The 48495-nt window shown below is 32.8% G+C and carries 45 protein-coding genes and 1 pseudogene; 17 read left to right on the forward strand and 29 right to left on the reverse strand.

The window, feature by feature from the left end:
- Together VGE71_RS16425 and VGE71_RS16430 are read right to left on the reverse strand one after the other, a co-directional pair.
- Positions 1–812, reverse strand: a pseudogene (locus VGE71_RS16425) (mechanosensitive ion channel protein MscS); the annotation flags it as partial.
- Between the two features lie 107 nt (positions 813–919).
- The gene (locus tag VGE71_RS16430) at positions 920–1165 is read right to left on the reverse strand and encodes a redox-active disulfide protein 2 (RefSeq protein ID WP_331139283.1); all 246 of its coding nucleotides are present in this window, start codon (positions 1163–1165) and stop codon (positions 920–922) included.
- 93 nt (positions 1166–1258) lie between these two features.
- Here VGE71_RS16430 and VGE71_RS16435 point away from each other — a divergent pair, with 93 nt between their 5' ends.
- On the forward strand, positions 1259–1555 hold the full coding sequence (locus tag VGE71_RS16435; protein ID WP_331139284.1) for a winged helix-turn-helix transcriptional regulator: 297 nt from the start codon (positions 1259–1261) through the stop codon (positions 1553–1555).
- A gap of 113 nt (positions 1556–1668) precedes the next feature.
- Here the strand turns inward: VGE71_RS16435 and VGE71_RS16440 are convergent, their stop codons facing one another.
- The 8 genes from VGE71_RS16440 to VGE71_RS16475 all read right to left on the reverse strand — a co-directional run bounded on the left by VGE71_RS16440 (position 1669) and on the right by VGE71_RS16475 (position 9563).
- On the reverse strand, positions 1669–1998 hold the full coding sequence (locus VGE71_RS16440; protein WP_331139285.1) for a DUF4870 domain-containing protein: 330 nt from the start codon (positions 1996–1998) through the stop codon (positions 1669–1671).
- Positions 1999–2285: 287 nt separating this feature from the next.
- Positions 2286–3908, reverse strand: a complete 1623-nt coding sequence (locus VGE71_RS16445) for a sensor histidine kinase (protein ID WP_331139286.1) — start codon at positions 3906–3908, stop codon at positions 2286–2288.
- Positions 3909–3910: 2 nt separating this feature from the next.
- Positions 3911–4924: a SpoIIE family protein phosphatase gene (locus VGE71_RS16450; protein WP_144212378.1), complete on the reverse strand. Its 1014-nt coding sequence runs from the start codon at positions 4922–4924 to the stop codon at positions 3911–3913.
- Positions 4917–5333: an anti-sigma regulatory factor gene (locus VGE71_RS16455; protein WP_144212380.1), complete on the reverse strand. Its 417-nt coding sequence runs from the start codon at positions 5331–5333 to the stop codon at positions 4917–4919. Before VGE71_RS16455 ends, VGE71_RS16450 begins: the two co-directional genes overlap by 8 nt.
- Positions 5314–5712, reverse strand: coding sequence for an STAS domain-containing protein (locus tag VGE71_RS16460; protein ID WP_144212382.1), 399 nt, complete (start codon positions 5710–5712; stop codon positions 5314–5316). The genes VGE71_RS16455 and VGE71_RS16460 overlap by 20 nt, the downstream gene beginning before the upstream one ends.
- Before the next feature lie 15 nt (positions 5713–5727).
- Positions 5728–6570 carry an STAS domain-containing protein gene (locus VGE71_RS16465; protein WP_331139287.1) on the reverse strand — a complete coding sequence of 281 codons (843 nt, stop codon included), beginning with the start codon at positions 6568–6570 and terminating at the stop codon, positions 5728–5730.
- A gap of 231 nt (positions 6571–6801) precedes the next feature.
- On the reverse strand, positions 6802–7542 hold the full coding sequence (locus VGE71_RS16470; RefSeq protein WP_331139288.1) for a LytTR family DNA-binding domain-containing protein: 741 nt from the start codon (positions 7540–7542) through the stop codon (positions 6802–6804).
- Between the two features lie 2 nt (positions 7543–7544).
- Positions 7545–9563, reverse strand: a complete 2019-nt coding sequence (locus tag VGE71_RS16475; RefSeq protein WP_331139289.1) for a sensor histidine kinase — start codon at positions 9561–9563, stop codon at positions 7545–7547.
- Between the two features lie 247 nt (positions 9564–9810).
- Between VGE71_RS16475 and VGE71_RS16480 the strand changes: the two genes are divergently transcribed.
- The 7 genes from VGE71_RS16480 to VGE71_RS16510 all read left to right on the forward strand — a co-directional run bounded on the left by VGE71_RS16480 (position 9811) and on the right by VGE71_RS16510 (position 17925).
- Positions 9811–10260, forward strand: a complete 450-nt coding sequence (locus VGE71_RS16480) for a hypothetical protein (RefSeq protein WP_331139290.1) — start codon at positions 9811–9813, stop codon at positions 10258–10260.
- A gap of 4 nt (positions 10261–10264) precedes the next feature.
- A complete protein-coding gene (locus tag VGE71_RS16485; protein ID WP_331139291.1) occupies positions 10265–10732 on the forward strand; it encodes a hypothetical protein in 468 nt (155 codons plus the stop codon).
- Complete coding sequence (locus tag VGE71_RS16490) at positions 10710–11231, forward strand: hypothetical protein (RefSeq protein ID WP_331139292.1); 522 nt, start codon at positions 10710–10712, stop codon at positions 11229–11231. Before VGE71_RS16485 ends, VGE71_RS16490 begins: the two co-directional genes overlap by 23 nt.
- A gap of 21 nt (positions 11232–11252) precedes the next feature.
- Positions 11253–11795, forward strand: coding sequence for a hypothetical protein (locus VGE71_RS16495; protein ID WP_331139293.1), 543 nt, complete (start codon positions 11253–11255; stop codon positions 11793–11795).
- 167 nt (positions 11796–11962) lie between these two features.
- Positions 11963–12340, forward strand: a complete 378-nt coding sequence (locus tag VGE71_RS16500) for a hypothetical protein (RefSeq protein ID WP_331139294.1) — start codon at positions 11963–11965, stop codon at positions 12338–12340.
- Between the two features lie 76 nt (positions 12341–12416).
- Entirely contained in the window at positions 12417–16793 is a 4377-nt protein-coding gene (locus VGE71_RS16505; protein WP_331139295.1) for a CusA/CzcA family heavy metal efflux RND transporter, read from the forward strand.
- A gap of 1 nt (position 16794) precedes the next feature.
- Positions 16795–17925, forward strand: a complete 1131-nt coding sequence (locus VGE71_RS16510) for an efflux RND transporter periplasmic adaptor subunit (RefSeq protein WP_331139296.1) — start codon at positions 16795–16797, stop codon at positions 17923–17925.
- Positions 17926–18538: 613 nt separating this feature from the next.
- On the opposite strand, the gene pdeM is transcribed toward VGE71_RS16510, so the two are convergent.
- From pdeM to VGE71_RS16540, 6 genes are read right to left on the reverse strand one after another with little or no spacing between them, the layout of a single operon-like run.
- A complete protein-coding gene (gene pdeM / locus VGE71_RS16515) occupies positions 18539–19177 on the reverse strand; it encodes a ligase-associated DNA damage response endonuclease PdeM (RefSeq protein ID WP_331139297.1) in 639 nt (212 codons plus the stop codon).
- 6 nt (positions 19178–19183) lie between these two features.
- Positions 19184–21643, reverse strand: coding sequence for a ligase-associated DNA damage response DEXH box helicase (locus tag VGE71_RS16520; RefSeq protein ID WP_331139298.1), 2460 nt, complete (start codon positions 21641–21643; stop codon positions 19184–19186).
- Complete coding sequence (locus tag VGE71_RS16525; RefSeq protein WP_331139299.1) at positions 21644–23245, reverse strand: ATP-dependent DNA ligase; 1602 nt, start codon at positions 23243–23245, stop codon at positions 21644–21646.
- 52 nt (positions 23246–23297) lie between these two features.
- Complete coding sequence (locus VGE71_RS16530; RefSeq protein ID WP_331139300.1) at positions 23298–24302, reverse strand: ligase-associated DNA damage response exonuclease; 1005 nt, start codon at positions 24300–24302, stop codon at positions 23298–23300.
- Positions 24303–24327: 25 nt separating this feature from the next.
- Positions 24328–24714, reverse strand: coding sequence for a YidH family protein (locus tag VGE71_RS16535; protein WP_331139301.1), 387 nt, complete (start codon positions 24712–24714; stop codon positions 24328–24330).
- Positions 24715–24731: 17 nt separating this feature from the next.
- Complete coding sequence (locus VGE71_RS16540; RefSeq protein WP_331139302.1) at positions 24732–25052, reverse strand: hypothetical protein; 321 nt, start codon at positions 25050–25052, stop codon at positions 24732–24734.
- A 209-nt stretch (positions 25053–25261) separates the two neighbouring features.
- On the opposite strand from VGE71_RS16540, the gene VGE71_RS16545 reads away from it, so the two are divergent.
- Entirely contained in the window at positions 25262–25393 is a 132-nt protein-coding gene (locus VGE71_RS16545; RefSeq protein WP_255596598.1) for a hypothetical protein, read from the forward strand.
- Positions 25394–25484: 91 nt separating this feature from the next.
- Here the strand turns inward: VGE71_RS16545 and VGE71_RS16550 are convergent, their stop codons facing one another.
- From VGE71_RS16550 to VGE71_RS16575, 6 genes are all read right to left on the reverse strand, one after another.
- Positions 25485–26114: a DsbA family oxidoreductase gene (locus VGE71_RS16550; protein WP_331139303.1), complete on the reverse strand. Its 630-nt coding sequence runs from the start codon at positions 26112–26114 to the stop codon at positions 25485–25487.
- Between the two features lie 339 nt (positions 26115–26453).
- The gene (gene dnaN, locus VGE71_RS16555; protein WP_144212418.1) at positions 26454–27572 is read right to left on the reverse strand and encodes a DNA polymerase III subunit beta; all 1119 of its coding nucleotides are present in this window, start codon (positions 27570–27572) and stop codon (positions 26454–26456) included.
- Between the two features lie 75 nt (positions 27573–27647).
- Positions 27648–29333: a gliding motility-associated ABC transporter substrate-binding protein GldG gene (gldG, locus tag VGE71_RS16560; RefSeq protein ID WP_331139304.1), complete on the reverse strand. Its 1686-nt coding sequence runs from the start codon at positions 29331–29333 to the stop codon at positions 27648–27650.
- Entirely contained in the window at positions 29333–30061 is a 729-nt protein-coding gene (gene gldF / locus VGE71_RS16565; protein ID WP_331139305.1) for a gliding motility-associated ABC transporter permease subunit GldF, read from the reverse strand. Before gldF ends, gldG begins: the two co-directional genes overlap by 1 nt.
- A gap of 257 nt (positions 30062–30318) precedes the next feature.
- The gene (locus VGE71_RS16570; protein ID WP_331139306.1) at positions 30319–30837 is read right to left on the reverse strand and encodes a hypothetical protein; all 519 of its coding nucleotides are present in this window, start codon (positions 30835–30837) and stop codon (positions 30319–30321) included.
- Between the two features lie 38 nt (positions 30838–30875).
- Positions 30876–31703: an SAM-dependent chlorinase/fluorinase gene (locus VGE71_RS16575; protein WP_331139321.1), complete on the reverse strand. Its 828-nt coding sequence runs from the start codon at positions 31701–31703 to the stop codon at positions 30876–30878.
- 262 nt (positions 31704–31965) lie between these two features.
- On the opposite strand from VGE71_RS16575, the gene VGE71_RS16580 reads away from it, so the two are divergent.
- The 6 genes from VGE71_RS16580 to VGE71_RS16605 all read left to right on the forward strand — a co-directional run bounded on the left by VGE71_RS16580 (position 31966) and on the right by VGE71_RS16605 (position 37210).
- Positions 31966–32916 (forward strand): PhoH family protein, encoded by a 951-nt coding sequence (locus VGE71_RS16580; RefSeq protein ID WP_109193565.1) that lies wholly within the window; start codon positions 31966–31968, stop codon positions 32914–32916.
- Positions 32917–33102: 186 nt separating this feature from the next.
- Positions 33103–33465: a DUF1801 domain-containing protein gene (locus tag VGE71_RS16585; RefSeq protein WP_331139307.1), complete on the forward strand. Its 363-nt coding sequence runs from the start codon at positions 33103–33105 to the stop codon at positions 33463–33465.
- Positions 33466–33599: 134 nt separating this feature from the next.
- Positions 33600–34430 (forward strand): Cof-type HAD-IIB family hydrolase, encoded by an 831-nt coding sequence (locus tag VGE71_RS16590; RefSeq protein WP_331139308.1) that lies wholly within the window; start codon positions 33600–33602, stop codon positions 34428–34430.
- A 133-nt stretch (positions 34431–34563) separates the two neighbouring features.
- The gene (locus tag VGE71_RS16595; RefSeq protein ID WP_331139309.1) at positions 34564–35517 is read left to right on the forward strand and encodes a phosphoribosylaminoimidazolesuccinocarboxamide synthase; all 954 of its coding nucleotides are present in this window, start codon (positions 34564–34566) and stop codon (positions 35515–35517) included.
- Positions 35518–35548: 31 nt separating this feature from the next.
- Positions 35549–36676 carry a glycoside hydrolase family 26 protein gene (locus VGE71_RS16600; protein ID WP_331139310.1) on the forward strand — a complete coding sequence of 376 codons (1128 nt, stop codon included), beginning with the start codon at positions 35549–35551 and terminating at the stop codon, positions 36674–36676.
- A gap of 153 nt (positions 36677–36829) precedes the next feature.
- Entirely contained in the window at positions 36830–37210 is a 381-nt protein-coding gene (locus VGE71_RS16605; RefSeq protein ID WP_331139311.1) for an ankyrin repeat domain-containing protein, read from the forward strand.
- Positions 37211–37285: 75 nt separating this feature from the next.
- On the opposite strand, the gene VGE71_RS16610 is transcribed toward VGE71_RS16605, so the two are convergent.
- Positions 37286–37822: an SRPBCC family protein gene (locus VGE71_RS16610; protein ID WP_331139312.1), complete on the reverse strand. Its 537-nt coding sequence runs from the start codon at positions 37820–37822 to the stop codon at positions 37286–37288.
- A 346-nt stretch (positions 37823–38168) separates the two neighbouring features.
- On the opposite strand from VGE71_RS16610, the gene VGE71_RS16615 reads away from it, so the two are divergent.
- A complete protein-coding gene (locus tag VGE71_RS16615) occupies positions 38169–38549 on the forward strand; it encodes an ankyrin repeat domain-containing protein (RefSeq protein ID WP_331139313.1) in 381 nt (126 codons plus the stop codon).
- Positions 38550–38731: 182 nt separating this feature from the next.
- Here the strand turns inward: VGE71_RS16615 and VGE71_RS16620 are convergent, their stop codons facing one another.
- From VGE71_RS16620 to VGE71_RS16645, 6 genes are all read right to left on the reverse strand, one after another.
- Positions 38732–41830: a CusA/CzcA family heavy metal efflux RND transporter gene (locus VGE71_RS16620; RefSeq protein ID WP_331139314.1), complete on the reverse strand. Its 3099-nt coding sequence runs from the start codon at positions 41828–41830 to the stop codon at positions 38732–38734.
- A gap of 3 nt (positions 41831–41833) precedes the next feature.
- A complete protein-coding gene (locus VGE71_RS16625) occupies positions 41834–42919 on the reverse strand; it encodes an efflux RND transporter periplasmic adaptor subunit (protein ID WP_331139315.1) in 1086 nt (361 codons plus the stop codon).
- 13 nt (positions 42920–42932) lie between these two features.
- On the reverse strand, positions 42933–44180 hold the full coding sequence (locus tag VGE71_RS16630) for a TolC family protein (protein WP_331139316.1): 1248 nt from the start codon (positions 44178–44180) through the stop codon (positions 42933–42935).
- 83 nt (positions 44181–44263) lie between these two features.
- A complete protein-coding gene (locus tag VGE71_RS16635) occupies positions 44264–45625 on the reverse strand; it encodes a HAMP domain-containing sensor histidine kinase (protein WP_331139317.1) in 1362 nt (453 codons plus the stop codon).
- Positions 45622–46302, reverse strand: a complete 681-nt coding sequence (locus VGE71_RS16640) for a response regulator transcription factor (RefSeq protein ID WP_331139318.1) — start codon at positions 46300–46302, stop codon at positions 45622–45624. Before VGE71_RS16640 ends, VGE71_RS16635 begins: the two co-directional genes overlap by 4 nt.
- Positions 46303–46359: 57 nt before the next feature.
- Complete coding sequence (locus tag VGE71_RS16645) at positions 46360–47448, reverse strand: M42 family metallopeptidase (RefSeq protein ID WP_331139319.1); 1089 nt, start codon at positions 47446–47448, stop codon at positions 46360–46362.
- Positions 47449–47529: 81 nt separating this feature from the next.
- Between VGE71_RS16645 and VGE71_RS16650 the strand changes: the two genes are divergently transcribed.
- On the forward strand, positions 47530–48213 hold the full coding sequence (locus VGE71_RS16650; RefSeq protein WP_331139320.1) for a DUF4294 domain-containing protein: 684 nt from the start codon (positions 47530–47532) through the stop codon (positions 48211–48213).
- Positions 48214–48495 lie beyond the last annotated feature (282 nt).

Consider the following 48495-nt stretch of genomic DNA (forward strand, 5'->3'; position numbering starts at 1 on the left):
AAGAAACATAAAGTAATTAATCCGCCGGCTTTGTAGCCCAAATAATAAGCGGCTACATTTTCTTCAATTATAACCTTGGCCTTAATGTTATGGTTTACTTTTTTCTTTACAGCCGAATCGCTGATTTGCCATAAAGAAGGATATTCTTTGTTGAAAATACTAATTCCAGATTTTTCCAACTTGCTTTCGACAGTGACTAAAGCATTAGAAACCGCTATTTTTCGTTGAACTGTTAGTCTTTTTTTGTTGTTTAAAGTCGTTTGATTTTTAGTCATCAAACTATCTGTTCCGCGATATCTTTTTCTAAGATCACCAAATTCTTTCTGAAATTGTTTGCGACGGATTGTATCTTTTAGTAAAGCAATTAATGTTTTGTCTTTACGAAGATCTATTACGCGTTTCTTAATATTTTCAAGATTCAGATTTCGAGTATTAATAGACTTGTTTTGTTCTTCTAATTCTTGTTGAATTTCCTGAAGTACAATACGATACATTTGTTGGTTACGAACGTTTGGATTAGCTCCTTTCAAACTGGCTAGAATTAAATTCAGTTTGCTTTCTGTGCGTTTCATATCACCAAAAAGATGACGTGTATCGCCTTCAAAATCAATATCGTTATAAGCAGATTCGAGTACTTCTCCTGCTTTCTCGATCGCCATTAAGTAGTCACTGTCTGTAGCGGTTGTGTCGTTAAACAATTTGCCACGACTTTCTTTTTTTACCGTTTTTTGTTCTTGCGCATTACTCGAAAGAGTAAGCAAAAGGAAGAAAAATAAAGGAAGGAAATAAATAGGTCTTTTTTGAAAAATCATAATTTTAGGGCTTATTTAGGGAGATCAAATTTAATTTTTTTTATAAAACTTTTCATCAACAAAAAATTAAATTAGACCTATAAGCCTATTTTATCTTCAGATTCTGATTAGATATCTCTGAGATCGATTTCTTTTTTTATTTCTTCTAATGAATTCGAATTAACAATAACGACAGGAATTAAAGAATATGGAATTACTATTAAAGTAGAAAGTGTGGTTTCTTGACATAAAAATACAATGATGAGTAACAGAATTATGGATGCCGCTAATAGAAAATAAATTATATAAAGAATTGTTTTTTGTTTTTTTAAAAGTTCTTCAATACTCATTTCGCTTGGTTTCTTTGCTCTCATTTTATATTTTTACATTATAATTTTTTACAAAATTTAATTAAAAAATATTCCTAAACAATTAGTCATTTTTTTTTGACTACCCTATAAAATGATATGGAAGAAATCGAAACATGTCCGGCACAAAGACTTTTAAAGATGTTATCAGGAAAATGGAAAGCAGAAATTTTCCGTTTAGCTGTTGAGTCGCCTTTAAGATTTAATTCGTTACTAAGACAAATTCAGGGTTCAAACAAGCAGTCTTTGGCAACCGCTTTGAAAGAGTTGGAAGAGGAGGGACTTTTGGAGAAAATTACCATTAAATTAAAACCGCTTCATATCGAATATAATTTAACAGAGAAAGGAAAAGCTTTAATTCCAGTTTTTCAGCAATTGGAAGGTCTTTCTAATTAAGTAGAAAAGATCCCCAAATCTGCTCAGCTGACTATGAAATCACTGAGATTCTCTGAGAATCAAATCCTACATCCAAAAAATAAAAACGTCAGCTAAAAAAAAAGCAATGATAGTTAGTTGATAAAATCAAACTTGTCTTCGAACATTTTGCCAATTACAGGAATTGGTTTCTTTTGTTCGTTTGCCGCATTGATGATTCCGAAAATCCATAGAATGAAGATTACGTAACCAATATAGCTTAAAAAGTAAAGAGCCGGCACAACCATTACTACAATAGATAGAGCAACGTTTACAAGTAAAGAGACTAGAAAAATTCCGAATCCTTGTTTTAAATGGTATCTAACCAAATCACTTTTCGGAGTTAAATCTTTACTTTGAACAAAAGCTATAATCCAACCAATAATAGTGACATAGCTCAAAATAGAAAGGGTTTTGTTATTCATCGTTTTAGTTATTTATTATTTCAAAAATAGATACGATGAATGAAAAATTAAATAGCTGCTTTGTTATCTGTAGGTTTTGATTGGTATTGGTGGAGGATGAATTTCTAAGTTGTTTATTTTTTGTTTTAGGTTTCTATTTTTTAACTGCAAAGTTCGCAATGATCTTTAACAAAAAGACTGTTTATAAATGCAAAGAACGCAAAGTTTTATAGAAAAACTTTGCGTTCTTTGGTTTTTACAGATCTCGCATTTCAAAAAACTCTGCGAACTTTGCGGTAAAAAACTGTTTATTTTTTCGGAAGATAAATCCAAAATGTGGTTCCTTCTCCAGGTTTACTGCTAAAGTTGATCATACCATTATGGTTTTCGATGATTCTTCGGCACAATGCAAGTCCGATACCATTTCCTCCATATTGATCGCGTTCGTGAAGACGTTGAAACATATCAAATATACGTTCGGAGTATTTACCGTCCATTCCGATTCCGTTATCAGCAATTGAAATTACATGATAATTTTCAGCTGAAGTTACCAGTTTTTCATCTTTAGGAACATCTTCATACGAGATGGTTACAGTAGGCTGATCGGTATTAAACTTAAGCGCGTTATTGATCAAATTATACAATAATTGGCGAAGCTGTGTATCAAGTCCGAAAACTTTTGGCAAAGGATTTACATTTATAACAGCATTTTTTTCTTCAATAACCAAACTTAAGTCACTCAAAACTTCGATAATAACTTGGTTTAGATCTACTTCGTCAAAATATTGTTCTTTATTCTCAATTCGAGAATAATTGAGAACATCTGTAATTAAATTGGATAATCTGCCAGCGGCTAATGTAATTCGGTCAAAATAATACTTCTTTTTTTGGTCTTCGCTTAAATGTTCGCCCGCTCTTGAGAGCATAATCATAATCTTTCTAAGCGGTTCTTGAAGATCATGGCTGGCAATGTAAGCGAATTGTTCTAATTCTTTATTTTTAAAACGAAGTTTAGAGTTGGCGCTTTCCAATTCATGCTTGGTTAACTTCAATTCGGTGTTGTCTTTCAACGTTTCCACCATCATTTTTTGAGCGTTGATATCTACAAAATAAACAAGCCAGCTGTTAAAACTTCCGTCTTCAGTTTTATTTGGAACTATAGAAATTAAATGCCAGATATAATCAGAACCTTTTTTAATTCTTGTTTCTCCTAAGAAGTTAGATCGGTTTTGTTTGGCTTTGTTAAAACCTTCAAGAATAGTATCAACGTCTTCTAAATGAATAAAATTGATCAGCGTTTTTCTATCAAAAGTCAGGAGAGGAACTTCCAGATAATTTTCTAAAGATTCGTTTACCAATAATACTGTATTGCGTTCATTCAAAACACAAATTAAAATTGGAATTGTATTGGCTAATTGTTTGTATTTGTTCTCGCTTTCTGTTAGTTTTTCGGAAAGCGCAATTAGTTCAATATTTTTCTTTCTAATTTCGTCATACGGAGATAAAGGCGGTTCGAATTTAAAATAATCGATAATGCTTTTGATCTTCGTTTCAGACAAAAGTCCAGGTGCCGAAATTGGCTGACTGATTTTAGTTACAGACTGATTGTCAGCATAATTATATTGAATATTTCCAGAGATTTTAGAAGCATACAAAAAGGCTTCAGGACTACAGCTTTTTAAATCTGCAGTATCTGTAATAACCGCTATAATTTCTTTTTGAGTTGCTTTTATGATGTTCAAACCCAGTACCAATAAAGAGTTGGTTCCCTTGGCAATGGCACAACGGGCAACTTCTGATACTGCGGTCGAAAAGCGAGTTTGAAATGAAGATGCCATACCGCACATTTCTGCAATTTTCATACAACGTTTATGAGCCAATATCAGGTCCATTTCGTTATCAAGATTTATTTGTATGATCTCTTTTATCATGCTCAGTTTATTTTACCGACCAAAATTGTTGCATCATCAGTTCCTCTTACATTTTCCTTATAAATTGCAGCTGCAATGATGCCGGGACTTTGTTTGAAAATAGAATTTAAGTCGTTTAAACTCCATCTTGTTCGCAAACCGTCACTATGCATAATGATGATTTGATGTTTTTTATAAGGAACAACGGTATTGTTCAGTGTTCTTGGAATATTATGACCGATAATTCCGTTATAAGGAGTATAGGTTTTATTTTCTAATCCGTTAAAAATTCGGGTATTGATGTTGCCAATCCCGCAAACATTCCAAACTTCTGACTTATAATCTACTGATGCTATAGTTGCAACCAATCCTCTGGTTTTCTTTACTTTTAAATGAATGTCTCTTAAAATAGTAGTTGGATCGGTTTCTACAGATTGTTTAAAGGCTTTTATAGCAGCTTCAACTGCTTCATTAGCACTTTCTCCGTGTCCTAATCCATCTCCCACAAATATCTGAAATCCTTTGCTGTTATGTTTTATATAATACCCATCTCCGCAAAGTTTTTCACCTGGATAATTTACAGCAATAGTAGTAGGATTTAATCCGTTTTTTAAAGAAGGAATTTCGAGTTCTGGTTTTTCGCAGATTTTTACATACTGTACGCAGCCCCAATTTTTCATGGAGTAAATCTGAAAATCATTGCTTAGTCTTTTAATGGAACCTAAACCATGACCAAGTGTATTAGAAGACGAATAACCGTCATTCATAATTTTGGCAACATTATCAAAACCAATGCCTTTGTCCAGGCAATAGATTTCGATTTCATTATGCTCTCCGTTAAAATTAGCACGATACAGCAATTCGCCGCCGTTCGCAAATTTCATTAGATTTGAAGTAAGTTCTGCCACAATAATATCTGTTTCGGCAGCTCTGTGAGGGGTAAAGCCCAATTGAAGGGCAAGATTATGTATTTCTCTTTTTATAAAAGCTATCAGACTTCTGTCATCAATTTTATAAGTGGAAAACGTATTATCCATTTTTCCATTTTGTTATAGTAACGGTGGTACCGTTTCCGAGTTCTGATTTAATGTCAAATTCATTGACAAGTCTTTTTGTTCCTGGTAAACCTAATCCCATGCTTTTTCCTGTACTGTATCCATCTTTCATTGCTAGAGATATGTCGGCTATTCCGGGGCCGTTATCAATAAAAGTAACGCGCACGCCATTATCTTTGCCATTGCTCACGGACTCGATAATAACTCTTCCACCACCACCATATTTCAGAAGATTACGCAAAAGTTCGCTAGTGGCCGTAATAAGTTTGGTCTGATTTAAAATACTCATACCAGCTTTTACACCATATTCTTTTACACGATTGCGCAATGGTACAACATCCTGTTCTTTTACAACGGGTGCTTCTTCTTTGCTATTCGATATCGTCGTCATACTCCTGCTCTTCGTTTTCGCTTATGTGCATTTTTGAGCGAAGTAAATCCATGCCTCTTTCTACGTTTAAGGCACTTATGACTCCATTTAAAGATAATCCAAGTTCTACCAATGTTATGGCAACTGCGGGCTGCATTCCAACAACAACGGTTTGTGCATCTAATATTCTTGACATTACGGCAATGTTTCCGAGGATTCTTCCCATAAAAGAATCTATAATAGAAACTGCAGAAATGTCTATTAGAACACCTTTTGAACTATGTTTACTAATAGTATTTATTAAATCTGATTCAAGATTTTCTGCCAATTGATCATACAAATCTACTTGTATAGTAACAAGCAGAAAATCTCCCATTTTAAGTATAGGAATTCTTTCCATATAAACCCGAAATCTTTATTCTACAATTTTTCTTTTTTTGACAACAGTTAACTGAAGCATTTCAAAAGCTGTTTGTAAAGCGCTTGCCAATGAAGCCTTAGTTGTAATACCGGTTAGGTCAATTCCTAAATGCACAACTGTTTGAGCAATTTCTGGACGAATACCGCTAATGATACATTCAGCTCCCATTAAACGGGTTGCGCTCACTGTTTTAATAAGGTGCTGTGCTACAAGAGAATCTACAGCTGGAACACCAGAAATATCCAAAATGGCAATAGAACTTCCAGTATCAACAATTTGCTGTAAAAGGCTTTCCATTACAGTTTGTGTTCTTGAACTGTCTAAAGTTCCAATAATTGGCAAAGCAACGATACCATCCCAAACGGTGATAACAGGTGTAGAGATTTCGCTAATTTCATCAACTTGTCTAGAGATTACGTCTTCTCTTCCTTTCATAAAGGCTTCAAAAGTCATAATCATCATATTGTCTAAAATAGCACTCAATTTTAGATTAGCGTCATAAAGTGCTTGAGGATCTGTTATTAATTCAGCAAGAATTCGAAATGCAGCTTCTTTAAACGAAATTAAATATTGTCCGTTTTCTCTTGGAGAAAATCCACGTTTTCCTCTAGAAGATGAGATTCCTACAATAAGGTCTTGAACTTTTTCAAACTCCTGTGAGTTCTCATATTTTTCATCAGATTTTGCTAATGCAGTTAAAAAGAATGAAGCAAATTCTTTTGACTCTTCTTCTTCAACCGCTCCATCATCTGCACCACTCTCTAAAAGAATTTGAGACCATATTGTAAGTAACTTGTTTTCGTGCTCTTTTAAGACACCTAGTACGTTGTTTTGCATTTGCTTTTTGCTTTAAATTTTGGAATTTTCTCTATCAAATATATAACATTAAATTGTATGCGAAAAGATTTATTAAATTTAAAAATGATGAAAAATTAATTTTTTGAAGCTAGAAGCATCATTTAAACTGTTATAATTAATCATTTATGTTAAAAGAGCAGAAAATATTAATTTGTGAATATTAAATGCAAAAAAGATAAAAGAGAGTTATTTCTGATGTTTTACACTAATTTAAATTTCCTCTTTCATTAATTTAAAAAACTGTTCTTTTTTTCCTCTAGAAATAGGAACAACCGATTTATCATTCATATGTACCATTCCTTCGCGAGAATAACTTACAATCGAATTGACATTGATTAAATGTGATTGATGAATTCTAAAAAACATTGGTGGTTCTAAAATATCTTCATAGTTTTTGAGCGGCTTGGAAACCATTATTTTTCGACCGTCTGTTAGAAAAAAAGTAGTGTAAGAACCTGAAGTTTCGCATCTTAGAATCTGTTCTAGTTTTACAACATACATTGCTTCTTGTGTTGGAAGAATAACTCGATCGGGTGTTTTAGAAAGATTGTTTTGTAATTCGCTCAATTGCTGTTTTTCTAAAACTCTTTCCTGCAAAAGTGCAATTCTTTCAATTGCCGTTTTCAATTCGTCGGGATCAATTGGTTTTAAAAGATAATCTATCGCACTGTATTTAAAAGCATTTACAGCATGTTGTTCGTAAGCAGTGGTAAAAATAAGATGAAAAGAATTAAACGAAATTTGCTGTAAAACATCAAAACCAGTTCCGTTTTGGAGCATAATATCCATAAAAACCAAATCGGGTTTTAAACGGTCAATCAACTTCACGGCTTCCTCTGTACTTTCCGCGTAAGCAACAATCTGAACCTGATCAGGAGCAACCATTTCAAGCATAATCGATAAAGCTTCTCGTATGCGCTGTTCGTCTTCAATAATTATAGTTTTATACATATTTATAAAATTGGAATGTTGATAATAACAATACAGCCTGTTTCTCCGTTTTCAGTTTCTCTTTCTAAAACTTTAAAACCGGCATTCGGATATTCTTTCTGCATTTTGGTCAATCTTTCATCTGTTATAGTGGTTGACAAAGACTGATGATTTTCGTTTATTTTCAGTTTACGCGAAGCAGCTAATCCGATGCCATTATCTTTTATAGTGCAGATTAGATTTTTCTGATCGTTCATTTGTGTGAAATTGATTTTCAATAAACCTTTTTCTTCTTTAGGTTTTGGTTTTAATCCATGTTCGACAGCATTTTCTATAAAAGGCTGAATTAATAATGGCGGAATAAGAATATCATTTTCAACAGATTCATCGCAGATAATTTCGTATTCAAAACTGTTATTAAGGCGCAATTGCTGCAACTCGATATAATTTTTTAAAGTGCCGATTTCTTCGTCCAACGAAATGGTTTCTTTGCGGGATTGTTCTAAAATCTGACGAGTCAGTTTGGCGAATTTATTTAAATAAGAAACTGCGGGAATGGTATCTTTCTGCAAAATCATACTTTGTATATTTCCTAAGGCATTAAAAATAAAATGCGGATCCATTTGCGAACGCAATAATCGTCTTTCCAGAGAAAGTCTTGCCGCAAGATTTTCGATAGTTTCTTTTTCCATTAACTGAACTTTTAGCTCACTATTTGCCTGTTCTTGTTTTAGAATTTCTTCGCGTTTTAAATAATAACGTTGTCTGTAATAATAAGAACGAAACATAAATATCAATCCAATTAATAAAACAGCTGCAATTCCGTAGCCTAAAAGTTTATTTTTTTGTACTAATTCATTTTCCAGTTCCAATTGTTTGATTCTTTCCATTTTTTTAGAAGATTCAAAACGAGCGTCTGCATTCTGTAAAAGCTTTTGAGTGCTTTCATCATATTTTAACTGGTTGTATTGAGTATATAAAGTATCATATCTATAATACGCCATGAAATCATTTCTCTTTACAGAAACCTCTTTTAAGCAATTGTAAAAAGTTGCCAGCAAATAATTGTCTGTATAAGGCAGACTAAGCTGATATTTGATTCCTTCAATAAATAACAGTTCGGCTTTTGTATAATCTCCTTTTTGAGTGTAATACATTCCTTGAAGACCGATTGCACTCCGATAAATGATTTTTACATTGTATTTTTTTGCAATTTCAGTCGCTTTCCTGAGATTATTCAGCATTGCTTTTTCGTCAATTGGTTTTGGTCCTTTCGAATAAAGATCTGCAAGATTGATATAAGCGATTCCGAGATTACTTTTGCTGATGATCTGGCTCGGATATCTTTCTGCGTAAGCAACAGTTTCCTGAAAGAAGTTGAGTGCTACGATCCATTCTTGTTTATATCCCGATTCTAATCTGTCAGTCAGATAACCGCCAAAAGCAAGTCTGGCGTACAATTGGCTTTCGGCATCACCTGCTTTCGCTGCGTGTTGTAACGCTTCTCTGGAATATTTTTTTACTTTTTCAGGAGAGGCGGGAGAGAATAAATACGAGATGTCTGAAGCAATTTTTGCACACTGATCATGAGCTTTGATCTTAGAAAATAGGTTATAAGCTTTTAAAAGATGATCCAATGCTTGTGGTTTATCATCAATATAAGATTTTAATGTTCCCTGTGCCATATAGGCAAAGGCTTTTACGCGTATTTTATTCGATTTTTCACTTAAATAAAAGGCAGTGTCAGCATAACGGGCAAAATTTTTTAAATGAAGTAAACGTCTCTGTGTAAGAGCCAGATAAGCATAACAAATGACTTCATCATCAATATTATTTTTCTTTTTGGCTAGTTCTAATGCCTGAAGCTGTATTTTTTTTGAGGAAGAAGAATCAGAAAAACGTTTAGAAAATCCATATGCTGCAATTTTTTCTATAGAAGAAATTTGCTGCGCATTTAAATTAGAAAAACATAAAATCAACAAACAGATAAACCATTTAGATGGTCTGTTTTTGATCTGAAAAAAAGTGTTTTTTGGACGCATGTATTGTGGTAATTACTGCCAAAGTACAAATTGAGTTGCGACTGACCAAAAAAAATAGACCGTAATTTTTACAAGAAAATCCTTTGTAAACTTTGCATCAAAGTATATTTTAAAAGTGCTGTTTCGGGATAATAGAAGGGGATGACCGAATAAAAATCAAAAACCTCCATTTGCCAATTTCGAATTGTCATAAGCTGATCTTAGTAGTAATCTTGTTCATTATTAATTTTTTTTAAAACTATAAATTATGAATAAGATTTTTTTTACAATAACATTTATTGCGACTCTTTTTTTCTCTGTTTTGACATACGGTCAGCAAGATGATAAACGTATCAGAGTTGAAATTTCTTTGAAAGATGGAAACAAAGTAGTCAAAGCTGCTGTAAGATCGGTAACCTTTTCTTTTACAAAATCGGTGGTTAATTCTGAAACCAATGAGGTAAAGAACAATTACTATTTTTCTCTTGATCTGGAAAAACAGGATATTCCGTTGTTAGCGGCTTTCATGAAAAATAAAGCAGGAATTGACGGTATGATTACAATGACCGATAGCTACGGAAAAATGCCGATGAGAAAATTTGATTTTACAAAAGGGAGAATTGATTCTATGAGTGACCAGATTAATGGAGATTATAGTAGTGCTTATATTTCTCTTATTTCGGATTCTTTGATCATTGACGGCGTTAAAATCGATTAAGGAAATGACTGAATTAACGAAATTCGAAAAAAGTGGCAACCAGTTTGTCATGAAAAGACAGTATGGTTTTGGCTTATTGGTGGTAATTGGAATGTTGGCGTTTATGATTGGTGGAATTTATTATAAAAATACTGCTGTAATCTGGATTTTCGGAATTTTGACCATTTTGTGTTTTATTTCAATCTGGGCGCAAAGTTTTATAATCGATTTGGATAAGAATGCTTTCATCATTAAAAACGGATTGATTAATAAACCAGTAGAGATTCCTATCTCTGATTTTGTAAACTTTGAATTGGTCAAAATCAAGCAGAATCTTATAACGACAAATGTTTCTTTGAATCTTTATTATATTAAAAATAACAAAGAAAAATGTACTGGAATTGCACAAGGTTTTACAACTAGATCAATGCAGAAACTCATGAATGAAATCAATGCAATTTTAAAAATAAATGAACATTCACGAAAGATATAACATTGAAGAAAGCTTAAATAGATTTACTTTGTATCCCAATAAGACTTCACTGAAATTGTCCAAATGGTTTTTGGGAGGGATCTTGGCTGGTTTGGCAGCTTTATTTTTTCTGGATCATTATATGGATGAAGCGATGCGATGGGGAATTTGTATTTTGTTGATATACTTTATTTTACATAGTTTGTATGATATAATGATTGGTTCAGAAATTCATTATATATTTGATGTTTCTACGAATGCAGTTTATAAAAATGATCCATTATTTTCGAAAAAGAAAATAATGAAACTGGATGAAGCAGTTGTTTTTGTTCATTCAGAAATGGGAAGCTGGTATTACGCTTTAGGTGCTGATAAAAGTCAGTTCGTTAAAAACTACAGAATCAGTGAAGGATTTAGTTCTGGACGTAAAAGTTTGGAAATTCAAAAAGCATACGAACATTCTATCTTACTGAAAATAGATAAAATGATAGAGGAAACACATCTCAGAAACAAAAATTAAACGATACTAAAAATACATTTTATGAAAGTTAGCAGTTCTTCATTTTTAATATTAATGATGTTTGTAACTTCCTGCAGTTTTATAAAAGATAGTCCGGATGATATTTTTAATACTGTTGGATTGAATACGAATAAAATTCCGTTTAGTTTTGAAAGAGTTTTTAGAGAAATTCGTCTGCATAAAGCAAACGGAACTTTACAACTACCAGCCGAAGACGGAAAAAGTATGAAAAAAGCAACCTGTATTGAAGTGGTTAAGTTTGCTTATGCCAACACTTTTAAAGAAGATATTAAAAGAATAAAAAATTTAAATCCGAATAAAGATGCAGAGCCGATCATAAAAGCAGGAATTGAATTGTTTGAATATGCAGACGAAATTCAAAACAAAGACTTTATGATGATTGCCAAAATGATTGACGAAGGAAAAAGCGATGAAGAAATTGATACTGCAGCAAAAGAGCTCGATGAAACCAAAGGAATAGAGCTCGATGTAAGATACACCAAAGTAATGGATTTGCTACTGCCTTATGCCGATGCAAACGGACTGGAATATAATAAGTTGTAAAATAGAAACCGAGTTGAAATCTGAGAGAATTTAACTCGGTTTTTTGTTTCAGAAAGAATCAATTAGAAATAATTCAAACCCTATTTTAATATTTCCAAATTGTTAAAAGATATATTCAAACTATTTTTAATGATGGAAAATTATATTATTTGGGTTAAATTTGCGCTGTGCGAAAACAAATTGTCTACATATTTATTTTTCTGATAGCTTCAAACAGCAGTTTTGTACAGCAGTTTTATAAACTGCCAGTATTGATACAGCATTTTGAAGAGCACAAACAATTAATGGATTTAAGTTTTATCGATTTCTTATCCATGCATTATTGGGGAGAAGATTTAAAAGATAATGATGGAGATCGCGACATGCAACTTCCTTTTAAAACAATTTCGAGCAGCTCATTTCATTTTGTCTTTCTTTTAGACGATAAAGATTTGCTTCCGGTCCCTTTTAATCCAGATTTACCACAATCTAAAATTCCAACTTACAGATCAGATCTTTTCTCAGATCCAAATCTGCTTTCCCTTTTTAGACCTCCTATAGCATAAATTAATTTTAAATTTTTTGTTGTGGCTGAGACATTTCGTTTTGGTCGCTCATGTATTATTTTTTAATTAATAAATTATGCTTAATAAAGTAATTCAGTTCTCAGTTAAGAACAAACTGGCGATTGGAATCTTTACATTGCTGTGGATTATCTACGGTGTGTATGAGGTTACACAATTGCCAATTGATGCCGTACCAGACATCACAAACAATCAGGTACAAATTATTACTACAGCACCTTCTCTTGGTGCCGAAGATGTAGAAAGATTAATCACTTTTCCGATTGAACAAGCCATTAGTAATATTCCGCATCTTAAAGAGAGCAGGAGTATTTCACGCTTCGGACTTTCGCTAGTCAGCGTGGTTTTTGAAGACGATGCCGATGTATATTGGGCAAGACAGCAGATTACAGAAAGGCTGCAACAAGTAGAAATTGACCGAAATGCCAATAAACCCGAAATGGCTCCAGTTACAACTGGTTTAGGAGAAATTTATCAATATGTTTTAAAACCAAAACCAGGTTACGAAGAGAAATATTCGTTAGAAGAGCTCAGAACAATTCAGGATTGGACTATTAGAAGACAGCTTTTAGGAACTGCAGGAATTGCAGATGTTTCGACCTTTGGAGGAAAACTAAAGCAATACGAAATTGCAGTAAATCCAGCCAGATTAAAAGCTCAAAATCTAACAATAAGTGAAGTTTTTACAGCCTTAAACAGCAGTAACGAAAACACCGGTGGAGCTTATATTGAGAAAGGTCCAACGGTATCTTATATTAGAAGTACTGGTTTAGCTAAAAGTATTAAAGATATTGAAAATATTGTAGTTAAAAGTACACAAGGTGGTCTTCCTATTTTGGTAAAAGATGTTGCCGATGTCAAAATTTCTTCGGCTATACGTTATGGTGCTTTAACAACAGATGAATACGGAGAATCTGTAGGTGGAATTGTAATGATGTTGAAGGGTGAAAATGCCAATAATGTTATTGTTAATGTAAAAGATAAAATAGCAGAAATTGAAAAAATTCTTCCTGAAGGTTTAAAAATTGAACCTTTTTTAGATAGAACCAAAATGGTAGACAACGCTATTGGTACTGTAGAAAAGAATTTAATTGAAGGCGCTTTAATCGTAGTGTTGATTTTAGTTTTATTTCTAGGAAATCTTAGAGCAGGTTTTATTGTAGCGTCTGTTATTCCGTTGGCGATGCTTTTTGCCATTATTATGATGAATACTTTTGGCGTAAGCGGTAATTTAATGAGTCTAGGAGCTTTAGATTTCGGATTAATTGTAGACGGAGCTGTTATTATCGTCGAAGCCATTTTGCATCATCTTCACAGTGCTAAAAAATATAAGGCCATAAACGCTATTTCTCAAGAGGAAATGGATAAAGAAGTTACAGGTTCTGCCGCTCGTATGATGAATGCCGCAGTATTTGGACAAATTATCATTCTGATCGTTTATCTTCCAATCCTTTCTTTACAAGGAATTGAAGGTAAAATGTTTAAACCAATGGCGCAAACAGTTGCTTTTGCAATTTTAGGAGCATTTATTTTGTCTCTTACGTATGTTCCAATGATTAGCGCTTTATTTCTAAGTAAAAAAATAAGCCATAAAAAGAATCTTTCAGACCGAGTAATGGCAAGATTAGAAAATGCTTATGAAGGCTGGCTTACAAAAGCACTAAGTATTAGAAAATCAATTGTAATTGCGGCATTTGTACTTTTCGGAATTGCTGTTGTTTTGTTTGGAAGAATGGGAGGAGAATTTATTCCGCAGTTAGAAGAAGGAGATTTTGCTGTTGAAACTCGATTATTATTGGGTACAAACCTTTCTACTACCACACAAACAATTGAGAAAATTTCTGCTGAATTAAAGAAAGAATATCCAGAAGTACAGCAAGTAGTTTCCAGAATCGGAAGTGCCGAAATTCCAACCGATCCAATGCCAATTGAAGGTGGAGATATGATTATTGTTTTAAAAGACAAATCAGAATGGACTAGCGCTTCTTCGTTTGCAGAACTTGCCGATAAAATGACCAAAACTGTTAAGAGAATTGCGCCTGGAGTTACAACAGGATTTCAGTTTCCGGTTCAAATGCGTTTTAATGAGTTAATGACAGGAGCAAAACAAGATTTGGTTTGTAAAATTTATGGAGAAGATCTTCAGAAACTTTCAGAATATGCCGAAAAACTTGGAAACATAAGCAAAACCGTTGAAGGTGCAGCCGATCTTTATGTTGAAAAAGTAACAGGAATGCCTCAAATCGTAATTGATTACAATTGGGCAGAAATGTCGAAATACGGTTTAAGAGTGGTTGATATTAATAGAACCATTAATGCTGCTTTTGCTGGAGCTGTTGCAGGAAGTATTTACGAAGGAGAAAAACGCTTTGATATGGTAGTGCGTGTGGAAGATAATGGTAGAAAAGGAATCGAAGATGTTCGAAATCTTTTGATTGCAACTCCTTCTGGAATGCAGATTCCGCTGTATCAAGTAGCAAGTGTAGAAGAAGTAGAAGGTCCAAATCAGATTCAGCGTGAAAATGCAAAAAGAAGAATCATCGTCGGATTTAATGTTCGTGGAAGAGACGTTCAGTCTATTGTTGAAGAATTACAGCAAAAAGTGAATCAGCAAATTAAGTTCGATCCGGGATATTACATTACTTACGGTGGTGCATTTGAAAATCTACAACAAGCCAAAGCAAGATTAGGAGTTGCAGTTCCAGCAGCTTTATTAATGATTTTTGCTTTATTGTATTTTGCTTTTAGATCGTTTAAAGAAGGAATTATCATTTTTACCGCAATTCCGTTATCTGCAATCGGAGGTGTTTTTGCACTGGTATTGCGTGACATGCCTTTTAGTATTTCGGCAGGAGTTGGTTTTATTGCACTTTTTGGTGTAGCGGTTCTAAACGGAATTGTTTTGATTTCAGAATTTAACCGAATACAAAAACAAGGTGAAATTACCGATCCTTTCCAAATCATTTTATTAGGAACTAAAAACAGATTACGTCCTGTTTTAATGACGGCTGCTGTAGCATCGTTAGGATTTCTTCCGATGGCTTTGAGTAACGGAGCAGGAGCGGAGGTACAACGTCCGCTGGCAACCGTTGTAATCGGCGGATTAGTTACGGCAACACTTCTGACTCTTTTTGTGCTTCCAGCCATTTATTTAATGACATACCACGCAAAAGGGTTTTCTAAAAAAAGAAAAAAACATATGAATAATCTAACCATTTTACTGAGTCTTCTTTTTATTGGTAATATGGCGCAAGCGCAGCAATTACCAATTTCACTCGATGAATCTATTTCGATTGCTATTGAAAATAACAGAACGATGAAATCGGCTAAGTTAAACGAGCAGTCTAAAAGTTATTTACAAAAAACAGCCTACAATTTGCCACAAACCCAGATTGATGCCGATTATGGCCAGTTTAACAGCGCGCAAAAAGACACAAGATTCGGAATCAGTCAGACATTTGCTTTTCCTACTGTTTACAGCAATCAGAAAAAAGCATTGAAAGCCGATTTTAATAAAGCTAAAGCCGAAGTTCAGCTGACTTCACAAGAAATAAAAACGAGAGTTCGTAACCTTTATTACGATTATTTGTGGTTGAACAGTAAGAAAGAATTACTGGTTTATGCAGATTCGATTTACCGAATTATGGAGAAAAAATCTGATTTAAGGTTTAAAGCCGGGGAAGCTAATGTTTTAGAAAAAAGTGCCTCGCAATCTGCCAGACAATTTTATAGCAATCAGCTTGTAATGGTGAATAAAGACATTGAAATTGCTTTGAATTCATTCAACGCTGTTTTACAAGACAAAGTTACTTATACTCCTAAAAAGGAGAAATTGAAAACAGTTTTAAGTTATTCAATAACAGAAAACCTTAAAACAGAAAATCTTCCTGCGGTTCAACGTTCGCAATATGAATCGGAATCGGCTAAATATAGATGGAAGACAGAAGGCGCAAAAATGCTTCCAGAAATCACTTTAGGCTACAATAATTTGAGCATTATAGGAAGCCAAACAAATGCTTTAGGTCAGGAAGTTTATTATGGTAGTGGACAAAGATTTAATTATGTCAATGCTGGTCTCTCAATTCCAATTTTCTTTACAAGTCAATCAGAGCGAAAAAAAGCTGCTAAAGCAGAATATGAAAGTTTTGTAGAACTTTCTGAAGCAGCTAAAATCGAAGTGAAAACAACGATTGAAAATGCCGATCGTGAAGTAAAAAAATATCAGGAAAGTCTGGAGTATTATGAAAAAGAAGGATTGAAAAACGCTCAAACTATTATTGAAGCTTCAAGCAGTCAATTACAAAATGGCGATATAGATTATCTGCAATGGGTTTTGGTAGTCAATCAGGCCATTACAATTAAAAGCGAGTATTTAGACGCATTGAACGCTTACAATAAAGCAGTAATAACACTGCAGAATCTTAATAATATTTAAAATGAAAAAATATATAGCTGCGTTTTTAGGCGCATTAGTACTATTCTCGTGCGGAAAAAAGAAGAACGAAGAAAATAAAGATACCGAAGTTAAAAGCATCAATATTATAAAATTAACCAGCGAGCAAATTAAAAATGCAGGTTTAGAGACCGGAAATCCAACGGTTCAAAATGTAAAAGAGATTTTACAACTTCAAGGAACCGTTACTGTTCCTCCAAAAAGTGTCGTAAGTATAAGTATTCCGTTAGGTGGTTACGTTAAAAGTACCAATTTGATTGCAGGGATGAATGTTCAGAAAGGTCAGATTCTGGCTGTTTTAGAAGATATGCAGTTTATCGAATTGCAACAGGATTATTTGATGGCGAAAGAAAAGTTTGAACTGGCTCAAAATGAACATAAAAGACAGAAAGAACTTAATTTGAACAAAGCAGCTAGTGATAAAGTTTTAGAACAAATTACAACCGAGATGAGAACTCAACGTATCACGATGTCTTCTTTAGAACAAAAATTAAATTTATTAGGAATTAATGCTAAAACACTGAATGTAGGTAATATTAGCAAAACGATAAAAGTGATTTCTCCTATTAATGGTTTGGTATCAAAGGTAAATGTGAATGTTGGAAAATATGTAAATTCGACAGATATGCTTTTTGAATTGATCGATAAAAGGGACATTGTTTTGACATTAAACGCTTTTGAAAAAGATGTCGCTTCTTTATCTGTAGGACAGTCTGTAATGGCATTTGCAAACAATTCAGATACAAAGAAATATCCAGCTAAAATTGCTTTTATCAATCAAAGTTTAAATGGAGATCGTGCGGCTGAAATTATCTGTAAAGTAAATGCATATAATCCGGCTCTATTACCAGGACTTTTTATAAATGCAGAAATTGAAGTTGAAAATCAAAAAGCATTAACAGTTCCCGAAGAGGCTGTTGTACGTTGGCAAGGTAAATTTTATGTATTTACAGATCTTGGAAATAATCAGTTTCAGATGAATGAAGTAAAATCTGGAGTGAAAAATGAAGGTTTTAGTCAAATTAATTCTGATGCAGTTTCAAGTTCTTCAAAAGTTGTTATTAAAAATGCCTATACTCTTTTAATGTCGGCAATGAATAATGACGAACAATAAAGCTTTTATTCTAAAATAAAAAGAAACCCAGTAAATTAAGTTTTACTGGGTTTTTAGTTTAACTATGATTTTAAAATTTGAATTGCCTCCAGCTTTAGTTGGAGGTTTGTAAAATGGGAGTCATTAGGGCTTTAGCCAAAATAGCGATTTCGGCTAAAGCCTTTTTACTACTTAAATTTTGATCCTCCAGCTAAAGCTGAAGGCAATTCAAAAGAAAACTAAATTATTAATGCTAAACCGGATAGGTTTTTAAAACCTGTCCGGTTTAATACGTGTTTTAATATTTATAATAATTACATCATTCCGTAGGAATGTTTCGTCGGTAGAACGAAATTAGTAAATCTAAAACCCGACAGGTTTTTAAAACCTGTCGGGTTTGATACGTATTTTAATATTTATAAAAATTGCATCATTCCGTAGGAGTGTTTCGTCGGTAGCTATTTAATTTTGATTACGGTTTTACGTTCCGTAGGAACGTTTGATTGTAATAATTAATGAATATTCATTCCTAAAATCAAGTGTCCCTACAGGACACAAACCCATAATAATTCAATTTTTCTACCGACCAGATATTCCTAACGGAATATATTTTAGAGAGCTAATTAATATTCTTTCAATCATTTTTATTTATCAAAATAACCTCATTTCCAGCTATAGCATAAACAAGATGATCTGATTCAGGTTTTAGAATAAATTTTCCTGTAAATTCTCCAAAAGCAGGTAAAATCATTTGATTTGGTTTATGAAAGAAACAACGAAGTTTTAAACTCTGCATTCCGAGTCCGCGCAAGGTTATTCCGGGATGAATGTGTCCTGAAAAGTTAAAAATATCTTCTTTTTCTGTGGGATGATGTGTGAAGAAAAATCCGTCGATTTCTAAAACGTCAACGACTAGAATTCCAATTTCGTAATAATGTTTCTGATCAATTATATCGTGATTTCCTGCAACTAAATAGGTTTCTTGATTATGATTTGAAATCCATTCTTCAAATAAATTCCATTCTGAATTTTTAGTGCTATGAAATAAATCTCCCAAAAAGATGATTTTTTCAGGTTGAAAATATTCCAAAACATCGGTAATCTTTTTAAAATTTTCTGGTATAGCACTTTGTGGAATAGCAATTCCATGTTTTCTAAAATGCGTGACTTTTCCTAAATGTACATCAGAAATGATTACAATTTTCTTGTCTTCCCAAAATAAAGCGCCGCTAGGATGAAGTATAAAGTTTTCGTTTTGTATTTGAATTTTCATAAAGTATTATTTCATATAAGAGGCTGTCATTTTCTGAATTCTTTCTGCCAAAGTTTCGCTTGAAAGTTTCTCTCTTAATCGATCTGTAATGATTGGAAAACTAAATGGTGTTGGTTTTAAACATTGTTTCCATACAATCTTTTGGCTGGCAATTCGTTCCAAAGCCATAATTAAACGACCTTCTTCCAATTGATGCTCAAAAGTTTCGCGATATGCCTGATGCAATAATAAGTTATCAGGTTCAAAATCCCTAAAAACTTCAAATAACAATTGTGAACCACTTTGTAAATGTTTTGTTTTGACCATTTTTCCTGGAAAACCAGTAAAAACCAATCCTGAGATTACAGCAATATCTCTGAATTTTCTTCGTGCCATTTCGGTTGAATTCAGACTTTTTTGCAAATCGTGATGAACATATTCAGTAGAAAACAAATTGTTGTCCAGCATGCTTTCAATATCAATTTCCTGATCAGATAGTAATTCAAATCCATAATCATTGTAAGCCAAAGAAAAAGTTATGGATTGCAATAAACTAATTCTAAAGGCCAATAAACTTGCTAAAGCTTCATGTACAAAACGCCCTTCAAAAGGATAAAAAATAGCATGAAAACCTTCTCTAGTTTTGAAAGTTTCAATTAGAAATTCATCAGAACTTGGTACAATCGATTCTTTTCGCTGTCTTTGGAATAAAGGTTTTAAAGCTTTTAATTCTGGTGAAAGATTATCGGTATTGGCACGATATAATTCCTGCCGAAGCAATTCACTCATTTGAGAAGAAAGAGCCAATCGTCCGCCCATCCAGCTTGCAATTTTGGATTCTTTCTTCAGACTCGCTTTTTTAACCAAAACCTGCATGTTTCTGATTTTGAACAATTCCAGTTTTTTTCCTGCGAAAATAAAAGTATCGCCAGGTTTTAATTTCGAAATAAACCATTCTTCTATTGTGCCTATATAACCGCCGCTCAAATATTTAACATTCATAACAGCATCGCCAACAATAGTTCCGATTTGCATTCTGTGGTGCATGGCAATCATTCGGCTATTGATTTTATAGCAACCGTTTTCGTCAATTTCTACCTTTTTGAATTCGTCGTAAGCATTTAAACTCTGGCTTCCATTGGTAATAAAATTCAAAATCCAATTCCAATTTTCGGCTGTTATGGTTTGATAGCTAAATGTTCCCTGAATTTCTTTGAAAATTTCGTTAGGATAAAAACCATCAGAAACAGCTAAAGTATTGAGATATTGTACCAAAACATCCCAGCTATTTAAATACGGAACACGATCTTCGATTACACTGTTTTCAACTGCTTTTTTTAAGGCAGAAGCTTCTATAAGTTCAATCGCATGTGTGGCTAGAAAATAAATGACACTTTCTTTTCCTGGCTGGTGACCGCTTCGACCCGCGCGCTGCATAAAACGCGCAACACCTTTAGGACCTCCAACCTGTATAATTGATTCGACAGGAGCAAAATCAACTCCCAGATCCAAACTTGACGTACAAACCACAACTTTTAATTCTTCATTTCGAATAGCATTTTCAACCCAAAGTCTCGTTTCTCGATCAATACTTCCGTGATGCATCGCCATTTCTCCAGCAAATTCAGGATATTTTTCTAACAATCTTTGATACCAAATTTCGCAAGCCGAACGAACATTAGTAAAGATTAAAGTCGTTTTACTCGCTTTTACAATTTTTGCAGCTTCATCAATCAAATGTAATCCCATATGTCCGCGCCACGGATAAGTATCCATTTTTTCAGGAATAATTGAAACTACTTTTATCTTTTTATGAATTACGGCTTTAATTAAAACAGAGTTTTTGTAAGCTTCAGAAGCAACACCCAATAAAACTTCTTGTGCTTGCTGAAGATTTCCAATTGTTGCTGAAATTCCCCAAATACGTATATTTTTAGCAATTGTTTTTAACCTTGATAATGCTAATTCTACTTGAACGCCACGTTTGGTTCCCAATAATTCGTGCCATTCATCAATAACAATTGAGCTGCAGTTTTTAAAGGTGTTCGAATAGCCTTTTGAAGCCAAAAGCAATTGCAGACTTTCTGGAGTTGTGATTAATAAATCGGGCATTTTGCCATTTTGTTTTGCTCTTTCTGCTGAAGAAGTATCGCCAGTACGAATTCCAACAGTCATTGGAATTTCTAAATCATTTAAAACTCGTTCTGCTGCTTGTTTTATTTCTACTGACAAAGAACGTAACGGCGTAATCCAAATGGCTTTCAGGCCTGGATTGTGCTTGGTTTTATAGTTTGGATTTTCTTTAATGTAATTTAAAATAATCGGAAGCCAGAGTGCATAAGTTTTCCCGCTTCCAGTTGGCGCATTTAATAGGCCATTTTTCCCTTGCAGAAAAGCAGTCCAAGTCTGTGTCTGAAACGGAAAAGGTTTCCATCCCTGACTTTCAAACCAATTGCTGGCGATTGTAAATAACTGCTCTCTGTTCATTTATTGAATCATATTTTTTAAATCTTCTATCGAATTCGCGTCTTCAATTTTCTTATCATGGCGCCATCTTAAAATTCTTGGAAAACGAGTTGCAACGCCACTTTTATGTCTTTTGGAAAGTGCAATTCCTTCAAAACCAATTTCAAAAACCAATTTTGGCGTTACACTTCTGACAGGGCCAAATCTTTCTAAAGTATTCTTTTTAATAAAATCATCCACCATTCTAAATTCGGCATCGGTTAAGCCCGAATATGCTTTTGCGAAAGTGACAAGTTCGCGCTCGTTATTTTCATTTTCCTGCCAAAGGGCAAAAGTATAATCGGTAAATAAATTAGATCTTCGTCCGTGACCGCGCATGGCGTAGGTGAGAACTGCATCTATGGTTAAAGGTTCAATTTTCCATTTCCACCAATCGCCTTTTTTTCTTCCAACGAGATAAGGAGAATCTTTTCGTTTTAACATTAAGCCTTCGCTTTTCATTTCGCGAGATTTCAATCGTTCGTTTATAATATCTTCCCAACTCGAAAAATTTAGCCTTTCTGAAAGCTGTAACGGAATATCTTTTCCAATTAAAGTAGTAAACAACTCTTCTAATAAACTACGACGTTTTTCGTAAGGCAGATTTCGGATATCATTTCCTTGCCATTCCAGTAAATCATAAGCTTTTATAATAACAGGGGTATTTTTTAAGACAGAATTCGATACATTTTTACGGCCAATTCTAGTTTGCAAATCATTAAAAGTTCCGATTTGATTGTCTATGAAAGGAAGAATTTCGCCATCAATAACAGTTCCGTCCGGAATATTTCCGATGAAAGATTGAAATTCAGGATATTTATCGGTTACCAATTCTTCGCCACGGCTCCAAACGTAAATTTCATTGTCTCGAATAATAGTTTGAGAACGTATTCCGTCCCATTTATGTTCGGCGCTCCAGTCTTCGGGATTTCCTAAACTTTCAATTTCTCCTTCAATTGGATAAGCCAAATAAAATGGATAAGGTTTTGATAAATAATCGCTGCTTCTTTCATCCAAAATCAATTCTTGAAAAGTAATGGTATTCGGATTCCAATCGCCCATTAATTTATATGCCAATGTATCTTCCTCAATATTCTCCGCTTTAGAAAGCGCTCTCGTCATCAACTTCTGACTTAAACCAATTCTAAAACTTCCTGTAATTAACTTGGTAAAAACAAATCGTTCATAATAATTCAAATTCAGCCAATTGGTTTGCAGGTATTCTTTTTTTTCGAAATCATCTTTCTTTTTTAAAGCTATGATTTCCTGAAGAAATTCGGTTAAACTCTTATCTGAATGTTCTTTTGTCGTCGGAATAACAAGAGCAATTGTTTCAGCCAAATCTCCCACAATATGATAACTTTCTTCAAACAACCATAGCGGAATATTAGCCAGTTCATTTGCCCATAAACGTAGCAAAGTCGTATTAACAGGTCGAGGAGGACGACGGTGCGATAGAATAGCAATTGTCCAAACTTTATCTTCATCACTTGCTTTTAGAAAATAATTAGTCAACGCATCAACTTTTACCGATGTTTTATTAGAACTATCTAAGGTTTTTATAAGCTCGGCAAAGTTTTTCATCTTTTTAGTATTGGTTGATCATTTTTGGAATTTGGAATTTGTTTTTTTGAATTTAACTTTCGTCTGATTCATTTGTTTCTCCTTCATATTGCGTGTGTGCTGTTCTAGCATCGTAACCTAATTCTCTTAGATATCTGGAAAAAATATCAGAATATCCGTGAGTGCAGATTATTTTTTCGGCTCCAGTTGCTTTTATACTTTCTAGTAATCCATTCCAGTCGCAGTGATCGCTGATAACAAAGCCACGGTCAACAGCACGTCTGCGTCTTGCACCTCTAAAAGCCATCCAGCCACTTGCTGTTCCCGTCACAAAAGGAGTCATTTTTCTAATCCATGTACTTCCGTGTGCGCTTGGTGGTGCGAGCACGATATTTCCTAGTAAATCTTCTTTTTTGGTTTCTTGAGTTACTCTAATCGTTGCTGGCAAATCAATAAACGGACGAACAACATTCGTCATATTTTCGATTGCGCCATGCGTATAAATCGTTCCAATATTTGGATCGAGATATTTTAATAATCGTTGTGCTTTTCCTAAAGAATATCCAAAAAGGATTGATGTTTTACCTTCAGCTCGATTTTCTACCCACCAATTATTAATTTCGGTCATTACATCTTTTTGTGATTCCCAATTAAAAGCGGGAAGTCCAAAAGTACATTCTGTTATGAAAGAATGGCATTTTACCACTTCATAAGGAACTGAAATTCCATCGTCTTCTGTTTTATAATCGCCTGTAAAAACCCAGATTTCACCTTTATATTCAACCCGAATTTGTGAAGAACCAATAATATGCCCAGCAGGATGAAGAGAAAATTTTACTCCATTTACCGTAAAAGTTTCGTTCCAATCTTTTCCTGTAACATTAATTTCGCCCAATCGATGTTTAATAATAGGGACATTAGTATGATGCGTAATATAATTTTGATGTCCCCATCTCGAGTGATCAGAATGTCCATGCGTGATAATGGCGTTTTTTACAGGACGCCACGGATCAAGGTAAACGTCTGCTTGCTGGCAATAAATGCCTTTGTCATTAAATTGCAATAAGGGTACATTCATTTTTTATAATTAGGGAATTAGAAAATTATTTGTTTGCCGCAATTATTAAATAAGCAATTAATGAAATACTTAATACAAAAAGCAACATTGTTATAAAAGTTAATGTTGCTGTTGAGTACTGATATTTTCCATCTTTTAGCAATTTAATAGTATGCTTATATCTCAAATAGGAGAGAAGAATCGTCAACGCGCCCGTAATTAGTAATCCAATTCCAAGATAAATAGTGTAATTAGATTGAGGAGCAACGGTTTCAGCTAAGTATTCAACAGGAAGTTGTTGTAGGAACAGTGAAAATTTTACTGCAACAAATCCAAAAACCATTATTCCAATTCCAGTACGAAGCCATGCTAATAAAGTTCTTTCATTAGACAAGTATTCGTTCATTATTTCCTGATCATTTTTAGGCGACATAAATATGCTAAAGTTTTTTAATGTTCAAAATTTCTATAAGGAGGGCAATCATATTTGTGGTCTTCATGATCTAAATTATAACTGTCATAGGGATTTGACTCGTCATAAGTTGAAAAAGGAGTATTATCTTCAGCAAGGTTTAAACCACTTTCTATTATTTCGTAACAATCATCAGAATCTTGATTGCAATGATTTTTGTAATTCTGATCTTCATTTTGACCAGAAGTAAATTCTTCATCCATTGCTTCATTTTCATGTGCTGTATCAATATGATCTGGTCTTCTGCATTTAAAATCATTTAATTCTGCAGTGTATCGATTTTCGGCGTTCGTTTTCATAGCTGCTGTTTTAGATTAATAATTTTTCAACTTTTAGATATACAAATTTGGAAATTATACACTTAGAAAGATTATAGGATTTGATTTTAATCTTACAGGATTTGTTTATCGATTTATTTTTATTGTGTAAAAATCAAGTTTAATTCTGTAAATGAATGTAATTGATATTTAACAACTTTGTATATCAATAATTTAAAAAATTATATATTATGGAAACTTCAAGAAAAGATTCGAAATCTGGAATGAAAGATTCTGGAAAAACTCAAAAATCAACTTCTGGTTCTAGAGGAAAAAGCACTACAACAAAATCAACAGATTCTAAAGGTAGAGCTGGACATTAAATTTTTAGTTGATAATAAAAACTAAATAATAAAAACGTGCTGTTTACTTGTAGACAGCACGCTTTTAGGTTTTAAGAATATGTTTTTAAAATTATTTCAATACTTCCTGAATTGTTTTTACAAAAGCTTCAACAGGTTGTGCACCTGAAACAGCATATTTACGATCAAATACAAAGAAGGGAACACCTTGAACGCCAATTTCGGCTGCTTCTTTAATATCAGACTCAACTTCTTTTATAAATAAGTTATCACTTTCTAGAACAGCTCTTATTTCACTTTCTTCAAGTCCAGCTGTAATTCCTAGTTTAATTAGAGTAAGACCGTTATTTAAATCTTCTCCGTCTGTAAAATAGGCTTTAAAGAAAATTTCTTCCATTCGATCGCCCATATTTTTAGTTTTAGCCAACTGAATGATTCGATGCGCGTTTAAAGAATTGGAGATAACAGCTTTATCAAAATTATAATCTAAGCCGACACTTTTAGCGCGTTCTGCAACGCCTTTATGCATTTCTTTAGATTGTTCAATCGACATGCCTTTTCTTTCTGCTAAGAACGTATAAACGTCCATATCAGGTTGAGAAGTAATGCTTGGATCCAGCTGAAAGCTTTTCCATTCAATTTCAAATTCATCATTAGGAAATACTGCAAGAGCAGTTTCCAATTGTCTTTTTCCGATATAACAAAACGGACACATGATGTCCGACCAAATTTCTATTTTCATATCGTAAAGATAAGGAAATTTGTTTGTTTTTGTTTCAGGTTTCAAGTTGATATGCTTTGTGTTTATTTAACCGCAAAGCACGCAAGGTTTTTTATTTTTGATTACTTAGTAAAAACGCAAAGTTCGCAAAGCTTTGAGAAAAAAAATTTGCGAACTTTGCGTATACTTTGAGCCTTTGCGGTTAAAATAAAACCAAAATAAAAAACCGCAACTCTTTATAGGAATTGCGGTTTCTAGGTATAAAAAATGGTTGGTTAATAGCGATATCTTTTTTTTTACAATGATATATCTTTTATTTAAAACTAAAAAATATCCCTGTAACAGAAAGAAACTTTAATGTTAACTATTTAACATTACCGGCATTACAAGCATTGTAACTGTTTCTCCTTCTTCTAAACCATCAACTGGTGTTAAGATACCAGCTCTATTAGGCAATGACATTTCAAGCATAATCATGTCAGATTGTAAATTAGTCAGCATCTCAGTTAAGAAACGAGAGTTGAAACCAATTTGAAGATCATCTCCTTGATAGTCACAAGTCAATCTTTCTTCTGCTTTGTTTGAGTAATCGATGTCTTCTGCAGAAACATTTAATTCAGCTCCAGCAATTTTCAAACGAATTTGGTGTGTAGTTTTGTTAGAGAAAATCGCAACACGTTTAACTGAACTTAAAAACAAAGAACGGTCAATCATTAATTTGTTTGGATTTTCTTTTGGAATTACCGCTTCATAGTTAGGGTATTTTCCATCAATTAAACGACACATTAAGATATAATTGTCAAATGAGAAAGTTGCATTTGAATCGTTGTACTCGATTTTTACTTCAGCATCTGAACTTCCTAAAATACTTTTTAAAATGTTTAAAGGTTTTTTAGGCATAATAAAATCTGCTACTTGAGAAGCTTTTACATCTGTACGAGCATATTTTACTAATTTATGAGCATCTGTTGCAACGAAAATCAATCCTTCTGGTGAAAACTGGAAGAAAACTCCAGACATTACCGGACGCAAATCATCGTTTCCAGCAGCAAAAATAGTTTTACTTACCGCAGTTGCTAAAACTTCTGCAGGAACAAGTGTTACAGATGGATCTTCAAGACTTACAGCTTTCGGAAATTCTTCTCCTGCAGCGTAAGCTAAAGCATATTTACCAGAATTAGAGCTAATTTCTACTGTATTGTTATCTTCAACAGTAAAAGTTAATGGTTGTTCTGGGAAAGTTTTTAAAATTTCAAGTAAAAGTTTTGCTGGTACAGCAACGCTTCCTTTACTTGTAGAATCGATCGATAATGTAGCCGACATAGTTGTTTCAAGATCTGATGCTGAAACTGTTAACTCATTATTGTTTAGTTCAAATAAGAAGTTGTCTAAAATAGGCAACGTATTATTACTATTGATTACACTACCTAAAACTTGTAATTGTTTTAATAAGTACGAACTCGATACTATAAATTTCATCTGTTTTATTTTCTAAATATAAGGTTTACAAATATATCTTAAACTATCCAAAGTATTACATTTTTTTATTAACATCTACTTGCTGTAGGTTCTTTTTCTTAAAAATGTAAAAGCAAGTCCAAAAACCAATAAAATTAGAATTGGAACTCCGATAGTTATGAATTGGGTCATGCTGTAGCTTTGGTAAACTTTTTCTTTGTCTAATAAAGGCAGCTCTACATCTTTACTTCTAATGTTAATAAGTCCGGTATCATCTAAAAGATAATTGATGCAATTCATGATGAAGTCTTTATTATCGTAAAGATTTCCGGTTCTTTGATCGTAGCCTAACTCAACAGGCATTCTGTTTTTGTCTAATTGATTTCTAGCTAAATCTCCATCGGCAACAACAATCATCTTGTTTGGTTTTCCTTTTGCTGTAAAAGAGTTGTCTTTGAATGGTAAAACTCTATTTTCGAAAGCAGAATGAAAAGAACCTTCTAATAAAACAGCAAGCGGTAAGTTTCCTTTGTTTAGATAATCTTCTGGTGTTGTTTTTTCTGTTACCATATTCAAATTGATTTCTACAGGAGAACCAATAGTTTTTGAATATTGAGAAGATTGTAATAAAACGGTTTTCTTAATTCCGCTTTTCAATGTATCAATTGGACTAGCGAAATCAAATTTGATTCCGCCCAGATTTTTTACAATCGGATGCTGACTTGTTGGAAAAACCTGTGGTGCAAATTTCCAAACAAAATCCTGGTATTGTGTTGCGCTTCCTTGTTCGCCAGTTGCTAGTTTTATTGGAGTTCCTTGTTCATCTTTTACTAAATCAGGGTTAATTCTGAATCCGTATTTGAAGAACATATCATTCAAATTTAAATCTCTAGGATAGGCTAAAGTTGCTCCTGCATCATTATATAAACTGTCCATATCGGCAGCCACTTGATCAATCAACCAAAGTGTTTTGCCGCCATTCATAATATACTGATCTAGAACTTCTTTTTCCTCATCAGAGAACTTTTCTGTAGGTTTTGAAATGATAGCTAAATCATATTTCTTAAGCTCATTCAAAGTTCCATTCGGATTTTTAGCAACTGAATCCAATGTAAAAGGTCCTATAAGGTAACTTTCATGAATCTGCATCAACATTTTTGCGATATGGCTTTCCTTTAATTCTCCATTTCCTTTGATGATTGCGACTTTTTTCTGCTTGCTTTTGGTTACTTTGTTAATAGCATCTGCAATAGAATATTCTAAATGCTGAATAGATCCGATTACTTTTTGTGTTGTCGAAGCTCCCATTATGTTTTTTAATAATGGAATATTGACTTCTTTGTTGTTGTAAACAGCAATTGCCCACGGAAAAACCATTGCTTGAGATTGTTTTCCTTTATCGTCGACTGTAATATTTATTGGTGTTAAACCTTTCTGGAAAAGTGATTTTGTAAGTTCTTCGCTTTCTTCTTCATTTTCTAACGGATCAACAAATTCGAAAACAATATTTTTATTATATGCCTGAAATTCTTCCAGTAATTGTTTGGTTTCTTGCTGCAAACGTCTAAAATCGGCAGGAAGTTCTCCAGCCATATAAATTTTTATAGACAACGGATTTGTAACTTGTTTTACAATTCCTAAAGAAGTAGGCGAAAGGGTATAACGTTTGTCTTTTGTTAAGTCAAAACGCTGAAAAAATAGAGTTCCAAGTACATTTAAAACAACTAAAATAAATATCGTAATGCCTAGTGTTTTTAAATTTTGCTTTGTAGATGCTTTCATTACGCTTTAAAAGATTTTAATTGATAAACTGTAAATGATAAAAAAGCGATGGTAATGCTTAAGAAATAAATAACATCTCGCGTGTCAATTACGCCGCGGCTCATACTTTTAAAGTGGTTCTGCATTCCTAAAACTGAAATAAAACTATTTGAATCAGAAGAAAGCAAAGAGCTTAAACCTTCAAAACCAAAATAGAAGAAAAAGCATAAAAAAACAGCAATTATAAAAGCCACAATCTGATTTTCAGAAAGGGTAGAAGTAAAGATTCCGATTGCTGAATAAGAAGCAATCAAGAACAGTAATCCGAAGTAAGAACCAATAGTGCTTCCCATATCGATATTGCCTTCCGGTGAACCTAAATCTGAAATTACTTTTACGTAAATTATAGTTGGAATAATGGCTAGAATAATCAGTAAAAATGAACCAAAAAATTTACCATTTACGATTTCCCAAATTGATAAAGGTTTTGTCAATAATAATTCTAAAGTACCTTGTTTTTTTTCGTCAGAGAAACTTCTCATCGTAACGGCTGGAATTAAGAAAATTAAAATCCATGGAGCCAATGTGAAAAACGGAGTTAAATCGGCATAGCCTGAGTTTAGGATGTTATAATCTCCCTCAAATACCCATAAAAATAGCCCATTGCTGATTAAGAAAATCGCAATGACCAAATAGCCAATTGGAGAGCCAAAAAAGGATTTTATTTCTCTTAAAATGATTGATTTCATTTAGTTTTTTTGTTTAATCGTTTTTTATTTTACTGTATCTTTTAACCACAAAGACACAAAGTTTTTCGCAAAGTTCGCAAAGTTTTTACGTAAAGCTTCGCGAACTTTGCGTTTTTTAGAAAATATCATAAGATAAAATCCTTGCGTTCTTTGCGGTTAAATCGTTCCAGCTAAGCCTTACAGGTGCGCAAAAGTACCAAATTTGATTGTTGTTTTTCCTTTAAAGAATCATTTATTGTAAAAAATCTTTTGAGCGACTAAGTTGCCTTAATTATGGCATTTAAACTGAAAAGCTTTTGTCCTCTTTCATCAATAAATTGCTGCAGTTTTTCACCATGAAAACTTTCTAGAAAATCCCAACCGCTTGCATTTATACCACAATTTCCATTTTTATTAATACTAGGAAGAATTTTCAAATTACCAATAAATTCTAAATTATCACGAAATGTCATAAAATCTTTTCGCCAGATTACCAATGAGCAAGAACCTAAAAGACATGGTTTTATTTCGGGATGTAAAAACCACATTTTTTCCAATTCCTGTTCAGAATAATTGTATGAGTTTTTTTTAGTCATATTACCAACACCAAAAAAACTCAAATCTTTGATATCATCTAGTGTTGGTTTTTCTGTTTTATTATAATCTAAGAGACAAAAAGTAAAATTTTGTGGATTTCGATCCTTATATACATCAGTACAAAGAAGAATTTTATATTTGTTTTCTCCGTTAATGAATGTTAAAAGATCACCTTGATTTACATCTTTGATTTTCGTCATTAGATTTCTTATTGAAGTGAAATGATCTATTTTAAAAACTAAGAAAACTTAATTGTAATTACATCACGGTAATTTAAACCAAGCAAACTATTTGCAGAACCAACTTTAGAAGGATTACTTCTAAAAATAGCGATTTCTAAAAAACCAGCTTCATTAAAAATAGCCAGTTTTTCACCTTCATAGGTTTTAATCGGATATTTATCTGAAGTTGCAATTGCAGAATAATTTGGCAGAATCGTTTTGATGTTTTTAGGTTTCATTACGATTTCATAAGGACGTCCGCGTGAAATTTCCAAAAATTGCTTTTTAGAAATATTAGTAACGACGTTTCCGAAATGATCAATATAAATAATGTAACCTTTTATTGAATTGCCATCATCTGCCACAATAGGCTGTAATTCTGTAGCTTCTTTTATAGAAGTGATTTCTTTTCCAATTACATTCAGCAAACCACCTTTTGATAAGTGAGAAGCAACCTGAATGAATATATCCAAATCTGTAGCTTCTATCGGAAAACGATCATGAATATTAATAGCGACAATTTTCTGCGGAACAATTTTCTGTGTAAGCATACTAAGGATTCCGTTATCGGCACAAATAAAGTAGTGATCGTTCCATTGCATCGCAATATGCTGGTTCTCTTTATTGCGTTCGATATCGACACCAATAAGGTGTACAGTCCCTTTTGGGAAGCTTAAATAAGAGGCTCCAATGATGTAACTCGCTTCGGCAGTATTAAAGGGATCAATATCATGAGATATGTCAATGATTTGAACCTCTGGGTTTTCAGAAAGTATTTTACCCTTCAGCGACCCCACAAAGTGATCTTTCAAGCCGTAGTCTGTAGTAAGGGTAATTATTGACATCATTTTGTTTATAACTATTGATAGTATTTAAATCTAATTTTCATTAAATTTGAGAAATGCAAAGCTAGTAATAGTAAACACAAATTGAAAGAAAGAAAAGACAAAAAGTGTTTTTAAAAGCATTTGCAAGTTATAATATTCAGAAACACGGATTTAGGTTTGAAAAACAAAAACTGAAAACTGCAACTGAATACTGTGACCCAAAAAAGACCCGACAACCCCTAAATAATAAAAGGAATTATTTAATTTAAAACTACTTCATTTGAACGAAAGAATAATCGAGCTAGTAGATATTGCACCAAAAGAATTTTGGGGCGCGCAGGACAGCCATTTAGAAATTATTAAAAAGTATTACCCGAAGCTTAAAATCGTAGCGCGAGGGACAACTTTAAAAGCATTTGGCGAAAAAGAAGTTTTAGACGAATTCGAAAAAAGATTTCAACGATTAATGCTTCATTTTACACGTTACAATAATATTGATGATAATGTAATTGAACGTGTAATTATGAGTGATGGCCAAGAAGAAAAAAGAGGCTATGATCACGATAAAATCTTAGTTCATGGTGTTGGCGGAAAGATTATCAAGGCAATGACACCAAACCAACAATTGCTGGTTGACACTATCAAGAAAAACGATATGGTCTTTGCTATTGGTCCTGCTGGAACCGGAAAAACCTATACCGGTGTCGCTATGGCGGTTAAAATGCTAAAAGATAAAGAAGTAAAAAGGATCATTCTGACACGTCCTGCAGTAGAAGCCGGTGAAAATCTTGGTTTTCTTCCTGGAGATATGAAAGAAAAACTGGATCCTTACATGCAGCCACTTTATGATGCGTTGCGTGATATGCTTCCGAATGAAAAACTCGAAGATTACATTTTAAAAGGAATTATTCAGATTGCGCCGCTTGCTTTTATGCGTGGACGTACATTGGACAATGCTTTTGTAATCCTTGATGAAGCACAGAACACCACACACTCACAAATGAAAATGTTTTTGACCCGTATGGGAAAAAACGCCAAATTTATGATTACAGGTGATCCTGGACAGGTCGATTTACCAAGAAGAACAATTTCTGGTCTAAAAGAAGCTATTTTGGTTTTAAAAGACATTGAAGGTATCGGAATTATTTATCTAGATGATAAAGATATCGTTCGCCACAGATTGGTTAAAAAGGTAATCGATGCTTATAAACAAATTGAGAATCACGATTAATTTTGATTTTTAATGAAATGTTAGATGTAAATCGTGAAATGAATTTGCCACAGATTAAAGGATTTTTCACAGATTTAGAAAAAATCATTTTAATCATTTAATCCGTGACTAATAACTTGAAAGATATTCGTTTTGTGCGTTTTTTGGGAAAAGTACAAAACGAATATTTTTTTACTTTAGTTTGAGATGAAAGAAGTAGATGATTTTTATGAAAATTCAAAACTGCCCTTTAAAGAAACTTTGTTTGCTTTAAGCGAAATTATTCTGCGTCAAGACAAAGAAATTACAAATGTTTTAAAATACGGAATGCCTTTCTTCTGTTATAAAAAGAAAATGTTTTGCTATTTATGGATTCATAAAAAACTTAATCAGCCCTACATGGGAATTGTAGAAGGAAAATATTTTGACGAATCTTTTCTAATTCAAGAGAATCGATCGAGAATGAAAATCTTTCTGTTTGATCCACAAAAAGATTTGCCTTTACAAGAAATAGAATTAATTATTCAAAAGGCAATAAATTTATACAAAACAGGAATTGTGAAGGTTTGATCTTCAAAAAAAGAATTTAAGGAAATAGTTAAATAAATAATAAACTTGCCTTATTTTAAGCGTTCAAATAGGCTAAACTTTGTTCTTTCGAGCTCAAAACAGTAAATTTGCAATCATACCTATTGAACATTAATATGACAAAACTTAAAAATATAAAAGTTGTAATAAGTGACCTTGACGGAACTTTACTTAACCCACAACACAGAATTTCAGATTATACTAAATCAATCTTTCAAGAACTTCACAATCAAGGTTATCTTATTGTTGTAGCTACAGGTCGTCATCATTTGGATGCTATGGCTATAATTGATAAAATGGAAATTCCTGTTTATTTAGTAAGTTCAAACGGAGCTAGAATTCATTCACCAAATAAAGAAGAACTTTTCTCATTCAATTTAGACAGCGATGTAGTTAAAGCAGCTTTAAACGTAGAAATCGATCCAGAAATTACGGTTGTTTTATTTAAGGAAAATATTTGGCAGACTAATAAATGGAATGAAAAACTAAACTCTTTTCAGGAAGAATTGAAATATCATCCAGAATTAGTGGATTATAAAACGCTTGAAGATTTTTCATCAATTAAAATTTTCTTCTCTTGCCCAGATCATGAGAAATTAGTAAAACTAAAAGATGCCATTTTAGCCAATTCTTCAGAACATTTGCATCATGCTTTCAGTTTGCCAACTTGTTTAGAATTCATGGATAAATCTATTGATAAAGCAGTTTCTATTGAAAAAGTTTTAGAAAAAGAAGGTTTTACGTTGCAAGAAGCAGTTTCTTTTGGAGATGGTTATAACGATGTTCAAATGCTTTCTGCTTCTGGAAAAGGTTTAATTATGGGAAATGCGCCAGCTTCTCTAAAAGAAGAACTTTCAGATTTGGAAGTAATTGAAACAAACGCAGAAGACGGAGTAGCAAAGTATATTGCGACTAGAATTTTAGATAAAGAATTAGCAACCAGTTAATTTGGAAACATATTTAAACTAGAATCCCTGAATAAATTGTTCAGGGATTTTTTTATTTCTGAATCTTAAAATTTCATTGTGTAACTCTGTGAAATAATTTTAAATTTGCATTCATAAAAAACAACACAACAAAATGAGCAATACAATCACAACTACAAATTTTAATTTCCCGAATCAGAAATCAGTTTACCGTGGAAAAGTTAGAGAAGTTTATAATATCAACGACGAACTTTTGGTAATGGTAGCAACCGACAGACTTTCGGCGTTTGATGTGGTTTTGCCAAAAGGAATTCCATACAAAGGACAAATCCTAAATCAGATTGCAACTAAATTTATGGAATTGACACAAGATATCGTTCCAAACTGGTTGATTGCAACTCCGGATCCAAACGTTGCTGTTGGACATTTATGTGAGCCTTTTAAAGTAGAAATGGTAATTCGTGGTTATTTGTCTGGACATGCTGCTCGTGAATATGCAGCTGGAAGAAAGCAAATCTGTGGTGTTACTATGGCTGAAGGTTTAAAAGAAAACGACAAATTTCCTGAACCAATTATTACGCCAACTACTAAAGCTGATAATGGTTCTCATGACGAAGATATTTCTCGTGAAGATATTTTAGCAAAAGGAATTGTTTCTGAAGAAGATTACCTAGTTTTAGAAAAATATACTCGCGCTTTATTTCAAAGAGGAACCGAAATCGCTGCTCAAAGAGGTTTAATTTTAGTAGATACAAAATACGAATTCGGAAAAACAAAAGATGGTGTTATCGTTTTAATTGACGAAATTCATACTCCAGATTCTTCTCGTTATTTCTATGCTGATGGATATGCTGAAAGACAAGAAAAAGGAGAGGAGCAAAAACAATTATCTAAAGAATTTGTTCGTCGTTGGTTGATCGAAAATGGTTTCCAAGGTCAAGAAGGACAGGTGATTCCAGATATGTCAGACGAATATATTGAATCTGTTTCTGAAAGATATATCGAATTGTATGAGAATATTTTAGGAGAGAAATTTGTAAAAGCTGATATTGACAATATTGATCAACGTATTGAAAAAAACGTATTAGATTACCTTTCTTCAAAATAGTAATTTCGGGTTTAAACTAATTATTTAAACCATGAATTTTATAACTAAAAAAAATGCCCTGTTATTTGTATGTCTTACAGCAGGGCATTTTCTTTTGGCGCAAATTGATAGAAATGCAACAAAAGAAACCAAAAATCTGTATCAGAATTTAAAAATCATTTCAGAAAGTCATATTCTTTTTGGACATCAGCATGCATTAGAATACGGACATGGATGGAGTAACGAACCTAATCGATCAGATGTTAAGTCAGTTACAGGTTCGCATCCTGCAGTTGTTGGAATCGATTTTAGCGATTTTTCGGGGCGTTCAAAGCAACAGATTGAAAATGCTAAAGCAATTTTAAGAAAAAATGTAATAGACACTTACGAAAGAGGTGGAATTACAACAGTTTCCTGGCATTTTAATAATCCTGTTTCTGGTGGTGATTTTTATTGGAAAGATGGAGTTTCGACTGCATCAATGGCTTTGATAAAACCAGGTGGTTCGTATCACGAGCAATATAAAGAAATCTTAAAAACAATAGCTGATTTTGCAAAATCTGTAAAAGCAAAAAACGGAACGCTTTCTCCAATGATTTTCAGACCTTTTCACGAATTTGATGGTGATTGGTTTTGGTGGGGAAAATCGCATACTTCACGAGAAGATTTTATTAAAGTTTGGCAATTTACAGTTTCATATTTGAAAGATACTTTGGAAGTCCATAATTTTATTTATGCTTTTTCTCCAGATAATCAATTTAATTCGGAAGAAGAATATTTAGAACGATATCCAGGTGATCAATATGTTGATCTGTTTGGAATGGATAATTATGGCGATTTTGGTCGTGACGGGAAATACGATTTAGATGCAGGTTTAAAAAAGCTTGAAATAATATCAAATTTAGGAAAGAAAAAGAAAAAACTGGCGGCATTTACAGAAACAGGTTTAGAGTCTATTCCGAATGAAAAATGGTGGAAAGAAGTCTTGTTGAAAACACTAAAATCCAATGATTTAAAATTAGCCTACGTATTAGTTTGGAGAAACGATAGTACAAGTCCGACACATTTTTATGCACCATTTCCTGGACAAGTAAGCGAAAAGGATTTTATAAAATTCTATAATGATCCGTTTACTTTGTTTGAGAAGGATCTTAAAAAGATTTACACGACTAAATTCTAAAATTAAATATACTGAGATTTATAATGGCGCAATTCAATTTTATTTGAATTGCGCTTTTTTTTGATTTTTTTTCAAAATGATGCAACTAAATGACATTGTTTGTCGTCTAATAAGAAATCATCATCATCAATCAATTAAAAACAATCAATCATTATGAAAAAAACAGTAATTATTTTAGGAGCTATTTTTGTCTTTGCTAACGCATCAGCTACATCAATTTCAAGAATAAAAATTGAAAATCAAGTTGAATATTCAACTTTTGGGAAATCTCCTTTACATCTTGCAATTAGTAAAGGAGATGTAGAAGCCGTAAAGAAATTTATAATGTACGGAACCAATATTAATAAAATAGTTAATAATATGACTCCGTTAATGGTGGCGGCACGATTTAATCATTGCGAAATTGTTCGAATTTTATTGACTAACGGTGCAGACGCTTCAATTGAAAACGGACATGGGTTTACAGCTTTAAAATATGCAGAGTATGCAAAAGCGACGGAAGCTATTGTTATTTTAAAGAATTTGAAAAAATAACAGAAAAGATGATGAAATAAAAAAGTGCAATTCAATTAAGAATTGCACTTTTTACTTTAATTATTTTAGAAGGAATTACTCCATTTTATCTTTTAGATTTTCAAGACCTTTTTCAAGATCGTTTCCAATCATTTGATCCATTTTTAGCATCGGAAGCATGATGTTTGTAGGATAGGGGATTACGCCACTGATTCCCCATTTTACTTTGGTTTGATTTGTTGAAACTGGTTCAGTTGACATAAAACCCACAGCTGTATCTTCCATTGGTTTTTTGAATCTGAGAGCAAAATCAATTCGTCTGTTTTCTGTAATTTTAGTAATTTCCTGTTCACCAACCCCAACTTCTTTGACGTTACTTTCCCAACTTGATATTGAACCTACAGCACCATCGTTACCTTTATAACTTACTTTCATTTTTGGATCCATATTGGCCCAAACACTAAATTCATTTTGGTTTTTTAATGATTTAACATAGTTAAAAATACTGTCTACAGGTTTATTAATAGTGATTTCCCTTTCTACAGCATATTCTTTAGGCATAAAATAAGCCGCAATTAATACAATGGAAATAATCAAAATTAGTACGATAAGAATTCTTTTGATGATAAGCATAATTCTGGTTTTTTTAGGTTATAGTTAGATTATAAAAACAAAATAGTTTTATTCTTACAGTAAAGTTAAAAAAATCTGAATTGCAATTACATTTGATTTTAAAAGTATGAAAAAATAAAATTTATATTTTTTTCTCAATTATTGTAACATTTTATATTTTCTGGCGTCTATTATACTAAAACAATGAAATTGCTAACAGTAAGATGTTTTTATTGTGTATTTATTAAGTGAGTGTTAAGAATCGGTTAAAACATGGTACTTTGTTATGCATAATAATAAAATTTAAGTTACTTTTACATTGAAATTAAAAACATCATCATCAATCATTTAACAACAATCAATTATTATGAAAAAATCAGTTATTTATTTAGGACTTGCCTTAGTTGCGTTTGGAAATGTAGCTATGGCTTCAAATGGAGTTTCAACAGTAAAAAATCCAGTTGAATATACTGGATATGCTTCAAATCCATTAAATGTTGCAATCAGCAAAGGAGATTTGCAAACAGTTAAAAAGTTTATTGAGTATGGAGCAGATGTAAATCAAATGTCTGAAGATCTTACACCGTTAATGATCGCTGCACGTTACAATAAGCATGAAATTCTTAAAGTTTTATTAGCAAATGGCGCACGTCCTAATTTGAAAAATGAAAAAGGATATACTGCGTTAAAATATGCGGAATTATCAAATGCTTCAGAATCTATTGTTATTTTGAAGGAGTTGAGATAAATAGAAAACAGTTTAAAAAAGTTTTGAGTTAGTATTAAAATGACCTTTCTGAGCAAAAGGTCATTTTTTTTTTTGCAGTTATTTTTTGTTCTAATAAAAACAAAAAAGCACCATTCTAAAGAATGATGCTTCTCGCTTTTAAATCCAACAATTGACTTAAAAAAATCTAAAAAAATAAATTATTACTCAATCGGTACGTGTTTTTTTCTGTTGAAGATCCAGAATAAAATAGGGAATACCAATAAGGTTAAAACAGTGGCAGTCATAAGTCCGCCAATAATTACGATTGCTAAAGGTTTCTGTGACTCTGAACCAATTCCCGTAGAAATTGCGGCAGGCATTAATCCTATAGATGCCATTAACGCAGTCATTACAACGGCTCTTGTTCTGGCTTTCACTCCCATGAAAATGGATTCTTCAAGGGTAAATTTTGCCTTCAGATTATGATGAAATTCAGATATTAGAATTACTCCGTTTTGAATACAAATTCCTAAAAGAGCAATAAATCCAACTCCTGCAGAGATTCCGAAATTCATTCCTGTAAGATGTAAAGCAATAATTCCACCAATAATAGCAAACGGAACATTGGCTAAAACAAGAAGTGAATCTTTGAAATTTCCAAATAATATAAATAAAAGAACAAAAATTCCAATTAAACTGATTGGTACCACTTGAGCAAGGCGAGCACTCGCACGAACCTGATTTTCAAATTCTCCCGTCCAACCCGTAGTATAACCTGCAGGAAGTTTTAGTTTGTTTACTTTAGCTTGTGCTTCGGCAATTGTGCTTCCTAAATCTCGGTCACGAACAGAGAATTTTACTCCGATAAAACGTTTTGTGTTGTCTCGGTAAATAAATGCCGGTCCAGTAATTGTTTTGATGTCGCAGATTTCTTTTAAAGGAATTTTTACACCACTTATTGTCGGAACTTTAATTTCTTCTAAATCTTTTTCATCTTTTCTGTATTCTTTTGAAAAACGAACACGAACATCAAATTTCTTTTCGTCTTCGTACTTTTCAGTCGCTGTTTTTCCTCCAAAAGCTAATTCTAAAACAGCTTGTGCATCACTTAATGTTACTCCGTAAGCTGCCATTTTTTCACGATCTAAGATTACGCTTATCTCTGGCTGTCCAACGTTTCGTAAAATTCCAGCATCTTTTATTCCAGGAATATCTTTAATCTGTGCTAAAACTTCATTGGCAAGCTGATCTAATTTATTTAAATCATCTCCATAAATTTTAACGGCATTAGAAGCTTTAAATCCAGCAACAGATTCAGCAACGTTATCAATTACAGGTTGTGAATAATTATAGGTAATTCCTTGATGAACTTTTAGTTTGTTATCCATTTCATTAATCAGTTCGTCCATTGAAATTTTACGTTTCCATTCAGCTTTAGGAAGCAAATCAACCTGAAGCTGAATAAATCCAAAACCATTTGGATCGGTTCCATCATTGCTTCGTCCGGTTTGAGATAAAACCTTTTTAACTTCTGGAAAAGCTTCTAAATCTTTTCTAATTATAGCTGCAGTCTTAACACTTTCAGGAAGAGAAGTACTCATAGGTAATTCTGCGGTAACCCATAATGCTCCTTCATTTAATTGTGGTAAGAACTCCGTACCCAAGAAACCTGCAGAAAAGAAAACTGCTACTAATAATGCGATTGAAGCAATTAAAGATTGCACTTTATGTTTAAAAGTCCAAGCAAAACCTTTGCTTACAATTCGATCCCAAAAATTAACAAACGGATTGTTTTTTTCTTTTACGTTTTTGTTTAATAAGATATGCGAAAGAACAGGAACCAATGTCAAAGTGAAAATAAGCGCTCCCAATAATGCAAAACCTAATGTAAAGGCTAGGGGAGAGAACATTTTTCCTTCTACTTTCTGGAATGAGAAAATTGGCAGTAAGGCAGTTATAATAATCAATTTTGAAAAGAAAATAGCTTTACCCATTTCTGTTCCAGTCTTTTTGATTAAGCTTCCTTTAGCAATTTTGTTAAATTTCTCCATTCCCAATTGATGCGCTCGATGATCGAGAACGACAAACAGACCTTCGACCATCACGACAGCTCCGTCAATAATAATCCCGAAATCGACAGCACCTAAACTTAATAAGTTGGCACTCATTCCCATCATTTTAAGGCATAAAAATGCAAATAATAAAGAAAGCGGAATTACAATAGAAACCGTAAAAGTAGTTCGCCAGTCTGCCATGAATAAAAATACGACACAAGTTACAAGGATAATACCTTCAAATAAATTGTGCATTACCGTTTCGGTCGTAAAATTCATCAAATTATCACGATCGTAAAAAGTCTCTATTTTAATGTCTTTAGGAAGAACATTATCATTAAGATCTTTAATTTTTGCTTTAATTAAGGCTAAAGTTTCCTGAGGATTTTCACCTTTTCGCATTACCACAATCCCTTCAACGGCATCATCGTTATCTCCTAAACCTGTTTGTCCAACTCTTGGCATTGAACTTTCGTAAACATCAGCCAGATTTTTAACCAAAATCGGATTTCCTCCAGCATCATCAACAATAATGTTTCCGATATCTTCTTTAGATTTCAATAATCCAACTCCACGGACAACAAATGCTTGTCCATTTTTTTCGATAACATCACCACCTACATTTATGTTTCCAGCATTTACAGCATTGTAAACTTGTAAAGGCGTAATATTGTATTTGGCCAGTTTGATTGGATCAACACCAATCTCATAAGTTTTAGTCTGACCTCCAAAAACATTTAAATCGGCAACACCAGGAAGAGAACGCAATTGTTTGTCGATTACCCAGTTTTGGTAAGTCAACAATTCTCTGCTGTCTCTGCTGTCACTTTTTACAATATATCTGAAAATTTCTCCTGTTGGCCCGTATGGTGGCTGAACGTCTGGTTCTACATCATCGGGAAGCGAAACATTTTTCAATAAATTGTTCACCTGAAAACGGGCAAAAGTATCGTCAACACCATCATCAAAAATGATTTTGATAACTGATAATCCAAACATGGTAATGCTTCGAACACTGGTCTTTTTCTGAACAGAGTTCATAGAAATTTCAATAGGAGAAGTCACAAAACGCTCCACTTCTTCAGCACTTTTTCCATTCCACTGTGTGATAATGATAATTTGTGTATTGGTCACATCCGGAAAAGCATCAATAGGCATATTTTTAAAAGAAATAAATCCTGCGACAGCCAATAATCCGACCCAAAAGAAAGTAAATGCTTTATTCTTTAAAGAAAAAGCAATAATATTTTTAATGAATTTGTTCATGTCTTAATTGTTTAAAGCACCATAAATAAACAGCTGATTGTTTGTGATTACCTTTTCGTTTTCTTTTAAACCACTTGAGATATAAGTAACATCTCCAACTACTCTGTAAACTTCTACTTGTCTTGTTTCTATGTTATTACGGTCTTTAAACACCACAACAAAGTTTTTACTTTTATCAAATACAATTGCTTTACTTGGTACGGCTATCATATTTTGATTTTCGTTAAAAGATAATTTGATATTAGCGTTCATATCAGGTTTAAGCATGTAGTCAGGATTGCTTAGTTTAATTCTGGCTTGCATTGCTTTAGTTTCCGGATCGATTACATTGTAGATTTTATCTACTTTTCCATGAAAAGCTTTATCTGGATAACTTAGCGTTGTTACAGATGCGTCTGTTCCTAGTTTAACTTTATTGATATCAATTTCGTTGATGTTCGCCATTGCCCAAACTTCACTGATTTCGGCTATATCAAATATGTTTTCAGAACGATCGTTACGCAAAAGCATATCTTGATTGATACTTTTTTGAATAATAAATCCGCTTATCGGAGCTGTTACTTCATAAATAGAACCGGCTTTGATGTTGTAAATTTTATAAGTTTCCTGAATTTTGCTCAATTGCGATTGTGCTTTGTTTACTTCAGATTTTGCCTGAAGAACATCGCTTTCAGAATTTAATTTGCCATCAAATAATTCTTGAGCAACTTTTAGATTGTTTTTAGCAACCAATAAATCACTTTTCGCGTCGATGGATTGTTTTTCAAAATCGGCAACATCGGTACTTTTTATAGTAGCCAAAACTTGTCCTTTTTTCACATAATCACCAAGTTCAACATTTACTTTCATTACGTTTCCTCCAACTAACGGGTAAACGTCAATCATTTTGTTATTGTCAGCAGTAATTTTTCCGTAAAAAGTAAGCTCGTTTTTTAGTGGTTGCATTTCTGCATTTGCTGTTGTAGTTGTTTTTAGCATATCGTTACTCAAAACAAAAGAAGTATTTGTTTCAGGATTTTCGACTTCTTTTTTACAGCTTGCCAAAGATAGGCTTACAATTGCGATTCCTATGAATAGTGTATGTTTCATTTCTTTAATATTTTTAAAATAAATCTTTGTTGATTGTGCTATTTAATTCTTCGCCTGCTATTACCACTTTTTTCTTCAATTCGTTTAATTGAATAATAGCTTGATTGTAGCTTTCCATAAAATCGGTAAACTCTAAAAGACTCACATTTCGTTTTTGAAAATTGGTCAGCATTCCGTTATAAACTGCTTCAAAATCAGAATTTACAGTTGGTTTAATTACGCTGTAGTTTTGTCTTGATTCGTCCCATTTTGTCCATGCAGAAGTAATTTCTGTTTGTAATTGGAGTTCAAAATTTTGTTTTTCAATTTTAGATTGTTCTAAAAGTGTTTGAGCATATTTAATATTTCCTTTGTTTTTGTTCCAAAGAGGTAGCGGTATAGCAAGACTAAGATTCGCTTCATTATTAAAAGCTCCGCTTCGTTGATCGTAGTTGGCACCCACAGTAATATCTGGAATAGAAAGTGCTTTTTGCCATTTTACATTCAATTCGTTAGCATCAATTTCTTTTTGTTTTGCTAAATAATCAGGACGATTTGCTATAGCTTGCTCTTCAAAACTTTTAAGATCAAAGTCTATTACTTTTAAATATTTATTAGAATCGTCTTTACTAACAACTGGAACTACGTTTTCAGTTTCATTTAGTAAAAGCTTAAGGTTAGCTTGTTCTTCTATATTATCATTTATTACTTCTAATCGCTCGTTTTTGAAATTAAGATACAATGATTGTAAACGAACAACATCCTTCAAAGGAATATTTCCTTTTTGAGCCTGAATAGAATAGGAATTAATTAAATTCTCAATATGAGCTAATTGTTTATCAGTATTTTCAAGGTTTTTAGAGTTATAATATACCGTGTAAAAGCTCTTTCGCAATTGAAATTTCAAGGTTCGCAGTAAATCATTAAATTGAAGTTCTGCCAATTGTGCATTTGTTTGAGCAAGTTTAACCTCATTTCTTTTTTTACCACCTAAATAAATAAGCTGTTCAATTGAAAAAACTTTTTGGCCATTTTTTCCAATGTCAAAATACTTATCTCGCTCAGGATTGTAAGCATTTAATTCTGCTGAAATTGTAGGATTGTCCCAGATTCGAGCCTGAATGGTTAATGCTTTCGAGGCATCGATGTTGTATTGAGATGCCAGTAAAAAAAGATTCTTTTTTAGGAATTGACTTTCACAATCCTCAAGGGTGATTGTTTTCTGCGCTATTACAACTTGATTGAGAAGTGCAAATAACAGCAATGCGAATAACTTTTTCATTGTATCATTTTTAATTATACAAATATGCTATCAACAGGCTTTAAGAGACCTTAAAATCTACCTTAAAAATAGCTTAAAATTATTTATAAATTAAAAAATAACTGAAATGAATTCGTATTAATATCTGGTGTTGAGTAGTTTATGTTTGCTTTGTGAAGCATGAGAATCCTTTGAACGATTCTTAATCCAAGTCCAAAGCCTGAAGTTCCCGATGCGTTTTTGCCACGCATAAAAGGTTGGAAAAGATTTTTTTGCTCTTCTTCGGTTAAAGTATCTCCAGTATTCGAAATAGATACTATTAAATGATAATGGTCTGTACCAATAGTTACTTTTGCTTGTTTGTTATCTGAATAAACGCAGGCATTCTTTAAAACATTCGTTAAAGCGATTTCCAAAAGATTTTTATTTCCTTTAATTTCTAAAGCAGTATCAAGATCTTCGCTTTCTTCCATTTCAAACAAAATGACGAAATCAGGAAAAGATTTATTTATTTTTTCAATAGATGAAAACAAAATCTCATCTATTCTTTGAACTTCATGATGTTCTGTTTCTCGATTATCAATTTTAGAAAGAATTAATAGAGAATTAATCAATTCACTTAAATGATTAACATCTGTCAAAATTGTATTTAGAAAAGTACGGTTTTTAGGTTTTGCATCAGGATCTGCAACTGCATTCTCAATCTGAGAAGTCATTCTAGAAAGCGGAGTACGTAATTCGTGAGAAGCGTGTGCCGTAAATTCCTTTTGTCTTTGATAAGAAATTTCAATTCGATCCATCATAAAATTGAACTCATCTGCAATCAGATCAATTTCATTTTTGGTGCTTTTAGATTCGATTCTGGTATCGAGATTATTTTCGTTTATGTTTTTAATTTTTTGATGAAAAGCATTTAGAGGATTCATTGCCTTTTTTACAGTAAAAGAAGTAATAACCCAGCATACACAAGTAAAAAAGATGTACGATATAATTAAGGTGTATCGTAAAAAAAGCAATTTCTTTTTGCCATAATCATCAGTTGCCGAGATCAAAGCATAAAAATCCTTGTCGTTTGTGTCATAAAAAACGCCATAAACTTCGTAATCTCCTTGTTGTTTAAAAAAGGTTTTATTCTTCTTTAAATATTTTAAATCGTCAATAGACCAATTAATTTTAGCATCATCAATACTGCTGTAAATAAGTTTAAAATTAGAGTCAAAAACCAGCGTTTTTTCATCGTACAACTTATTGATAGAATTTTGGTCAATTATTTTTAAAAGCTGATTATCAACTTGTTTAACATTGACTAATAGTTTGATATTAGATAAAGCTTTGATTTCTAAACGATCACGAAATTCCTCTTTTCTATAATTAGAATACAAAATGAATATCACCGTTGAAGCCAGTCCAAAAAGAATGGTAAACAGTAAACTTACTAAAAGTGATATCCTATTTTTTAATGTCATTCTTTGTCGCTTAAAAAATACCCGTAACCAATTTTGGTATGGATAAGTTTAGTATGATGATCTTTGTCGATTTTTTTTCTTAAAAAATTAATATAAACTTCTATAGTATTTTGATTGGTTTCAATATGATAATCCCAAAGTTTTTCAGCTATAAATTGCTTTGAGAGGACTTTCCCTTTAGCGTGCGCTAGAATCAGGATAAGTTTAAATTCTTTTGGAGTAAGCTTAATTTCTTCACCAGATCTGAATACTTTCATTTCTTCTTCGAAGATTTCAAGATCATTAACGAGTATTTTATTCTCTACCTTCTGTGGTACATCTTTCCTTCTCAAAAGAGATTGTGCTCTAGCAAACAATTCTTCAAAATGAAAAGGTTTTACCAGATAATCATCTGCCCCATTATCAAATGAAGACAATTTATCTTCAATTTCGCTAAAAGCAGTAAGCATAATAATAGGAGTCTTTTTATCGACCTCACGAATACCTTTACAGACCTCAATTCCGTTTACTCCTGGTACATTAATATCCAAAACAATTAAATCATATTCGTACGGAAAATACTTTTTAAGCAGTAAAGAGCCGTCATAATAAGGTAAACACTCGAAACCCTTTGAAGTAAAGAATGTTGAGATTTCTTTCGATAAAGTAAAATCGTCTTCGAGTAGTAATATTTTCATGTTGTTTTTTATTTGTAAATCCGGCTTATTAAACCGGATTTACATTAAAAGAGTATCTTATTTAAAATAAGAAAAAGTCTCGTTGTTTTCAATTTTCAATAAAGCTTCATAAATAAGTTGAATAACATTTTCAACATCATCTCTATGAACCATTTCAACCGTAGTATGCATATAACGTAAAGGAAGCGAAATCAACGCAGAAGGTACACCACCATTGCTGTAAGCAAATGCATCAGTGTCTGTTCCTGTTGCGCGAGAAGTAGCATGTCTCTGAAACGGAATTTTCTTTTCTTCTGCTGTATCCACAATTAAATCACGTAATTTATTTTGAATAGCAGGAGAGTAGCCAATAACAGGACCTTTTCCCATTTTAAGATCGCCTTCCACTTTTTTATCAATCATAGGAGTAGTGGTATCATGGCAAACGTCTGTTACGATCGCAACGTTTGGTTTTATGCGATGCGCAATCATTTCTGCTCCACGAAGACCAATTTCTTCCTGAACTGAATTGACAATGTATAAACCAAAAGGAAGTTTTTTATTGTTCTCTTTTAATAATCTAGCAACTTCGGCAATCATAAACCCGCCCATTCGGTTATCAATAGCACGACAAACGAACTTATTCTCATTCAAAATCATAAATTCATCTGGATAAGTAATCACACATCCAACATGAACGCCTAATGCTTCAACTTGTTCTTTATTTTCACATCCTAGATCAATAAAAATATTACTCAATTTAGGAATTTCTTCTTTATCGCGGAGACGAGTGTGAATAGCCGGCCATCCAAAAACACCTTTTACGATTCCGTTTTTAGTATGAATGTTTACTCTTTTAGAAGGAGCAATTTGATGGTCAGAACCACCATTTCTGATGACATATATTAAACCATCTTCCGTAATGTAATTTACATACCACGAAATTTCATCAGCATGTCCTTCAATAACAACTTTATAAGGAGCATCAGGATTAATAACCCCAACCGCTGTGCCGTAAGTATCAGTTATAAAAGTATCAACATAAGGTTTTAAATAATCCATCCAAAGTTTCTGGCCTTCACTTTCGTAACCAGTAGGAGAAGCATTATTTAAGTAGTTTTCTAAGAATGCTATAGAAGTATCTTTCAAGATAGAATTTGTACTCATAAAAATATTTTTCCGCTAAAATATAAATTTGGTATCAGAGTTGTGTATAAATATATAATTTTACATTTAAATTATGATTCGATGAGACTAACCACCTTTATTTTATTTATACTATTTATTTCTTTTACTTCCAATGCCCAGGTTACTCCTAAAGAGAACCAACAAATGGGATATATACTAACAGAACAAGATTCTATTTTAAATGATACCATTCAATTGCCAGAGATCATTATTTCAAAAGGCGAAAAGATGAATCCAGAAGAATTAAAACAATTTCAAATTCTTCAAAACAGAGTTTATAAAGTTTATCCTTATGCAAAATTAGCGGCAGAGAGGCTAACAGCTTTGAATAATGGAATGGCACGTTTAAAAACAAGTCGTGAAAAAAAGAAGTACTTTAAAATTGTAGAAGATTACTTAAATAATGAATTTGAAGAACGACTTAAAAAACTTTCTAGAAAACAAGGACAGATTTTAGTCAAATTAATTCATCGTCAAACTGGAATCACTACTTATGAGTTGATAAAAACATTAAAAAGCGGATTTAAGGCATTTGTTTCAAACACAACGGCGAATTTATTTGATATAAGTTTAAAAACAGAATACAAACCTTATGATGTAAATGAAGACTATTTAATTGAAACAATATTAGTAAGAGCATTTGAGTCGGGTCGTTTAGTAAATCAAAAATCTGCCAATCCTGTTGATTATGACGATTTGTCCAGTAAATGGCAGCAAAGGGCAAAAGAATTAAACAAAAAATAGATCAATAATACATTTATATAGTATATTTTTTATCTTCTATTATATATATATGAGTAATTCCCACTTGCAACCCGACAGGTTTTCAAAACCTGTCGGGTTTCTTTTTGGATATACATATATAGTATAAGAGCCGGAGCGCATCGAAGTCACATCCAGTTTTTTTTTGGAATTTGGAGTTTAAAAATTGTGATTTCGATAAATATAAGGAGCCATTTCCCGCTATCCGCTGCAATCTTTTCATGGCGAACCCCGCCATAAAAAGGATTTCCGCTGCTATCGGGG

Source organism: Flavobacterium sp. (assembly GCF_036405015.1).
Taxonomy (GTDB): Bacteria; Bacteroidota; Bacteroidia; order Flavobacteriales; family Flavobacteriaceae; genus Flavobacterium.

Bases quoted from the DNA above. Each gene is read 5' to 3' on its own strand.
- VGE71_RS16430 (WP_331139283.1), bottom strand. From the start codon at position 1,165: ATGAGAGCAAAGAAACCAAGCGAAATGAGTATTGAAGAACTTTTAAAA.
- VGE71_RS16435 (WP_331139284.1), top strand. From the start codon at position 1,259: ATGGAAGAAATCGAAACATGTCCGGCACAAAGACTTTTAAAGATGTTA.
- VGE71_RS16440 (WP_331139285.1), bottom strand. From the start codon at position 1,998: ATGAATAACAAAACCCTTTCTATTTTGAGCTATGTCACTATTATTGGT.
- VGE71_RS16445 (WP_331139286.1), bottom strand. From the start codon at position 3,908: ATGATAAAAGAGATCATACAAATAAATCTTGATAACGAAATGGACCTG.
- VGE71_RS16450 (WP_144212378.1), bottom strand. From the start codon at position 4,924: ATGGATAATACGTTTTCCACTTATAAAATTGATGACAGAAGTCTGATA.
- VGE71_RS16455 (WP_144212380.1), bottom strand. From the start codon at position 5,333: ATGACGACGATATCGAATAGCAAAGAAGAAGCACCCGTTGTAAAAGAA.
- VGE71_RS16460 (WP_144212382.1), bottom strand. From the start codon at position 5,712: ATGGAAAGAATTCCTATACTTAAAATGGGAGATTTTCTGCTTGTTACT.
- VGE71_RS16465 (WP_331139287.1), bottom strand. From the start codon at position 6,570: ATGCAAAACAACGTACTAGGTGTCTTAAAAGAGCACGAAAACAAGTTA.
- VGE71_RS16470 (WP_331139288.1), bottom strand. From the start codon at position 7,542: ATGTATAAAACTATAATTATTGAAGACGAACAGCGCATACGAGAAGCT.
- VGE71_RS16475 (WP_331139289.1), bottom strand. From the start codon at position 9,563: ATGCGTCCAAAAAACACTTTTTTTCAGATCAAAAACAGACCATCTAAA.
- VGE71_RS16480 (WP_331139290.1), top strand. From the start codon at position 9,811: ATGAATAAGATTTTTTTTACAATAACATTTATTGCGACTCTTTTTTTC.
- VGE71_RS16485 (WP_331139291.1), top strand. From the start codon at position 10,265: ATGACTGAATTAACGAAATTCGAAAAAAGTGGCAACCAGTTTGTCATG.
- VGE71_RS16490 (WP_331139292.1), top strand. From the start codon at position 10,710: ATGAACATTCACGAAAGATATAACATTGAAGAAAGCTTAAATAGATTT.
- VGE71_RS16495 (WP_331139293.1), top strand. From the start codon at position 11,253: ATGAAAGTTAGCAGTTCTTCATTTTTAATATTAATGATGTTTGTAACT.
- VGE71_RS16505 (WP_331139295.1), top strand. From the start codon at position 12,417: ATGCTTAATAAAGTAATTCAGTTCTCAGTTAAGAACAAACTGGCGATT.
- VGE71_RS16510 (WP_331139296.1), top strand. From the start codon at position 16,795: ATGAAAAAATATATAGCTGCGTTTTTAGGCGCATTAGTACTATTCTCG.
- pdeM (WP_331139297.1), bottom strand. From the start codon at position 19,177: ATGAAAATTCAAATACAAAACGAAAACTTTATACTTCATCCTAGCGGC.
- VGE71_RS16520 (WP_331139298.1), bottom strand. From the start codon at position 21,643: ATGAACAGAGAGCAGTTATTTACAATCGCCAGCAATTGGTTTGAAAGT.
- VGE71_RS16525 (WP_331139299.1), bottom strand. From the start codon at position 23,245: ATGAAAAACTTTGCCGAGCTTATAAAAACCTTAGATAGTTCTAATAAA.
- VGE71_RS16530 (WP_331139300.1), bottom strand. From the start codon at position 24,302: ATGAATGTACCCTTATTGCAATTTAATGACAAAGGCATTTATTGCCAG.
- VGE71_RS16535 (WP_331139301.1), bottom strand. From the start codon at position 24,714: ATGTCGCCTAAAAATGATCAGGAAATAATGAACGAATACTTGTCTAAT.
- VGE71_RS16540 (WP_331139302.1), bottom strand. From the start codon at position 25,052: ATGAAAACGAACGCCGAAAATCGATACACTGCAGAATTAAATGATTTT.
- VGE71_RS16545 (WP_255596598.1), top strand. From the start codon at position 25,262: ATGGAAACTTCAAGAAAAGATTCGAAATCTGGAATGAAAGATTCTGGA.
- VGE71_RS16550 (WP_331139303.1), bottom strand. From the start codon at position 26,114: ATGAAAATAGAAATTTGGTCGGACATCATGTGTCCGTTTTGTTATATC.
- dnaN (WP_144212418.1), bottom strand. From the start codon at position 27,572: ATGAAATTTATAGTATCGAGTTCGTACTTATTAAAACAATTACAAGTT.
- gldG (WP_331139304.1), bottom strand. From the start codon at position 29,333: ATGAAAGCATCTACAAAGCAAAATTTAAAAACACTAGGCATTACGATA.
- gldF (WP_331139305.1), bottom strand. From the start codon at position 30,061: ATGAAATCAATCATTTTAAGAGAAATAAAATCCTTTTTTGGCTCTCCA.
- VGE71_RS16570 (WP_331139306.1), bottom strand. From the start codon at position 30,837: ATGACGAAAATCAAAGATGTAAATCAAGGTGATCTTTTAACATTCATT.
- VGE71_RS16575 (WP_331139321.1), bottom strand. From the start codon at position 31,703: ATGTCAATAATTACCCTTACTACAGACTACGGCTTGAAAGATCACTTT.
- VGE71_RS16585 (WP_331139307.1), top strand. From the start codon at position 33,103: ATGAAAGAAGTAGATGATTTTTATGAAAATTCAAAACTGCCCTTTAAA.
- VGE71_RS16590 (WP_331139308.1), top strand. From the start codon at position 33,600: ATGACAAAACTTAAAAATATAAAAGTTGTAATAAGTGACCTTGACGGA.
- VGE71_RS16595 (WP_331139309.1), top strand. From the start codon at position 34,564: ATGAGCAATACAATCACAACTACAAATTTTAATTTCCCGAATCAGAAA.
- VGE71_RS16600 (WP_331139310.1), top strand. From the start codon at position 35,549: ATGAATTTTATAACTAAAAAAAATGCCCTGTTATTTGTATGTCTTACA.
- VGE71_RS16605 (WP_331139311.1), top strand. From the start codon at position 36,830: ATGAAAAAAACAGTAATTATTTTAGGAGCTATTTTTGTCTTTGCTAAC.
- VGE71_RS16610 (WP_331139312.1), bottom strand. From the start codon at position 37,822: ATGCTTATCATCAAAAGAATTCTTATCGTACTAATTTTGATTATTTCC.
- VGE71_RS16615 (WP_331139313.1), top strand. From the start codon at position 38,169: ATGAAAAAATCAGTTATTTATTTAGGACTTGCCTTAGTTGCGTTTGGA.
- VGE71_RS16620 (WP_331139314.1), bottom strand. From the start codon at position 41,830: ATGAACAAATTCATTAAAAATATTATTGCTTTTTCTTTAAAGAATAAA.
- VGE71_RS16625 (WP_331139315.1), bottom strand. From the start codon at position 42,919: ATGAAACATACACTATTCATAGGAATCGCAATTGTAAGCCTATCTTTG.
- VGE71_RS16630 (WP_331139316.1), bottom strand. From the start codon at position 44,180: ATGAAAAAGTTATTCGCATTGCTGTTATTTGCACTTCTCAATCAAGTT.
- VGE71_RS16635 (WP_331139317.1), bottom strand. From the start codon at position 45,625: ATGACATTAAAAAATAGGATATCACTTTTAGTAAGTTTACTGTTTACC.
- VGE71_RS16640 (WP_331139318.1), bottom strand. From the start codon at position 46,302: ATGAAAATATTACTACTCGAAGACGATTTTACTTTATCGAAAGAAATC.
- VGE71_RS16645 (WP_331139319.1), bottom strand. From the start codon at position 47,448: ATGAGTACAAATTCTATCTTGAAAGATACTTCTATAGCATTCTTAGAA.
- VGE71_RS16650 (WP_331139320.1), top strand. From the start codon at position 47,530: ATGAGACTAACCACCTTTATTTTATTTATACTATTTATTTCTTTTACT.